Raw genomic sequence first — 57,671 nt, 5'->3', positions numbered from 1 at the left:
TACCTAAAGACCAAATCTACTGAATTGGGTCATATGATGTCTGAGCATCATTTTACCGAAGAAGGTAAAGACTAAGCTACATTAACCGTGGATTTTTCAAGGTTATACCGCTATATTCAGGGCTATCTATTAGAGACCAGTTAAGTTAATTTTTAATGATGGCCCTTGTGCGTTCCCTTTCTGTTTTGCTGTTGCTTTTTATCCCCCCTGTTAATGCTGAAACGGATTACAGTCATTATGCTTTTGCTAACTATTTAGGTAGCGGTGTTTATCAAACCTCTGGCCAAAATGCCACTGTTGTTAATATCCCCTTGAGTTTCGAACTACAACGGTCGGAGACGGAGTCCCTAGTACTTCGGACGCCAATTTCCCTGGGATTTTTCAATTTTACCTGGAGCGATATTCCTGATGGAGACTTTCCTGACAGCGTCGGAACGGCAACGTTTACACCTGGGATCGAGTATCGAGTAAAAACTACCGATACCCATGAATTTCAAACTTACGCTGACTTAGGTTTCGGAACAAATACCACTAATGGTAACGACGTCATTATATACTCTGCTGGGATGTCGAGTTTGCTCGATTTTGAGTTAAGGGAGACTGACCCTGTTTGGGTAAACCGCATTTTTTTTGCTGGTTATAATAGCCTTGATGATGCTCAAAGCGAGACCTATTCAGCCATTCAATCAGGGGTCGATATAGGGACTAATTATCACTTCCAAGTAGCTGATGTAGGTATTGAACCAAGATTTTTTGTCGCGGGTTATTGGTATTTTGATAAGCTTAGGTTTGTCACACCGTTTGAGGAAGATGTATTAGTAACCAATAGCCTTGAGGCTGGTATAACGCTGGCATTTTCAAAGCCAATTGGCTGGGATCTATTTAATATGAGCCGGTTTGGTATTAGCTATCGAGCGGGAGATGGAGTGCAGGTTTGGCGACTTATATTTGACTTCCCAATATAGCTTTTCTTAAATTGTGCAGGTTGAACGGGTAAAACGACTAAATAAAAAGGCTTAACAATACTAATTGTTAAGCCTTTTTATTACTGTCTGTAATAGATGTTAATTGCCCCAGATATTGGCATTTACTTGAGAGTTATCATCTGAGTCTTTGCTAGGCCTATCTGCTGCTTTGTTCTTCGCCGTGCGTAATGTTTTATCACTGGCTTGATAGCCATCTTCTCTAGGCTTTCTAGCGGGCAAAGGTAGCTTGTTCATCTTAAGGTAGAGGTATTCGACTTTCTCTCTCGCCCAAAGGGTTTTACGTAGAAATCTTAGGCTTGATTTAATACTTGGGTCATGTTTGAAGCAGCGCACGTTAATACGCTCGCCAAGCTCTTCCCAGCCATAATGCTCGACGAGGTCAGTCAGTAAGGCTTCTAGCTTAATACCGTGTAATGGGTTGTTTACTTGGGTCATGGTGTATGTTCATTGCAGATGCTATTGCAGTAATTATATCAGTTTTATCAGCGAAAATGTTATCAATGCAGAGCAAAAAAAGAGAGCCTTTAACTAAGGCTCTCAAAGTTCACTTCTAACAAAGGTCAGGGGTTACTGAAAGCTTAGCTCCCATGAGTTGATTGTGCCCGTATCACGCCTTGCACTGTCTACGGCCTTTAGCTGCCAATTACCCGCAGAGTCGGCTCCAGACATATCGACGGTATAGGTTTTTACTATGTCGTTAGCACTGCCACCGGTATTGTCATGCAGTATGGCTATCTGGCCCGTAGGGCTATGCAATTCGACTTGTAAGTCACCAATATAGGTGTGACTAATGTTTACTTTTACAGTCACGGTTCCAGAATCCCCTGTGCGTGATGCTGCAATAGTACTGGTGACACCAGCGCTATTATTATCGGGAATACTGTAACTGCTGTTATTGGTGTAGGTTGCAGCGCCACCAGTTCCGCCTGATCCGCCACCCGTATCTTCAGTGAAGTTTGCCACGAGGTTAACGCCACTGAACGTACTATAACCTTGCACCATCACATAGTAGGTGCCGGCTTGTGCAGTTGTAACTGGACAAGATTCAATATTGCCACCTTTCCATGGACGACAATCATAGCTATCAGTCGTTGGCGCTGCACCATACTGAACGTACAGATCAGCATCACCAGTACCACCGCTCATGTTAAAGCTTAAGTCTGTTGCACCAGCGGGTACGTCGATAGAGTAGTGCAGTTCATCATTCTTAGCGCCAGATAGGTTAGACTTAGCTACGCCATTGACTAGCTCGTTATCGCCACCGCCAGAACCTGGATCGGTTGGACCCGTACAAGACTCATCTAGATACGCTTTTGCTGCAACAGCGTCAACTAGGCCATAGCCTGTGTTGTTATCACGGCCAGCGGTCTCAAGATCTTCCGCTGTAGCATTGAGTGCTGCTCGAATTTGTGCTGCGCTACACTGCGTATGATGACTCCACACAAGTGTTGCTACACCTGATACATGGGGGGTCGCCATAGAAGTACCATTGTAGTATTCGTAATCTTCGTTATCAGTGTTGGCAACCGTAACTGACGCGCCAATTTGATTGCGAAGGGCAAGACCTGTAGCACGGTCAACAGAGACCGAAACGATAGGCGCTTCGTTATTACTATCAACTAGAAATGGGTTTTGTAGGCCAGGCAGTGTGCTGTTACTGTAAACTATCACGCCGCTTGCTCCCGCAGAGTTACACGCTTTCACAGCATCTATTTCAGGGTAGCTTGCTCCCTGATTACCAACACGCTCTACAAGACAGATCTTGTTTGCCATGTTGCCACAGTTGAAAGTGCTGCCGTTAACGGTACATTCAGCAAGTGTCGCGGTAACGCTACCAATCAATGGGGTAGGTACATGACTCGAACCTGATTGCACGTAACGGTTATGTGGAACCACGCCGTTATCAAAGTAAGACTGACCAGCAATCGTGATGTCTGCTAGACGACCTTCGCCTCGAGTGACGGTAGAAAGAATGGCTTCACCTGGACCAGAGATTTCAACTTGGTTGGTAAATTGAGAGAATGCTGCATGATCTTTGTTGCTATCAACTGCAGCGACAGACATCACAGCATCATAGGATGCAGGGTAGCTGTGTGTGCTATTACCCGCGTTACCCGCAGCAGCGATAAGCAACACGCCATTACTTTCATGCGCCGCGAGGGCATTCTTCTCAGTATTACTTGAGCTAGAACCCCCTAAACTCATTGTTACTACATTGGCCCCGTTGCTAACACAGGTATCGACTGCAGAGACTAAAGAGGATGAGTAACCCCAGCCTGAAGCATTAAATACTTTAATCACATGAATGTTGGCATTCTGGTTTGGCATTACGCCTACAACGCCCTCATTGTTTGCAATAGCTGCAATTGTGCCCGCAACATGTGTTCCGTGAGCATTACCCGCACCTGGATCAAACCAGTTTCCGGTTCCGGAGTTGTTTGTGCCTGTTACATTGTTAGCATTAAGGTCGTTATGTCCACGATCGTAACCAGAGTCAATGATACAAATGGTACGGTTGCCTGCTTGACTATCGCTTAATGTTGTTGCCCCGACATAAGTTTGCCCCCAAGGAGTTGTTTCGCTTAGCAGACGACGTGGCACATCTTCTTCAACATAATCAACATCAGCGCGGAATCTAAGCGCTTGAATGTTCTTACTATCTAACTTTACGGTATAGCTGTTACTGCGACCAATGCGCTTCATCTCTTTTGCGGAGACGCTGTTAAGCGCGCGGAAGTGAGAAAAGACTTCGTTGGCTCTTGGTTGATACTCTGCGTCATCAATAGCATTTGTTGCCATTGAAAAGCCAGCGGCAGCGTCTGCAGTTTTAAACTTTACGATATAACGCTTAGGCAGCGGGTTTTCGCTATTAATTTGGGCTGCACTGCTGTGTAAACCAGGAGTGAAAGAGGGAGCCGCGCTAACACTTGCTGAGATCGAAAGTGCAAGAACGGACAGGCTTAATGCTGTTGTTACTTTACTTGTAGTCATAACTGTCTTCCATGTTAATCAGGATATTTGGTTGTTTCTTATAGTATTTGCAGTAGAGGATCTCGTGATCACTTACTGCGCTAAAGAATGTATCTATAGTTGTTACAGTTGTAAAATAGATGTTAACTGTTGATGGCGTGTTTTTAGTTAGGTGGACAGATTTCTTTACGTGAATAGTTATACTTGCATTTAGCTGTTTATCGGGTTGTTAGTCGGTTTGGTTGATTTTTCATTCGGGTGGCTAAGTGGTAGATATTGATGGTATTAAGTATACGTTTGTGCTTGAGTCAAGGGAGCTACTTGTAGGTTACTAATATTAAAGAGTATTAACTGTGTTTTTAATTTAGTAATAACTTATTCTTATTAGTGCTTAATTTGAAGGGGGGAAATGTTTGCCCTGCCTGTTTACAGGTGGATCTTACTGATATATCGCTCGTTTGGGTTTAAAGAGTCGATTGAGGCATTTTAATAGAGTGCTTGCAGTTGAAAATGCTAACTGTGTAACTTTTTAATGCTTACATTAAGATGAAAGAAGAGGCCACGCAAGAGTGGCCTCTGTCATTGAATTAATCATTAGTAAAAACAGTTAACACTTATAGTTTTATAGTATATTACAATTGGTTTGGGTGTTATTACTTAGCCTTATTTTGGTTGTCGCTGCATGAGCATTTGGTAACCGCCACCATTGTATGTATGACTATACCCGGCGCTGATCAGGGCATCATTAGCTATACCACTACGACGGCCGCTGCGGCAGTACAAAACCACAGACTTATCTGTTGCGATTTTTCTCTCAGCAAAAGCCTTTGCGATCTGCTCAAAAGGAATATTGATTGCGTTCGGTAGGTGGCCTTGTGCAAACTCTTCAGCGGTTCTCACATCCACAATCAAGGCGCCAGCATCAATTTTTTGCCATGCTTGCTCAACATCTTTATCTACTGCCAGTGCAAATTTGCTAAACATAAATAGCACAAAAGTTAGTGCCGTAAAAACGATGACATTTGATCGTTTATATTGGAGTTTATGCATGTAACTCATCAATTTTCCTTAATATTATTATTTGGCGACTTTTGATGTTGCTCCGCATTGGTATTGATGAGGGCTAACTAACAGCCCTTGATTTTTTATGAATGCAAAAACAATTATCTAATCAGTCGCTAATTGGGCCTCTGACTTAAAACCAAACTTTTTAAAAACAATGGCTGCAGGACAAAACCCAGTATAGGCACTCTGGGTTAAGTTTACCCCAATAAACGCTGTTAACCAGACAAAGTTGTGACTGACCCATAAAGTTAAAGCAAGTGAAAGCAAAATCATCATTCCAGCAAAAGCCATAATGGCGCGTTCTAAAGACATAGTGTTACCTCTCACAGTGTTAAGTTCATTTGATTAAAAACGTGCCGACTATCAGCACGCGGTATGACAACTGATTATTGATAGCGCTTTTTCATCACCGCATAGTAAAGCACTGGGATGACTACTAGCGTTAGCAGTGTAGATACGAGAATGCCGAAAATAAGGCTGATCGCTAAGCCATTAAAAATAGGGTCGTCTAGAATGAAAAGCGCGCCGATCATCGCTGCCATTCCCGTCAACATAATAGGCTTTGCTCGAACGGCGCCGGAGTGAATAACGGCTTGTTCAAACAGTACGCCTGCAGCAGTTTCTTGGTGGATAAAATCAACGAGTAGGATTGAATTTCGAACGATTATTCCAGCAAGTGCAATCATGCCGATCATCGACGTTGCAGTGAACTGTGCCCCGAGTAATGCATGACCAGGCATAACGCCAATAACCGTAAGAGGGATCGGCGCCATGATGATGAGTGGTACGGTATAGGACTTAAACTGTGCGACGACCAGCAAGTATATTGCAATCATGCCGACAGCATACGCGATCCCCATATCCCTGAATGTTTCATAGGTTATTTTCCATTCGCCATCCCACAGCACCGCGACACTATCGAGCCCTGTGGGTTGATTAATATAGTGTTGCTCAAATCCAAGGCCATTAGCGGCGTCTATTTTGCCGACCATATCAAACATGCCATATAGCGGACTATCGAGCGGACCCGCCATGTCGGCAACTACCATTATCATCGGGATCATGTTCTTGTGGATTATTGGCGCATCGATGGTACCGTGCTGAATATTCAGTAACTCAGACATTGCAATAGCTTGGCCTTCGCTATTTTTAATCGTGAGATTCATTACCTGTTCTAAGTTGAACTTGTCAGACTCTTTGAGCTGAATACGAATAGGCACTGGGTATTTTTGCTTGGGCATATGCAAGTAGCTAATATCTTTACCGCCAATGCTGGTGGCCACGAGATCGACCACCTGAGCATATTCAACACCAAGCAAGCTCGCTTTGCTTCTATCTATATTAACTTGCCATTTGGCCTGCGCTGCAGGTAGATAGATATCAATATCTACTACATCGGTAGTTTGATGGAATAGCGCTTGTAATTGATTGGCTGCTTTTTCTCTAATCGCTTCACTCGGGCCATAAACCTCAGCGAGAATAGGCGACCAAACAGGTGGCCCTGGCGGAACCTCAACCACTTTGACATTAGCGTTATATTGCTTGGCTATCTGTTGCAGCGGCCCTCTAACCGCTAAAGCAATGCTGTGGCTGTCTCTGTCCCTATGTTGTTTATCAACTAGGTTCACCTGAATATCACCAAGCTCCTGAGTTTGACGTAAAAAGTAGTGGCGTACTAAGCCATTAAAATTCATCGGTGCGCTGGTACCCGCATAAAGTTGATAGTTATCAACTTCATCAACGGTGTTTAGGTGCTGCGCGAGTGCTTTCAACGTTCTCTGGGTTTGCTCTACTGGCGTGCCTTCAGGGAGATCGACCATTATTTGAAATTCTGACTTGTTGTCAAAAGGCAGCATTTTGAGTACTACTAACTTACCAATAGGCAGTGCAACGGCACTAGCGATAAGAACGAAGATCCCAGCGGCTAAGCCAAAGCGTGCCTTTCTAGCATTTTTCCCTGTTACAAACGGTCCAATTAGTCGATTAAAGGTGCGTACCATCACACCGCCGTTTTCCATTTCTTGTTTCGCCGTCTTATTGTCAGCCTGATTTACATCGTGTTTTAACAGTTTACGGCTGAGCCAAGGGGTGACCATAAAGGCGACTGCAAGAGAGATGAGCATGCCCATACTGGCATTTATAGGAATAGGGCTCATATATGGACCCATAAGCCCTGATACAAACGCCATCGGTAGCAATGCTGCAATGACTGTAAAGGTTGCCAGAATGGTTGGTCCACCGACTTCGTCAACGGCAATGGGGATGAGCTCGCTAAAGCTTCTTTTACCCATTGCCATATGGCGGTGAATATTCTCAACCACAACAATGGCGTCATCCACCAAAATACCTATCGAAAAGATAAGTGCGAACAGGGAGATTCGATTTAAGGTAAACCCCCAAGCCCAAGAGGCAAATAGCGTCAGCGCAAGCGTAATGACAATGGCGATTCCAACTACTAATGATTCTCTAAAGCCCATGGTGAGTAGCACTAATATGACCACTGCAGAGGTTGCAAAAATCAGCTTTAGAATAAGTGTATTAGCTTTGTTACCAGCCGTTTCGCCGTAGTTACGAGACACTGAAATATTGACCGTATTTGGCAATAAGATATTATCGACTTTATCGACGCGCTCAAGAATGGCATCAGCAATATCTACGGCGTTAACGCCTGGTTGCTTGCCAATGGCAATGGTGACGGCAGGGTAGATATTGTCTTTATCGCCATGCCAAGCAGTTTGGCTGGGAATATCTGCTTTTAATGTGATGTCTGCAATATCGGCGAGAAATATCGGCGCAGCTTGATTATCGCTGTCTTTGCGAACAGCAATTACCAACTGTTTTACATCATCAAGATTGTTGATGAATTGGCCTGTTTGCACTTTAATCTGTTGGTTTTGTTGTACCAGAGAAGCTGGCATAGAGACATGGTTGTTACTACTTAACCGATTATTGATTTCATCATATGAGACGCCGTAATAGTTCATTTTAATCGGGTCAATACGAACATTAACGATTAGCTGTTGTGAACCGACAGAGTTTATCTCTCGCGTTCCGGGGATCCTTTTAAGCTCAGTTTCTAAACCGTTGGCAACATGAGTGAGTTGCTCAGCTGATATCGCAGTATCTTTTGACCAAAGGGTTAAACTAACAATCGGTACATCATCAATGCCACGAGGTTTAATCAGTGGTTCACCAACGCCTGATTCTAAAGGCAGTTTGTCCAAGTTGGCATAGATCTGGTTATAGAGCTTAACGATAGCGTCGTTTCTGGCTATACCCACTTCAAAGATGACGATGAACATCGCGCCATCTGGCTGCGAGAATGAATAAAGAGTATCAATCCCTTTAAGTTCAGAAATTATTTGCTCAGTAGGCAAGGTGACTAAACTTTCAACCTCAGCGGGTGTTGCGCCAGCAAACGGAATATAAACGTCGGCAAAAGTGACATCTATTTGTGGTTCTTCCTCTTTTGGTGTAACCAGTACGGCAAAGAGGCCAAGCAGTAAGCCAAGTAGCGCCAGTAAAGGGGTGATAGCGCTTTGCTGAAAGCTAGCAGCAATCTTGCCGGAGATCCCTAAGCTATTATTGTTATTATTCATCTTCTTCTAACTTCCTATGGCTTTGACTGCTTTTGAACCTGCAATAAGGTTTGATAGGCGTCTTTGGCAATAACATCTTCATTGGATAGGCCTGCTAGCACTTCAACGTCGTCACCATTTTGTTGACCGAGTCTGACTTGATTGAGCACCCATTGCTTATTTTGCAGCAGGTAAACGCCAGTTAGGTCGTTAATGGTGATCAATGATGATTTAGGAATGAACATCGTTTGGCGTTGCCCGCTAATAAAGCGAGCTTTTATTAGGCTACCAGGGATCAAGCCGGCGGTATCTGCTGGAAGTTCTATACGCACTTTATAACTGTGGCTGACTTGATCAATAAAGCTAAACATATTGAGCTTATCGCTGACTATCTGTGTACCATCGGCAAGAGTTAATTGGAATTGTGGCAGCTGTTTCAAAGCGTCAATATAGCGCTGTGGTACATGAGTAACGGCCCGCATATGTGTTAATGAATAACCGGAATAGAGTGGCTGCCCAGGGCTGACCGTTTCGCCTTGTTCGACATGCCTTTTGGTCACAATACCTGAAAATGGTGCACTGACTGCGGTATATTTCAGTGACTCAGTGGCCTGAACGATACCCGCTCTCGCTGCACTGACTGCTTGCTGAGCTGATTTCGCATTGGCCTGTGCTTCATCCATTGAGCCAGCAGATATTGCGCCTTGTGGGAATAAGGTCTTATAACGTTTTAACTGAGCTTGAGCCTCGATATTTTGCGCATTGGCTTTGGCATACTGGGCTTCTGCACTCGCTAAATGTGCACCTTGCTCTTTACTGGTGATTTCCAGTAGCGCGGCATTTTCAGCAACAATATCATTAACATCGTAGTTAAGCTTGATGATCCGTCCCGATGTTTGTGCTGATACGGTTGCCGCTTTACTTGGTTCGATAACGGCATCTAAAGCAACCCAGTTTGGATAGTGTTGGTAGTTAACTGTCACTGTGGTTTCGCTGCTTTCTTGAGCTTGTTCTGCCGCTACTGCAGTATAGGAAAAGTTTAATAGCAGTGAAAAAAGCAAAACTGTAAATGTTGGGGTAGGGTAAGCCGTCATAGTTGTTCAACCGTAAATACATCCATGAGATTATTCTAATGGATGTGAAACTATGGTGCAATAACTATTCATTAGAAAAATGCGATGGAATGATTTTTAGAAAAAAAAGCACAATAGAACATTGTGCTAAATGGCTGAAATATCGGAATTAGTCGTTTAGGTAATAAGTCAATGTCGACACAATACGTACTTTCTTTATATAAGACGTATTGCTGTCTCTATCGTTAATGCTGAATTGTCCCTGTGCGGCTTTTTTGATTTTTCCTAATTTAGAGTCAGAGTCCTTTGCAAACTTTTCCGCCACCTGCCGTGCATTTTGAGTCGCCGATTGGATCATCTCTGGTTTAACGTCATTGAGTTTAGTAAATAGGAACTGAGCTTTGCTGTTGTAGTCTTGATCTGAAATCGCTATGCCTTCTTTGGCAAGCGACAGCATTTTTGTACGAGCTGACAACAACAGGTCAATTTTATCGGTATAGAGTGATAACGAGACTCGAGCTGAGTAGCGATACTTCACATTCGGATCTGAGTAACCTTGGGCTAATCGATCATCAATAGCGGGCAGTGAGATAGTGATCTCTGACTCATCAAAACCTTGCTGTTTTAAAAATGCGGCGACTTTATCAGTCTTAGTTTGTACGTTTACGTAGAGGCTATCGAGATCGTTATCGACTTCGGTAAACCTGATTGGCCAGATGGCAATATTGGCACGTACCTCTTTTTCGGCTAACCCCTTAACGGTTACCGTACGTTCCATCGATTTCATTTTAATTAGCTTATCACCAATGGTATTGCCAAGTAACACCATGCCTAGGCAGAGTAAGCCACCAAGAATAAAGGCAGAAACAGCATTGTTTTTAGTCATAACAGATAGTTCCATCTATATAGATATACTCATGTTGCAAGTTAAAGCGAGATGAATATGAACAAGCTTAACGTTAGCAAGGATTATTAAATTGGTAAAATTAAAAGCAGTTCATCGAGGCAATAAAAAAGCCGCAAAAATGCGGCTTTCGGTTTACTCAATAATCAACTTAGAACTTGTAGTTGTACTGCATTGAGTAATACGTTGCGTTTGACAATGTTGTTGCGTTAATTGGAGTTGGGTTAGCACCATAAATTGCGCTGTACTCAACAAGGTCAGTCTCTTCACCTCGAACAAATGCTATACCGAAGTCTAAGCTGGTGTGCTTAGATAAGTTGTAGGTAGCACCCGCTGTATACCATTGACGGTCTGAATCAGGAATGGAAATAGAGCTGATTTCGCCAACTACGCCTTGGTCAAACATGTAACCTGCACGTAATGTCCAGCTGTCGTTCAAAGTATAGGTACCGCCGACACTGAACAACCAAGAGTCATCCCAAGCATAAGTCTTAAGACTTGCTTCTGGAGCAACTGGAGCGCCACCAATTGTGCCATCAGTTACACTGATTTCATGGAAATCACCCCAAGTAGTCAATTGCGCAGTGTAATGCAGAGCAAACTTTTCAGTTAGCTGATGAAAACCAGCTACTTGGAAGATATCAGGAATTGGGATATTGATTTCATCAAACATGATTGGACCAGCTTGCGGATCTGTCATGCTGATATCACCACTTGCTTTAAAGTCTGGACTAAAGCGGTAGCTGGCACCAATGCGGTGGTTTTCATTGAATTCGTACACAGCACCAACGATACCACCAAATGCAACACCATCAGCGTCTACATCAACAAGTTCGGTATGCTGAGGATCTGATAGCGATGGTGTAGCGCCACCACGTGTAAGCGTTCCTTCACCGTAAATAACATCAACACCAGCACCTACACTAAAGTTATCATTAATGCGGTAAGAAGCACTTAGATTAAAGTTAATGGTTGTTACTTCTGTTTTACCAAGCAAATCAATCGGTGCTGGTATTACGCCGCCAATGATATTATTTGAAAGTTCAGTTGTATCAGTACCTGTACCGAAGTTACTGAACATAGCAACGCCGTAGGCGAACTTGTCATTGACTGGGCTGACATAGTAAAAATTAGGGATAATCTTTGCTTCTGCAGCATCTGGTACACTACCAAAATGCACATCACCCATAGCCACGTCTTTAACTTCTACTTCTACGTCAGCATAAGTTAAACCCATTGATAATTGCTTTTCATCAAACAACGCCATAGCAGCAGGGTTACGTGATAGCACTGATGCGTTATCAGCGATGACAGCATCACCGGCAAAAGCACGGCCGATACCTGTTGCTGATTGGCTGTTAAGTTGGAAACCAGCAGCCATTGATTGTGTGCTTACTAAAGCAACTGATACAGCGATAAGAGTCTTGTTGAAATACTTCATTATTATCATCTCTATTATTGTTGGTCTTGCTTATATAGGTGTTAATTTGAAATTAACTGCAAGATCCACTTGTTAGACCAGTGCATCTTAGGTAGGTAAGGGCAAGCTAACAACTCCGACCAGAGCTAAAAAATTGTTAATTATTAGTTAATTGAGACGCTTAGAAGTTTAGAAAATCATTCTTTCGATTGAATATGGATAAAGAAGCTATATAGCATAAAGGCTTGGGAGATAATTAAGGTTTAACTTATGGTTAAGAGTATGTAACGCGGGCTTTTTTTTCGATGTGAATTGAAGGATAAAAAAAAGCGTACAGATGTACGCTTTTTAGTAGTAATGCTAATTTACTCAATTACAGCTTAGCTTCGAACTCGCTAAATTGTGCTTTTACTTTATCAGATGGAGCCTGTAATTTACTGGTAAGTACACCTGCGATGGTAGCAAATAGGAAGCCTGGGAGAATTTCATAGAGGTCAAATATTCCGCCGCTAAGTTGCTTCCAAACAACCACTGTTACCGCACCAACGATAATTGTTGCTACTGCACCATTGCGGCTGTAATCACGCCAGAAAAGCGACATCAAAACCACAGGGCCAAATGCGGCGCCAAAACCTGCCCATGCATAACTGACCAGACCAAGCACACTGCTTTCAGGGTTAAGTGCTACAACCCCCGCGATGACGGCAATGGCGAGTACACCGATACGACCCACGAGCATAAGCTCTTTACTTTCTGCCTGAGGACGTAGCCATTTCTTGTAAAAGTCTTCCGTAATCACACTTGAACATACTAACAACTGTGAATCGATGGTGCTCATAATCGCTGACAGAATTGCTGCTATCAGTAATCCGCCTATCCAAGGGTTAAAAGCGGCATGGGCTAAGTGAATAAATACCGTTTCCGGGTTTTCTAATGGTTCAGCTGCAAAATAGAGTGTACCTGCAAGGCCGGTTGCTAAAGCGCCAAATAGTGCGACAACCATCCAACTCATTGCAATACGGCGAGAAACAGTAATATCTTTAGCAGAGCCAATCGCCATGAAACGCGATAAAATATGAGGCTGACCGAAGTAACCTAGACCCCAAGCCAGCAGAGAGACTAATCCGATAAAGGTAGTATTTTCGCTGAACAGTGACAACATTGCAGGGTCTAAAGTTTCAAAACCTTGCTGAGCTTCTGGTTGGCTGAAGATAGCAATCGGTACGATTAATAAGGCTACTAACATCAAGCTACCTTGGAAAAAGTCAGTCCAGCTCACAGCAAAGAAGCCACCAACGAAAGTGTAAGCGACAATAATGGTAGAACCAATAATCAATGCTAGGGTGTAATCAAGGCCGAAAACTTTTTCAAATAATATAGCGCCACCGACCATACCTGACGATGCATAAAAGGTGAAAAAGACTAAAATAGTTACCGCTGAAACTAACTTGAGTATGCCTTTGCTGTCTTCAAATCGTTTTTCAAAGAAATCGGGTAGGGTAAGAGCATTATCGGTAAACTCGGTATAAATGCGTAATCTTTTTGCGACAAAGAGCCAGTTAAGCCAAGCACCAAAAACCAGCCCAAAGCCGATCCAAGCTTCACCCAAACCGCCTAAGTAGACCGCGCCAGGTAATCCGAGCAGTAGCCAGCCAGACATATCTGAAGCACCGACACTTAACGCTGTTACGCCAGGCCCCATGCCACGGCCACCCAAAATATAATCGTCTACTGAGTCTGTTGCTTTGTAAGCCCAAAGGCCAATCCCCATCATTAAAGCTAAGTAGCCAATGAAGGTAATTAATATGGGTAATTCTATGGTCATGAGATATTTACGCTTTTATCATTTTTGGTTGTGGCGCTATGCTAGCAGATATTTGAGCTATAGCTCAATAATTGATGGGAGTGTGATTGAGATCTAACCAGTAGCGCAAAGAAAGCGCTACTGGTTGTGAACGGTTTAGATGAAAGTTTGCTTAATCTCGTTTTTTACGTAATTAAGATCTTCGCTTCCCTCACCAACAAGTAACATGTAGGCATTGTCTGTTTCAAAGCCCATTCCTTTATACTTGTTATCAGCAAAAGCTTCGTCAAGCACCATTCTATCTTCTAGAGGCACGATGAACAGAGTCACTTTTCCTGATTCACCTTGCATCACCAAGTGCAGACTTTGAACACCCTGAAAATCACAGTAGGTGCTATAAAATACTTTTCCGGGTTGCTGGGTGAACTTCATGTTACTGCCGCTATTTAAAGAGGCTAGCTGAAAGTTAACATCTTGATATTGAACATTTTGATCAACATGCAAAGCTTTATCTTCATGATAAACATGAGCTAATGCATGCTGGCCTAAATCGACGGGTCCCATTCTTAATAAGGTAAAAGTAATACCAGCTAAAAATGCAACTGAGGCGACCATGGCAAATGCAAAGCCAGTTTTACGGCGCTGTGAATGATGATGCTGCAACTGTTGGCGCAGTAAAAGTTTAGCTGCGAGATCGTCAGGAACATCAATCTTAAGCGCATTTTCGATTTTGTTATCTAAGCCTTTTAAGTCATTTAAAAAAGCTTCTCTTTCAGCCGATTCCATTGCTGCTTGAAGGAACTCGGGATCTTGGTTATTTGGCTCACCATAAGCTTGGCGGCGAAATTTAAGTTCATCCATTGGATTGACCTCTGATAGTCGGTTGTTCGAGTACATCTTTAAGCTGGTTTCTAGCTCGAAATAAACGCGTCATTACGGTGTTTCTATTGAGATCTAATATTTTAGCTATCTCTTCACCACTGAAACCGCCTATCACTTGTAGTAATAGTGGTTCACGATATTCAAGTTCCAACTTTGAAATCTGTCTCTGCAATAAGTGTTGTTCTGCATGGTCTTCAGTGCTTCCGGAGAACGTATCTTCGATAAATTCCTGTTCGACATCTGAATAATTAAATTGTTTACGTTCAAACCGGCGTGCATTTTCACGACGAAGGATAGTGATCAGCCATGCTTTTGCAGCTTTTTCATCTTTCAATGAATCAAGCGAGCGCCAAGCGCGCAGAAAGGTTTCTTGAGTGATATCTTCAGCGATATGTTTATCGCCGCATAGCCAATAGGCATAACGGTATATATCGGAATGAAGTGCCCTGACAAGGCTATCGTATCGTCTTTGTTTGCTAACCATGTCTGAAGAGACCGTGGAGCTAGACTTTTTATTTCGCCAACTATCAAACATTTTTACTTTTTTCTAACTGGATCAATATTTCACAGCTTAACCTTGTTCAACTTCGAATACCAATTGCAGGTAAATAAAGTCTAAATTAGCTGATAAAGAAGCCATTTTTATAAAAAATGCTCCCTAAGGAGCATCTTTTCATATTTTTTAGTAGGTCAATCTAAACCGTTATAATTTTGGGTTTAAAGCGTTAAGCGCAGAAGTGTGTCGCTGCTTATTGGTCGCTTTTGTTGATAATGCCAGTTTTAACAGTCGCTGATAATCGATGTTAGTGTTCTGTTCGCTGTAGGCCGATTGTTGTAAAGCGATAACCATGTTTGATAGCTCAGTTGATTGCTTGCCAATATCTTGTAGAGTCATTGGCGTTGCATATAGATCAGCAAAATAAGCACTTAATGCATTAATCACGGCGGTAGGATCCTTCGCTGCGCAGCTGCTCTCAAGTATCTTACGGCTATTTACAGGCTGTGAGATGTTATCATTTTCTACTGGTTTTGAGTTTGACGACTGTTGCTTTCTTGCATTTAGCCATAGCACTAATGTCACTAACCATAAGATGGCGAGAATCGCGCTTACCCAAGGCCAGTAGCCTGCGTCTGTAATGGTTGCGGTATTGGTGGCTGATGGAGCGATAGCGATTTCTGTTGTGCCACCTGTCACTACTATTGTGCGCGCTGGCAAAGTCGCATATTGCTGTTGTTTTAGGTGCGGATTCCACCATGGGACGTTAATTTCGGGTAACGTATAAGTTCCTGCCTTTGTGGCGACTATAGCGGTTGTTTGTGTCAGTTGTGACACCATCTGCTTATCACGAACAAATGACTTTCTCTGCGGCTTTTCAGGGTATGATTTAAGCGCTGAAGGCATCGAAAGCTGCAATTCTGGCAAGCTGGTCTCATCTGCATTGGAAGCCAGCAAGGTTAAGGTTCGAGTTATCGGGTCACCAACTTTATATTCGACAGGTGATTCTGGCCAGTCCTCTTTTAGTACCACTAGATCTGACACTAACCATTGGCCTTGATATTCAACAGGCTCTGGGTTGATAAGTATCACTGATTTCGGTGCTTGTGTTTGTGTTGGTCGACTTTCATTGAAGGAAAACATGCCGCCATTTCGCTTGGCTTGCACCAATACATCACCGGAAAAGCTAGCACCGTTGATAGTGAGCTCACCTGGTTGGTCGGCGACAATGGCATAGGCTCGCTCAATAACTCGATAGCGTTTACCATTGATTATCTCGTTGCTGTCTTTATCTTCACCAAGTTGCTTTATTTGCGCGCCTTGTAGCACCGGGGCGCTCAGAACGCCACGTTGCAGCTCAAGAGCTAGAAAAAGCTTAACTCTATAGGTCAGCATTTGCCCGACATAAGCTTCTTCAGACGATAAGCTCGCACGCATAAAGATATCTTGTTTTTGCTGCGGTTGGCTGCTTCTATCCACAACTGAAAGAGTAATTGGGTCTGAGCTGACTCCTTTTATCTGAAAGGCTGGAATTGTGACATTGCCACGAGATTTAGGCGAAAGCAGTACTTGCCAGCGAGTTTCGTTTCGAGCATCAAAATTCATTATCTGTTTACTGCGACTGATACTTGTTCGGCCAACAATGAAATCTTTAAGCAGTGCAGAGGTGTTGAGCTCGCCACTATTTAAATCGTCATCTGCAACTACAGTTAATACGAGAGACTCACCTTCGATGACCGGGTTTCGGTCAACAGATGCTTGTAAGCTCGTAATTGCATAGGCGGGGGCTGTAGCCGTAATTACGAGAATAAAGAGTACCAGTATATGTCGAATTACCACTGTTGGTTTTCCTTGGTGTTAATGCCTTGACGGCGTCGTTTTTGATATTCAAGCTGCATCTTATTACGCAGTAATACTTGTGGGTCGTCAGCAATTGCTCTTAAAGCTCTTTCCATTTCTGGTGGCAATGGCTCATCAGAGGAAGTCGCGGGTACCATAGAGGTTGCTTCATCTCCCTGTTGTGGGTCTTCATTGTCGCTAGCTTGTTTGGCATTAGCTTGTTGCGCATTTTCCTGCAGCTTGTCTTCTGGTTTTTGAGGATCAGACGCTTTTGCGTCCATGGGAGCATCGTTGCTGTTGGGCTCATTTTGTGCAGCATCACTGGCTCCACTTTGCTGCGACTCTTCAGCGGTATCGTTTGCATCGTCGCCGGATTTGGTGTCATCTGAAGGCTGTTGCTTTTGTTCTCCCTGACCACTGTCAGTGTCAGAACTACTGTCATCGGATTCTTTATCACTTTGCTGACCGTCATCAGATTGTTGCTCATTACTCTTTTGCTGTTGATCCTCTGAGTTTTGCTTTTCATCTGAATTTTTCTGGTTGTCACCGTCGCCTTGAGAATCTTGTTGCTGTTGCTGTTGTAATTGCTTAGCCAATGCAAGGTTTTGCTGTGCGCTATCCATATCGGGTGCTAACTCAAGTGCATCTTGATAGCGTTTTTCGGCTTTATCATATTGACCAAGCTGCATCAGAGCATTGCCTTGGTTATAGAGGCCATTGGCAGAGTTGTCCTGCTCAAACCCTGTTAGTGCCTGTTCATATTGTCCCGCTTTATAATGAGAACTTGCCTGCCATTGAGCTTGCTCAAACTTTTGTGCTGCCGCTTCATACTGCTCGGCTTGGTAGTCTTTAGCAGCTTGTTGATCTTGAGTCTGCCACAAATCATCCCAGCTGTTAGCGTAAACGGGTTGTGTCGGCTGTAAAACGACGACCAAAGCGATTGCACCAAGCAATCCATGCCTGAAACTGAGAAGGGCAGGCAGCAGCAGTAACAATGCGATATAACCGCCAAGATCTTGCCAAACTTCACCTTGCCTATCACTCTCTTTTGTATCTTTAGTGGTGGCAAGCCAATCGAAAAGTTGAGCAATATCTTGACCGTCTGCACGTGTTGAGATGACAGTACCGTGACTCGAAGAAGCTAATGAGTTTAGCAATCCTAAATCAGTTTTTGCAACAACCACTTGGTTGGCATTATCACGTAGCAGTTGGCCGTCAGGTAGTTTAATTGGCGCACCTTGTTCACTACCAAATGCTAGTACTCCCAACCGATAAGCACTGCCTTTTAACACTGATTGAGCGGCACTGAGCTGGGAAGGAGAAATGCCATCAGTAAATAAAATAATGTCGCCACTAATATGTCCGCTTTGACTTAGCAGGGATTTTGCGTGTTCTAGCGCGGCTTCTATATTAGAGCCTTTTGTTGGCATGATGCTTGGCGTTAATGTCGGCAGTAGGTTTAATAGCGTGGCGTTATCTCGAGTTAACGGGCTAATAGTAAATGCATCACCAGCGTAAGCAACAAGTCCTGTTTCACCTTCAGCAATCGATCCTAGCAGATCTGTTGCTCGATACTTTGATTTGGTCAACCGGTTGGGTGAAAGGTCATTGGCATACATAGACAGGGACATATCCATCACAATGACTCGACCTTGTGCAGACTCATAAACTGGCAGTGCCGTTTTTTCAATCGCGGGACCAGAAAGGGCAACAACAGCGATACACCATGCCATTGCAAGGTATGCAATAGAATGGCTACGTTTTTTATCTGTGCGACTAAGCAATACACTTGCTAGGTGAGGGGCAATGTATTGATCCCAGCTGGAACTCGCACCGTGATTCTTTTTAATAAACATTAACAACATAGCCAGCGGTATAAGCGCTAATAGCCACTCAGGACGTATTAAATGCATGTTTAACGACCTCTCGATGGCTGTTTGGGTTTATTACTGAATACAGTTAGCTGCCCAAGACTTTTAAATATGGTGAGCAATAACGCTAAGCCAAGCGGCCAATAAAACAGTTCTGATTGTGGTCGATAACTGAGTTGCTCTCGACTGATTGGTTCTAGTTTGTCGATCTCTTGATAGATGCGCTCGAGCTCTTCGGTATTGCGAGCGCGGAAATAGCTGCCACCAGTTTTCTCTGCTATCTGTTTAAGCTGGGTCTCATCTAAATCCATTGACGGATTGACTCTTTCTTTGCCAAAAAGGGTACGTCGCTCCATGACTTCGGCGCCAACACCGACTGTGTAAATAGTGATCCCTCTTTTGGCTGCAATATCGGTTGCTTGCTCTGGGGATATGGAGCCTGCATTGTTAGAACCATCGGTAAGTAAAATAAGCACTCTATTGCTATTTTCAACTTGGTCAAAGCGCTTAACACCCAGCGCGATAGCTTCGCCAATTGCGGTTTGTCTGCCTACCAAACCGATCTCGGCCTCGTTCAAGTACTGAGCAACTGTACGTCGGTCTTGGGTGAGGGGTGATTGCAAATAAGCATGATCAGCAAACAAGATAAGGCCAATGCGATCGCCTTTTCGGCGCTCGATGAATTGGCTTATCACATGTTGAATAAGGGTAAATCTGTCGGTGACTTTACCGTCAATGACCATATCTTCAATCTGCATGCTGCCGGATAAGTCCACCGATAACATTAGATCTCGGCCCTTACTAGGCAACTCTATTGGTTCTCCCATCCATAATGGTCTTGCCACAGCTAAGACTAATAGAACCCACACCAGCCAATAGCCCTTATTTGAAGATGTCTCTACTTTATTCGGTAAGCTTTGTACTTCAACATCGCTACCGGGAAGATAAAGGTGTCCACCCAGTTTAGCCTGCTGTTGCTGCTTTTTTCTCAATAATAGGGGTAGGGGTAACAGCAGTAGTAACCAAGGGAGTGCTAAGGTCAACATTATTTAGCCTCCATTTGAGATAGTCTATTAGAAGTTGATTTAGTGGTTGAGAGAGGTAATGCATTTTTCAACCACTGCTCGGCGCACTGCTTCAAAGCGATAGCTTGTGACTCAGTTAATGGTTGTTGTTGGTAACTAAGACTGAGTAATTCACAGAGCTCAGTCGGCGGCTGTTTAACTTGTTGGCTAAGCCATTTATGCCACGTGCTGCCAGATAAACTCGCAACTAAATTTCGCTCGCAATAGCTCATTGCCGCGCGCTTTAACACTGCGCTGACGTTAGCAATATAATGGGTGGCTTTAAGGTCGAGTTCAGCGAGCTCAATTAACGCAGCTCGTTTGGCAGCGTTGTGTTTTCGGCGCTTACTCAGGTAGACAAATATCGCTATGGATGACATAAGAGCGATGATTATGAGAATCCAATAGCCATAGGCAATTGGCCATAAACCAATTTCAACAGGAGTTTGGATATCTCGCAGTGATGCTAACGCAGGATTTGCTGCTGGTGTTTGTAGCGCCATCTATCTTAATGCTCCGAGCTGCTGGTTTAGACGTTTACCTGCATCAATAAAGCGAGTTTCAACGCTGATTTTTTGCATCATATTGGTGAATTCTGCTTTGATCTTATGTTGGTTTTGCAACCAATGCTCATAGCTGTGCCTATCGATAATGCGCTCTTTTCCACCGTCTTTAACAGGCAGTTTAAAGTGTTTTGGCAACACAAGATTACCTTCCCGCAAAGGGTCGGTAATTAAAAAAGCGCCCATATCACAGTGGCGTTTTAGATCTGATAACATGGCTAAACAGGCGGCACTAAAGTGACGACCATCGGAGACTATCCAAATTAATGATCCTGGCTTAGCAATACGCCTTAATCGCTTACAGGCATTTAGCATGTGCTCTGGGTCAGCTTCTTGCGCTGCGATAGCATTAAGTTGACGTTGATGTAACTGCTTAATCGCTGAAACTAATTGCAATATTCCCTGCTGACGGCTGCGAGGTTTTAGCTCAATATGTTCCTGCTCGGTGGCGATGATAGCGCCGAGCCTATCGCCATGTAATATAGCGTTCCACCCCAGGGTGGTAGCAACATGAGCAGCTTGCACCGCTTGCAACAATAAGCTAGAACCAAAATACAAGCTATGGCTTAAATCCAGCAAGATAATGATTGGCCGTTCACGCTCTTCGACAAACAGCTTGGTGTGGGCTTTACCTGTTCTAGCTGTTACGCGCCAATCTATCGTGCGTACGTCATCACCACTTTGGTAATGCCGCACCTCGGCAAACTCCATGCCGCGGCCTTTGATTGCACTAGAGCGGTGTCCGGCCAAATTAGCTTTAGCCTTAGCCCTTTTCTCAGGTAAGGCTCGTGCTATGTTTTGGCAAGCAAGTAGCTCTTTTTCTGTGATGTTGATGCCATCAGAAAAAAGAGGCAGATCTGATTTGAGCATTAAGGTACCGCAACTTGAGAAAGAATATGGTTTATCACATCATCTGCAGATACACCGTCCGCTTGTGCTTGATAGCTGAGCAGCAGTCTATGACGTAATACATTAGGGGCAACAGCCTGAATATCCTCTGGTGACACGAAATCGCGCTCATATAAATAGGCGCGTGCTCTGGCGCAGCGCTCAAGAGAGATGGTTGCGCGTGGGCTGACACCATATTCAAGCCAACTTGCAAGCTCAGCACTATAAGCTGCAGGCTGACGAGTTGCCATTACAATATCGACGATATATTTTTCAAGTGGTTCTGCGAGGTAGATCTGTAATGCTTGCTCTCTCGCGGCAAAAATATCCCCTTGAATAATCGGCGTCATGGTTGGGATTTCTTGCTTTAATGCTTCATTACGAGACAAACGCAAAATTTCAAATTCAGTTTCTGCACTCGGGTAGTCAAGATTAAGGTGCATCAAAAAGCGGTCTAACTGTGCTTCAGGAAGCGGGTAGGTTCCTTCATTCTCAAGTGGGTTTTGCGTAGCCATTACTAAAAATAATTCTGGCAGTGGGTAGCTATTCTTGCCGACCGTCACTTGGTTTTCAGCCATTGCTTCAAGTAACGCAGACTGAACTTTTGCAGGGGCTCGATTTATTTCGTCCGCCAATATGAGGTTATGAAATATCGGACCTGCTTCAAATTCGAATGTAGCAGTTTGAGCGCGATAGATATCTGTGCCCGTTAAATCTGCTGGCAATAAGTCAGGAGTAAACTGAATACGGTGAAAATCACCTTCAACGCCATCACACAGTGCTTTGACTGCGCGAGTTTTAGCAAGGCCTGGAGGCCCCTCTACCAGTAAGTGTCCATCGGCGATGAGCGCTATCAGTAAATTCTCAGTTAATGTCGGTTGTCCGAGAATAACGGTATTTAAGTATTCGCGTAGTGCATGAAATCGACTCAAAGGCATGATGGTACTCAATTTATTATGTATAAAGACTATGGACAACCTCTATGGTAAATAATTCAATTGGGTTTTGGCTAGTGTTAAAAAACAAACAAGTGTTTAAAATTTTTCATTTAAAAGTTAGAATCAGATCACACTTTAATGGTCAGACCTGTTTGTAGGTTATTTTGCAGGTTTCTCAGGGATATAAAAAAGCGAGCAACTTCAAGGGTTAGCGACGCAGAACAAGAGGGTGAAAAATGAGTGAAAGACAGCAATTAACTAACGCTAGAGGCGAACGAATCGCGATTGTATCGGGATTAAGAACGCCATTTGCCAAACAAGCGACCGCATTTCATGGTGTATCTGCGTTAGATATGGGCAAAATGGTCGTGAATGAACTAATTTCACGTTCAGAACTCGACCCTAAGCTCATTGAACAACTTGTATATGGTCAAGTTGTGCAAATGCCTGCTGCACCAAATATTGCGCGTGAAATCGTTTTGGGTACTGGCATGGATATCAGCACTGATGCTTATAGTGTCACTCGTGCTTGTGCAACCAGCTTCCAATCAACGGTGAATGTTGCAGAGTCAATCTTGACCGGTAATATGGAAATAGGTATTGCTGGTGGTTCAGATTCATCTTCAGTATTGCCAATTGGCGTATCTAAAAAGCTCGCACATGCGCTTGTTGATCTCAATAAAGCACGTAGCTTTGGTCAGAAGTTATCAATTTTCCGCCGTTTAGGTTTAAAAGATTTATTGCCTGTGCCGCCAGCTGTTGCCGAGTATTCAACTGGTTTGTCCATGGGGCAAACTGCCGAGCAGATGGCAAAAACTTATAATATTAGCCGTGCTGATCAAGATGCATTGGCACATCGCTCTCACACTCTTGCGACTGAAACATGGAACGCTGGCAAACTAGCCGAAGAAGTGATGGCTGCTCATGTACCACCATATAAAGCATTTATCGATCGTGATAACAATATCCGTGAGAACTCTAAGCTTGAGTCTTACGCAAAACTGCGACCAGCGTTTGACCGTAAACATGGCTCAGTTACAGCGGCAAACAGTACACCGTTAACTGACGGAGCATCTGCGGTATTGCTAATGAGTGAAGGCAGAGCTAAAGCGTTAGGTTATACCCCAATTGGTTACATTAAGAGTTACGCATTTACAGCCATAGATGTGTGGGAAGATATGCTAATGGGGCCCTCTTATGCCACTCCAATGGCACTTAAGCGCGCAGGTATGGAATTAGAAGATCTAACGCTTATTGAGATGCATGAAGCGTTTGCCGCACAAACATTAGCCAATATGCAGATGTTTGGTTCAAAGAAATTCGCCGAAGAGAAACTGGGTCGTAACCGCGCGATTGGTGAAATCGATATGAGCAAATTCAATGTATTAGGCGGCTCACTTGCTTATGGGCATCCTTTTGCTGCAACAGGTACACGACTGATCACTCAGGTTTGTCATGAGCTTAAACGTCGTGGTGGCGGAACGGGTCTTGCGACTGCATGTGCAGCTGGTGGTTTAGGCGCAGCAATGATAGTTGAAGTGGAGTAATGGAAATGGAAAAGACATTTAATTTAGCTCGCCGAGAAGATGGTATTGCCATATTAACCATGGATGTACCTGGTGAGACGATGAATACGCTGCGCAGTGAATTTGGTCCAGAGATCAGTGAGATGCTTGCTGAAATAAAGCAAGACAGCAGTATAAAAGGTTTGGTGCTAGTTTCAGGCAAGAAGGACTCCTTTGTTGCGGGTGCAGATATATCAATGTTAGATGCATGCGAAACCGCAATGGATGCGAAGTTACTTTCTCAACAAGGGCATGTGGTTTTTAATGAGTTAGAAAACTTATCTATCCCAGTCGTTGCTGCGATTAATGGTGCGTGTTTAGGCGGTGGTTTAGAGTTGGCATTAGCTTGTCATCAGCGAGTTTGTAGCTTAAATAGCAAAACAATGATGGGTGTACCTGAAGTGCAACTGGGTTTACTTCCTGGTGGTGGCGGTACTCAGCGTTTACCGCGTTTGGTTGGTATTACAACAGCACTAGATATGATGCTAACAGGTAAGCAGATTAGGCCTAAGCAAGCGATAAAAATGGGCTTAGTCGATGATGCGGTACCTGAGTCGATATTAATGCGCACCGCGATTGAAATGGCGCTGGCGGGTAAACGCACAGCCAAAAAGAAAAAACAGTCATTTATTAACAAAATGCTTGAAGGCACTAGTGCAGGTCGAAATATTATTTTTGACCAAGCTGGCAAACAAGTCGCTAAGAAAACCCAGGGAAATTATCCTGCTCCAGCCAAGATAATCGATTGTGTACGCCAAGGCATGACTAAGGGCCTAATCAAAGGCTTAGAAGTGGAAGCAAGTCATTTCTCTGATCTAGTGATATCGAAAGAGTCTGAAGCCTTGAGAAGTATTTTCTTTGCCACGACAGAAATGAAAAAAGAGACTGGCGCTGGAGATGTTGAGCCTCGTAAAGTCAAAAAAGCGATGATCCTTGGTGGTGGATTGATGGGAGGCGGTATTGCCTCTGTTACGACGACTAAAGCTAAAATTCCGGCTCGGGTTAAAGATATTAGTGAGACGGGTTTAAGCAACGCGCTATCTTACGCATACAAGTTGCTCGATAAAGGCGTTAAGCGCCGCCATATGACGCCTGCTGTGCGTGACAATTTAATGGCTTTGATGACGACAACGACAGAATATAAAGGGATTAAAGATGCCGATATCGTCGTTGAGGCAGTCTTTGAAGATTTGTCGCTTAAGCATCAAATGGTTAAAGATGTAGAACGAGAATGTGGTGAGAATACTATTTTCGCTTCAAATACGTCATCGCTGCCAATATCACAAATTGCTGAGGCAGCAACTCGCCCTGAGAATGTCATCGGTTTGCACTATTTTTCACCGGTTGAGAAAATGCCTTTAGTCGAAGTCATTGCCCATGAAAAAACCTCTGCCGAGACGATAGCAACAACAGTAGCTTTTGCACGCAAGCAAGGTAAAACGCCTATTGTGGTTCAAGATGGCGCAGGTTTTTACGTAAACCGTATTCTTGCTCTGTATATGAATGAAGCTGCACAGCTGTTGTTAGAGGGGCAGAGTGTTGAGCATTTAGATAAAGCTTTGGTTAAATTTGGTTTCCCAGTCGGACCAATGACACTGCTTGATGAAGTTGGTATTGATGTTGGTGCCAAGATTTCTCCTACTTTAGAAGCTGAACTCGGGGAGCGGTTTAAGGCTCCGTCGGCATTTGATAAGTTGTTAGCCGATGACCGTAAAGGACGTAAAAACGGCAAGGGTTTCTATCAATATGGAAGTAAGAAGAAAGCAAAGGAAGTCGACAGCAGTGTGTACGCAGTACTTGGGTTAACTCCGGGCCAAAATAGTGATGCGAATGAGCTTGCTCTACGCTGTGTGGTTCAAATGCTTAATGAAGCAGTGAGATGTTTGGAAGAGGGTATTATTGCCTCAGCTCGAGATGGAGATATTGGGGCGATATTTGGAATTGGCTTCCCACCTTTCTTGGGTGGTCCATTCCATTACATTGATACGCTCGGCCCTGCCAAGTTGGTGGAGATCTTAAGTGGATATCAATCTCAGTTTGGTGATCGTTTTGCACCTGCAGAATTGCTAAAGCAGATGGCGAATGAGCAAAGTTACTTCTTCAAGTAATGCTTAAATAATCTCAAAAGTGTCAAAAAATTAACAATGCGGCTACATTTAGCCGCATTTTTTATGTTAAGTGGCAAAAAATTGACTAAAAAACACTCTCATTTAGGTGTTGGAGAGGATATAATGCCCAACTTGAATGATTTTAAGGTATGGACGCTAACTTATTTGATGTGAGGTGTAGGTAAGTGGTATTCCCAATTGTTTTATTTTTAGTTTTATCCAGTTTTTTACTTGGACAGGCTGCTTTTAACGCTGGCTTACCAGTAAAGCGCTGGGTTGTTGCAGGTGCATTATTGGGGCCAGCAGCATATCCGTTGTTTAATTCCCATAAGCAACTGGCTTATCGTAAAGCGATGGGCAAGCAGGGCGCTTCGATCAACATGTAAACTGAAGTCAAGGATAAAAACAAAAAAAGGAGCTAAGCTCCTTTTTTTGTTTTTATCACTAGCCAAATATCTCAGCTGATACTTAGTTCCACCAACCTTTGGCTGGGATGACTTCTAGATGATTTAAACCTTCAGGTAACTTAACTTTCTTACGAGCTGGTTTTGCGAGACCTAGAATTTGCATAATTGAATCAAACATAATTTATTCTCCTCTATGCCGCAGCTTGGTTAAGAACTTTAATGTGCGGCACACCTGCTGTTTGTAGTGGCTTAACTTTGATGTGTGGCACACCAGCTGTTTGCAATGGCTTTACTTTGATATGTGGCACACCAGCTGTTTGTAGTGGCTTAACTTTGATGTGTGGCACACCAGCTGTTTGCAATGGCTTTACTTTGATATGTGGCACACCAGCTGTTTGTAGTGGCTTAACTTTGATGTGTGGCACACCAGCTGTTTGTAATGGCTTTACTTTGATATGTGGCACACCAGCTGTTTGTAGTGGCTTCATCTTAATATGTGGCACACCAGCTGTTTGCAATGGCTTTACTTTGATATGTGGCACACCAGCTGTTTGTAGTGGCTTAACTTTGATATGTGGCACACCAGCTGTTTGTAGTGGCTTAACTTTGATGTGCGGCACACCTGCTGTTTGTAGTGGCTTTACTTTGATGTGAGGCACGCCAGCTGTTTGTAGTGGCTTAACTTTGATGTGAGGTACGCCAGCTGTTTGTAGTGGCTTTACTTTGATATGCGGCACACCTGCTGTTTGTAGTGGCTTAACTTTGATGTGAGGTACGCCAGCTGTTTGTAATGGCTTAACTTTGATGTGCGGCACACCAGCTGTTTGTAATGGCTTTACTTTGATATGTGGCACACCTGCTGTTTGCAATGGCTTTACTTTGATGTGCGGCACACCTGCTGTTTGCAGTGGCTTTACTTTGATGTGCGGCACGCCAGCTGTTTGTAGTGGCTTTACTTTTATATGCGGCACGCCTGCCGTTTGTAGCTCAAGCGCTAGGTAGCTGCTCTCGAAGTTCTTTATTGACGTGTGGCTAGAAGCCATAACTGGAAGTGAACATGCAAATGCAACTGAAACAACTAATCCATTAATTATCTTTTTCATCTTAACCTTCTCAAAGTATCATTTTTTTGACTATTGAAAAGGTTATTGCAGATGTTGTGCCAATGTTTACATGGTTAAGTTATTGCGCTTTATTTAGTGAGATTGCTTTTAATGGTTTAGCATTCGTATCATTGTGCAGAAGATTAGTGAACTCATGTTCGGTTACAGCCTTGCTATAAATATAGCCTTGGATCTCTTCACATTTTAGTGCTCGTAAAATACTCAGTTGAGACGTTTCTTCTACGCCTTCACCAACCACTGAAAGCCCCATATTGTGGGCGATAGTGATAATTGAATCGACCATTTTCAAGTCGCGATCGGATTTATCGATATCATCAACGAATGCTTTATCAATCTTAAGAGTGTGGATTGGAAAACGCTTTAAATATGACAACGAAGAGTAGCCTGTACCAAAGTCATCGAGGGCTAAACTTACCCCCATTTTTGATAGCTGCTGCATCACTTTTATCGCTTTTTCCGGTTCACGTATTACTGTTCCTTCGGTTATTTCAAGTTCTAAGTTTGCAGCTGGCAACTGAGTTAATCGCAACACAGATTCGATGCGTTGTTGAAGATCGGGCAGAGCAAACTGTTTTGACGACAAATTAACAGCCACACGACCATTAAACAAACCTTGCGAGCGCCATTTTTGGGCTGCAAAGCATGCTTTTTTAAGCACAATATCGCCGATTTCAACAATGAGTCCGTTTTCTTCGGCTAGCGGGATAAAGCTATTAGGTGGAATTAAGCCATGCTCTGGATGGTTTAAGCGAACCAGAGCTTCCATACCAGCCATATTACCTGTTTTTAAATCTATTTTTGGTTGGTAGTACACTTCAAACAGATCATCTTTAATGCCTTCACGGATTAGGTTTTCCACCTCTAGCTGTCTAATCGCGTTCTTATTAAGTGATTCTGAATAGAATTGGTAGCGATTACCGCCAGCCGATTTAGCGTGGTACATCGCAATATCTGCTTTGCGCAACAGGGCTTGTTCATTTTGGTCATCTTCAGGATATAAAACGATACCGATACTTACCCCAACCACGACTTTTTCTGCAGACAATTGAAAAGCACTTTCAAAAGCGTGGATGACTGTTTTTGCAATCACAGCACTCACACCAATATCAGGATTTTTGTCGATTAATATAGCAAACTCATCACCGCCTAAACGATAAATGCTGGTGTGATGAGGTACGGCTGCTTGAATTCGTTCAGAGACTAATATCAGTAACTCGTCACCCACTTGGTGACCTAAGGAGTCGTTAATTTTCTTAAAATTATCGAGATCCAAAACCATTAAGGTGTGGTGAGAATCTCTTTTCACCAAGTTACCGAGCGTCACCATAAGGTTAGAGCGGTTGGGAAGGTTAGTTAGCAAGTCGTTATTGGTGAGCTTTCTTAGCTCCTCTTCCTGCTGCTTACGTCGACTGACATCAGAGAAAATACCAACATAATGAGACAATTCACCCTGTTCGTCGTAAATGGCATCGATAGTTAATTCCATTAAAAAGCTAGTACCGTTGCCTCTTGCTGATTCGACTTCATTACTCCATCGTCCTTGCTGTTTTAATATGGAGCGGATCTGTTCTGAATAACTATCGGGATATAGGTCAAAATTAAACAGTGTGCCAATAAAATCCTTTTTACTTAGCATTGAAAGGTCACAACAGGCTTCATTCACCTCTACAAAACAGAACTCGTTATCTAAAATGAACATGCCTTCAGAAATATTCTGAATCGCCCGCTCAAAAAGTCTCAGCTGCTCTTCAGCTTGCTTAAAGTTACTGATGTTTTTGATAGTACCTGTCATACGCAGTGCATTGTCATTCTCGTCGCGCTCTACAATTTTTGCACGATCCAAAATCCACACCCAATCGTCAGACTTTCCTTTAACCCTGTATGCGGCTTCAAAATGATCGGTCTCACCGTAGAAATGTTTGTTTAAGGCATCGCGCACTCGAATTTGGTCCATAGGGTGGATATTACTCTCTTCGCCTTCTTGACCAGAGCGTTGCCCATCTCTTGGGAATTCTAGTGACCCCCAAATATTTGAGCGATAAATTTGTCCTGTCTCAATGTCCCAATCCCACATCTCATCACCGCTACCCCACAGTGACAGTTTCAGCCGCTCTTCACTTTTTGCGATCTGTCTCTGAACCACTCTTCTTCTCATCGCAATTTTTATTGTCGCAATAGATATTAAAAGTACTACTAAGAAATATAGAGCTTTAGCTGGAGTTGATAACCACCATGGTGGGGTTATCTCGATGCTTAAGGTTTTTTCGGAACCATGTTTACCCGAAACGGGATCAATAGCATAAACAGCAAACTCATAATCTCCAGGAGACAAGTTTGTGTAAGTCGCAGAGTTTATTCCTTCTGAATTAATTAGAGACTCTGATAGACCACGCATCTGATAAATATAATTAATATCTTTAAGTGGACTTCTAGGGCTATGAAAAGATATTGTGAATGGATAGTCTGAATACTTTAATTTAAGTTTTTCTGTTTTACTTAGCTTGTTATTCAACACTCCACCATTAGGTGTTTCAGGTATGTTGAATATTAATAACTCATCAAGTGTTACATCGAGTGTTTCTCTTGAGGATAAGTATTCCATCATCCTATTTATTGATACAAAGCTAACTCCAGATATTCCGCCTATGTATATTTCTTCATTTCCTTTTAATATTGCATGAGTGTTATACTCTTCCTGAACACCCAACTCTTTTGTTAGATTATATAACTTATCATCTTTCTTGTCCTTTAAGATAACTTCGTTAACAGAAGAGGCTAGAATAAAGTTGTTGTTTTGTGTTATTGAAAATATAGGGTTGTTTTTACTATATATTAATTCGGGACCTCCACTTTTTGTGGATAGTGATTCCAACCCTGAACTGGTGCCGAATAATATTTCCTCATTGTAAATATCAATACTAAGCACCATCTGCTTTGTATAAACAGGAGTAACTAAGTCATTTGCAAGCTCAAACAAACCACCTTGTGTTGCTACGAATAAAGAGTTGTTATTTTCTTTTATGTCGAAGACCGGGTTACCTTTGTCGATTATGTACTCCTGTGTAAACCCTGTGGTAACATAATATTGTAAGATAGTTCCAGAGGTTGAACCAATAAAAATACTACCACCGTCTTTTTTAGATTTAGCGATAAAAAATGTGCCTTCAAGGATGTCATTTATAATGCCATTGTCTACATTTATTGAGAAGAAACCTTTTGAACTCGCGACATAAATCAGATTTCCAATCTTAACCGCAGATTTAGGACCTTTAACTTTAGAATCATACAGCTCAATAATATTAAGGTCTTTATCATATAGCCGAATAAATTGGTCATCAGAAGCAACAACTAAATTATTTTTACTATTTGGAGAAATGGACCAAACATTACCACCGCTTACTATTTTTGTTTTTATTAGGTTACTATCGTCATCAATTATGAAAAAACCATCATTTTGGTTTAGAATAAATGTTTTTGTACGCCCTCTGATGATTTGAGGGTGTTCTAATGATTTTTCTGATACATTTAATTTTCCAATGAAAACTGGTTGTTTAACATTGTCTATCATAAATACTGAGTTTTTATCTAAACCCAAATTGAAATCAGACTGCTCTGTAACACTAATAAGCTCAATGGCTGAATAATTAACCAGGTTTCCATTGGAATACTCAAATGCGCCATTATTCTTAAATATAATTAGCTTGCCATTAATAACCTTTATAGCGTTGGCGTTATTTGTAACTAAGTCAACTCGATCCGAAATGGAATATATGAAACCAGAGTAGTTTCGAATAAACATTGTGTTTTCAAACATTATTATGTTTTTTACAGTGCCAAAGTCACCAGAGTATTTGTTCTTTAGTGATAGCTTTTTGTTATTTAATTCACTCAAAATATATATAGCATTTTCAGTACCAATAAATATATTATTGTTATATTCGTTGATCGTCCATATAGCGTCATTTATCTCAAAGCCCAGATTTTTTGACGAAACTAGTTTGTCTAGAGACGAATCATATATTGACAAACCTTTATCTGTGCCAACATACATAGAGCCTGATTGACTGATATACAAGCTGCGGATAAATGCACTTGCTAATTCGTTTCTTGCTGAAGGAAAGTAGTGCCGAAAGTGTTTACCGTCATATCGATTTAGGCCATTTAGAGTACCAATCCAAACGTAGCCATCATCGTCTTCAACGATTGAAGTTAAGTTGCTCTGGGAGAGCCCTTCAGGCACCCCTAACGAAACAGCATTTAGCGTAAATGCTAAAGAGGACTGTATTGGAACAAAAGAAACGAGTAGAAAAAGTACAATTTTTAGTAATGTCTTAGGCATATTTTTAATTTTATTTTTAGTCAATGTCATAAGGCAACAGGGGATAATACTCACTTTTTCAGAAAGTGAAGTCATTGTCAAAAACCTTCGTGTAATTTGTAGCTAATTATCATTATCTGTGTCCTTTTCAGTATGATATCTGTCCGTTTAGCTTGTTTTTATTGCTTTTTGAGCCCCCAGCTCTGGATAACGAAGTAGCGAAGCTTCATCTAGGCCACAAGTTATCATTGAAATTATAGTCGTTAGTAATCAAATTGTTCTGCTTTAAGTTTGAAGGCTCTAAGATCTAGAATCATATTGTTGGACTCTAGTGGAGTTTGATCTTGATGAGACTCTCCGGTGCTAAACAGTACCAATCTGTCGCAGTGCTTAGTACGCATTTTGTTCATAATGAACTTGATTAAATCAGAACGCGTTAACGTTGCAATTTGCGCGACCACTAGTTCGCGTTGGTTAAACTGAAAATCTTTATTACCTATGCTTGACCAATAGCGCTGACTGCGCGTTTTAAGGTTTGAGTCGTGCTCCATAACTTGGTTTATTAGACCTGTTTTTGTCGCTTCCCATTGCTCATTGGTTATTTGTAAAATGGCGTAGGTAAAGTCTGCGATAAATTCGTCAATGGCCTCGAGCAAAATCTGTGGACCCGTGCTAGGTGATTGGATATAGAAAATGATACCAGGATAGCGGTTTAGAGGTAGGTATCCCGTTCCTACCATATAGCCTAGCTGTCTTTGGGTTCTCAACTCATGGAAAAAAGTAGAAGACATAGTGTGATTTAATAGGCTTAACACTGCCATATTATCAGGAGTCGCGGTATCAGACTGATAATAGACAATAATACTACTGTCTTGGTGTTCGACTGGGATCTCTCTTAACAGGGTACCTTTATTAGTGAGATCAATTAACTCTCTGGAAGACTCAGCACTTGGAGAGGTTACTAGCGAGAGAATTTTATCAAGTTTAATACCAAGTACCTTTGCTTCACTCTCCAACCAGTCACCGTAAACCAACCCTTCTAAGTGCACCTTTTCATAAAAACTTTTGACATGTGCATGTAGATCTTCGAGGGTTATCTCTTCGAGAAATTCAGCCATACGGGCAGGTTCAAAGCTGCGTTTTTGCAACGTGACAGTCAAGCTAGTAAAGAGCTGGGATATTGGCTTTGCTTGAGTATGGTTATACCAACTGCGTAATATTTGTCTTTTGATTAATTCGAAACGGCTTTGAGTAAAGTTTCGTTCTCGTGCTTTTTCAATCACAAGTGATAACAGCGCTTGTTGTTTGCCGGTGAATCCGGTTAAGTGAAGCGTAATACCACCTTGATGCGGATAGATATTGTAGCTAAGCCCCGCCACTTCAGCCTGATAGGTGAATTCGGTTAGGTAATCGAGCAGCATCTCCACGTAAAGTCTTGTTAGTGCTGCATGTCTTGGCGAAGCAGCAGCTTGAGCTGAGTCTAATGATAGATACAAATGCCCTTTAGGGACATTAAACTCATCATCTTTTCTGTGCCAGATCCGATAGCCGTCCTCTTGAGCAACGACTATGGGCACTGCAGCATTGCTTTTCTCTGCTCTGGCAACGCAGTGATCAATAATGAATGGGTTTGCTGCTGGTAGTGTTAATTCAGGGCGTACATTAGGCTTAGACCAACGCGCTAAGTCATCTAAAGGTATTGGACGTATTTGATAAGGAGAGTGGTACCAAGCAGCTTGTTTATCAGTATCAAGTTCAGGAGCAATAAGCTGTAACCGCATATTACTAGGATGCATTAATGCCAAAAGCTGCTTTGTTTCGACAACATTGAGACCATCCATACGATAATCACCATATACAACATCTTCAATATCGTAGTGGTGCATGTTTATGCTTAAATGGCTGGCCAAATCTAAGGCTTTTACCTGCTCTTGGTATTGAAAGGCAACTTTGAGTAACGCAGCTCTTTCATCGTAACGCCAATGTTCAAGACCATGATCTTTAATCAAGGCAATATATTCAAAAGCACAGTCGATAACGAGCTTAAGATTGTTTAAACCTCGGTCTGTCAGTTGAATACTGATATTGTAATCTTTGAAGTTGTAGCCATTAACACCACCACCTGCAGACAGGTTATTAGCGAGACCTTGTTCCTTCAAGTAAGAGAGTAAACTGCCTTTTCCTTCGTAGCCCAGAAGGTGGCTAATAAACGTCAATGGCTTGTGTTTGTAGAAAGCTTCAAGGGCCGGTAAGGCAAATGTAATCGCAATTCGTCTTTGCTCTTTTAGCGGGACGATATTGATTTTTGATTGAAGCTGTTCGGCTAGATAAATAGGAGTGTCCGGATATTGTACTGCTAATTCACGATGCTCTATTTGGCCAAAATAAAGCTTAGCTAGTTTGGTTAATTCATCTAGTTTGTTTGGCGCGACAATGCACAACGTCATTTTGTTTGCGCTGTACTTCTCTTTATAAAAAGCGATTAACTCTGCTCTTAAATCTGACTCATCTCCAGCTAGTGTTTCTAAATTGCCTACAGAGAATTTTGAAAATGGGTGAGCTGGATTGACGGTTTCTTTTTGCACTTGATAGACACGACGAATATCGTCCTTTAACTTCATGCTAAATTCGGATTCAATGGCATGCCGCTCTCGCTCTACAAGCGCTACATCGAATAACGGTGCGATGAAAAATTGACTAAACCTGTCCAGTGATTCTTCAAATTGTGCAGCGTTAATGCTATAAAAAAAGTTAGTGTGCTCAGTGCCTGTCCAGGCGTTATTACTGCCGCCATGCTGATTGATAAAGGCAGAGTACTCGCCAGCTTCAGGAAACTTCTCTGTCCCCAAAAAAAGCATATGTTCAAGGAAGTGAGCCATGCCAGGGCGAGCGACTGGATCGTCGAAATGACCTACCGCTACTGCCATTGATGCAGCAGCTTCGGTTGACTGACTATCTTCGACTAATAGCACTGCTAACCCATTCTTTAAGGTTAAGCTACGGTACTTGCGGTGGTCATTTGGACTGGTGATAACTTTTTTATTTGTTGGCAAAAGCATTGCTCCAATTGATCGAACAGCATAAACCTAGACACTTACTTTAGTAATCTCTTACAGATAAAGCACGTGTAAAACCTAATTCCTATCAAGCAGCTGCATGATTTCTTAGGTGCCGAAGCACGGATAGGGAGGTGTTTAAGTTTGCTGCAATAACTTAACTTGCCATCATTTTTACTTATCTTCAAACACAAGCTGGCTAAACAGTAAATAAACCTTTCTGATTGGCTAAATTTGGTGCAATTTTAGCTGGGTAGTCTTAGGAGCGGGTAACGGAGGTATTTATCCTAAAGCATGGCTATGTGCTATTCGACTAATTAATAACAAAAAACGGTATGTTGCTATCAATATTCAGACTACAATTAGCTAATAACAATAAAAATTGGGAGTAGCCACGAAGTATGCAGCTATTTTTAATGCGACATGGTGAAGCGGGCTTCAATGCCCACTCAGATAGAGAACGCACATTAACTGACCTAGGCCGCCAGCACACTGGCATGATGAGTAATTGGTTAGCTCAGAGCGTTACCGAGTTTGATTTAGTATTGGTCAGTCCATATTTACGCGCACAACAAAGTTGGCAGGAGGTGCAGAAGCACTTTCCAAAGCCTGGGAAATGGCTAACCCTTGATGAACTTGTTCCTGCTGGGGATCCTGCGACTGTCGCCGATACTATTGTTGCTTATGCTGAGCATTATGAGGCAGACAATATACTGGTTTTAGCGCATATGCCGTTATTGGGTTATTTAGTGAGTGAATTGGTCCCAGGTATTGAGCCACCACTGTTTGCGACTTCAGGTACAACACTGATCACTAAAACTGCGGGAAGTACGTCATTAGAGTGGCAGTATGCGCCGCATATGATTGGTTAGTAATAGTTTAATATCTTGCTAAAAAAATGAGTCCTAATGGACTCATTTTTTTATGAATTTAAAGTCATTTTTCTCAGCGACGATAAGGAAGGTCGCCAATATCGATAAGTACCAGTAAAGCAGCATCACCGCCCCATTCCTTAGTCGCTTGGTGGAATGCTTTTACATGGGGATGCTGTGCTAACCACATCGGAATATTCTGCTTTAAAATCCCTGTTCCATGTCCATGCATAATGCAGCAACAGTGACTTTGCTGTTTTACACAAGCTTGGATAAGTGCTGCAAGTTCTAGCTTTGCTTCTGATTGTCGCATACCGTGCAGATCGAGTAAAAGATCTGGAGCGTAATCGCCACGTCGCAGACGTTTAACTTCAAAGCTGTCAACATCATCTCTTGCCCATTTCATCGGACCATTTTCTGGCAGCAAAGGTTGATAAGTATCTGAAAAGAAGCTGTCAGCGTGTAGCTGTTGCTCTTTTTCTTCAACCACTTTGCGATCTTTAGGGGCTGTTTTGAAGTGGCGTTTGTTTTGCTCCAAAGGTTTCATTCCCTTTGTCAGCTCGGCAAATAGTGCCAATTCATCTTTATCTGTTTTTTTATTCATGAGGGTATTTTATTGAATCCGATGCCATATGAATAGAGTTCAGTTACAATGAGTCGGAATAAAAACGTTGGAGTGAATTTTGGATAAGATTTTTGTTGATGAAGCCGTTAATGAATTAAGAACTATCGGTGATATGTTGCGCTGGGGGGTCAGTCGTTTTAATGATGCAAATATATACTATGGTCATGGTACTGACAATGCTTGGGATGAAGCCATTGCATTGGTGTTTCATGCACTACACCTGCCAGAACAGCTTGGCCAACAAGTCATTCACTCTAACTTGACGATCAGTGAAAAACACAAAATCGTTGAGTTAATCATTCGACGAGTAAGGGAGCGCTTACCCGTTCCATATCTTACTAATAAAGCAATGTTTGCCGGTTTAGAGTTTTATGTTGATGAAAGAGTGCTGGTTCCTCGTTCACCAATCGCAGAGCTGATCGCTAACCGCTTTAGCCCTTGGTTATATAATAAGCAAGTTAATCGTGTGATGGATCTATGTACCGGCAGTGGCTGTATTGCCATCGCCTGTGCTTATGAGTTTGAAGATGCAGAAGTGGATGCATTGGATATCAGCGATGATGCTTTAGAAGTGGCGCAGATTAATATTGAGACGCTGGGCGTTATGGACAGAGTCTTCCCAATGGAGTCGGATCTATTTTCTGCGATTCCAAAAGGTCCGCAGTATGATTTGATTGTATCAAACCCTCCATATGTCGACGCTGAAGATATCGGTGATATGCCAGATGAGTATCATCATGAGCCTGAAATCGGTTTAGCATCTGGTCGTGATGGTTTGGATTTAACCAAGCGTATCTTGGCTAATGCAGCGGATTACCTTACTGAAGATGGTTTGTTAGTGGTTGAAGTGGGTAACTCTATGGTGCATATCATCGAGCAGTTCCCAGATGTACCATTCACTTGGGCGAGTTTTGAAAATGGTGGTGACGGAGTGTTTATCCTGTCGCGCGAACAGCTAGTTGAGAATGAATCACTATTCGTTATCTACAAAGATAGTGAATAATCACGGTTAGCCATCTAGCTTAATGTGGCTGTTATATGTGAGTACCTACTTCTTTGGTGGAGTAGGTATTAATCTAATTATGAAAATTGAGGTGTAGAAAACCGATGTCGGGAAACAGTATTGGGCAAAATTTTGTCGTCACTACATTTGGTGAGAGCCACGGAGTCGCCTTAGGTTGTATTATTGATGGTTGTCCTCCAGGTGTTGAGTTAAGTGAAGCAGATATGCAGCACGACCTAGATCGCCGCCGACCAGGAACCTCTCGATATACTACTGCTCGTCGTGAACCCGATGAAGTGCGCATCTTATCTGGGGTGTTTGAAGGACAGACAACAGGAACTTCAATTGGTCTGTTAATTGAAAATACTGACCAGCGCAGCAAAGATTACTCTAACATTAAAGATCTATTCCGTCCTGGTCATGCTGACTACACCTACCAGCAAAAGTATGGCGTGAGAGATTATCGTGGCGGTGGTCGTTCATCGGCGCGAGAAACGGCTATGCGAGTGGCTGCAGGGGCCGTTGCCAAAAAGTATTTGAAACAAGTTCATGGCGTAGAGATAAATGCATACTTATCACAGCTTGGGCCTATAAAAGCTGAAGCTGTTGATTTTGAAGAAATTGAAAAAAATGCGTTTTTCTTCCCTGATGCATCAAAGCTTGATGCTTTAGATGAGTATATGCGCGACCTTAAGAAGAGTGGCGACTCAATTGGCGCTAAAGTGACCGTAGTAGCCACTGGCGTTCCTGTTGGCTTAGGAGAGCCGGTTTTTGATCGGTTAGACGCTGAAGTTGCCCATGCTCTAATGGGCATTAATGCGGTTAAAGGTGTTGAAATTGGTGATGGTTTTGAGGTGGTTAACCAAAAAGGTTCAGAGCATCGTGATTTGATGTCACCAGAAGGTTTTGCTTCCAACCATGCAGGCGGCATACTCGGTGGGATCTCTTCAGGCCAACCAATTGTTGCCCACATAGCAATGAAACCTACTTCAAGTATTAGCGTGCCTGGCGAAAGTATGACGGCACAAGGCGACTCAGCTGAAGTGGTCACCAAAGGCAGACATGACCCTTGTGTAGGCATTCGTGCTGTACCTATTGCAGAAGCAATGTTAGCGATAGTATTAATGGACCATTTACTACGTCACCGTGCACAAAATATGGAAGTGAATAGCAGTACACCAGTTATCGGAATGCGTTAATGTTTCAGCCCAAAAACACAGAGCAGCAATTACGCTGGCTCTGTGCTTGTTACTTCTTCTTTTTTTCTATTCTTGGCGTTATGGTGCCTTATTTAGGCGTATTTTTTGATAGCCGTGGCTTTAATGCCCAAGAGATCGGTTTTCTACTCGCCATTTTAATGGGCACTCGGATCATTGCACCTAATCTATGGGCCATCGTTGCCGATAGAACGGGTATGCGTTCAGAACTCATTAAGATCGGTGCTGGCGCAGCAGCTGTTTCTTACCTTAGCTTTTTCTACGATGGCAGCTTGACGTATCTTGCAATCAGCCTTGCAATTTATACCTTCTTTTGGAACGCTATTTTGGCGCAATTAGAGGTTATAACCTTAGAAACCCTTGGCGAAAACGCAACACGTTACGGTGCAATTCGTAGTTGGGGCAGTGTCGGTTATATCGTTTTAGTGGTTGGCGGTGGTTTTGCTATTGGCCATTGGGGGCCACAAATTCTCCCCTATATCGGCATGGCACTCTTTATCGGTATGTTAGCTAGCGCATTACCGCTACCGGCAAACAGAGCAAAGGTAGAGAAAGAAGTAAAACGGCAACCTATCGCATTTAACAAAGCAGTTATTTGGTTTCTCATTTCAGCCATGTTGCTGCAAATGAGTGCTGGTCCTTTTTATGGCTTTTTTGTTTTATACCTAAAACAGGCGGGTTATACCGAAGCGGTTGCAGGGATATTTGTCGCTTTAGGTGTGGTTGCAGAAATCATCATGTTTATGTACGCCCCCAAGCTACTTGGCCGTTTTGGAGTCAAGTTCCTACTGTTTATTAGTATCGCACTGACTGCTGTGCGTTGGTTGTTGCTCGCTTTTGGGGTAGACAGTTTAGTGTGGTTAAGTTTGAGCCAAGTTTTGCATGCGTTTACCTTTGGTTTGACCCACGCAGCGTCGATTCAATTTGTGCATAAACATTTTGATATTAGTCGACGTAGTCAAGGGCAAGCGCTTTATGCGAGCCTTAGCTTTGGTGTTGGCGGTGCTTTAGGTACTTGGTTATGCGGTATTATTTGGGGCGATGGCACTGGCGCTGTGACGACTTGGGTATTTGCTGCGTTTTGTGCAGTACTGTCAATGATTGCGGTGTTGTTTATTCCCTCATCGAAACCTGAGATTAGTCGTGAAATGAGCACTGCCTAATAGCCTTTTATAACGGTGATTTTGGCTTTAAATGGAGTTTGTCAAAGTGAGTAAGTTTCGTCTTGGTTTGATTATTAATCCACTTGCGGGGTTAGGTGGAACAGTTGGCTTAAAAGGCAGTGATGACGTTGCGGAGATAGCATTAGCGAAAGGGGCTGAGCCAAAGTCTCACCTGAGAATGGAGCAAGCCTTAAACGTAGTATTACCTTATCGAGACCGAATAGAGGTGATAACGGCTTCTGGTGATATGGGAGAAACGTTGGCGCGAAAAATGGGCTTTAATGTTCGTGTCGTTTATCAGGCACCTATCAATACCGCAGCGCAAGACACTCAGGCTGTTGTGGCTCAACTGCTCAACGAAACATTAGATTTGCTGTTGTTTGCCGGTGGTGATGGCACTGCACGAGATGTTTACGCAATTGCTGACGATAACATCCCTGTGTTAGGTGTGCCGGCTGGGGTAAAGATCCACTCCGGTGTTTATGGGATCACCCCTCATGCATCAGGCATGGTGCTGAAAATGCTTTTGGAAGGTGAGTTAGTGAGCTTGATGAGCGCTGACGTGATGGATATTGACGAAGCGGCTTTTAGAACGGGAGTTGTTAAAGCTAAGTGTTTTGGCGAAATGCTGGTACCCGCAGAGCCACGCTATGTGCAAGCGGTTAAAATGGGTGGCAAAGAAACCGATGAGCTAGTACTTGCTGATATTGCAGCGGAGGCTATTGAGCTAATGGAAGATGAGCTTATTGTCATCGGTTCTGGTAGCACTGTTGCTGCTGTCATGGAAGAACTTGGACTCGATAACACCTTACTCGGTGTTGATCTCATTCAACAGCAGCAATTACTTGCCAGCGATCTATCTGCTGAAGAGTTACTTAAACTTACAGAAAACCAGTCGGTTAAGTTGTTTATAACCCTTATAGGGGGACAAGGACATATATTGGGCCGAGGTAATCAACAGTTATCACCGGAGCTGATAAGACGAGTAGGCAAGAGTAATATTGTTATTTTAGCGACAAAAACAAAGCTAAAAGCACTTGAAGGACGGCCGCTAATTGTGGATAGTGGCGACCCTGAATTAGATAAAGAGCTAACAGGTTATTATCAAGTGGTGACTGGCTATCACGATTATGTGATGTATCAAGTGGCCAACCCTGATTTAGCCTAGCCAACACGACTGCATGAATTGCGTCAAATACCGTTAATTATTACTTATTGGAATAATCCCAATAGTTTGAGATTGTGGAGCACTCAATGATAGAGAAGTATGAGCAAACCCTTCAAGATTGGATAGAAAGCATTGTTGCTGAAGGCGACGATGATGCACTTTTTGCCAGCGGATACCTACAGGGACACTTTGCTGTAGTGTTATCAAAACTTGAAAATGAAAGCGATCAAGGCACTCAAGCTTTAGCGTTGCAGATGGTTGAATGTTTAGCACTTGCTAGAGAAGAGCTTGATGATAATGACTACGCTCTTGTTAATGATGCTTGGTTACAGTTAAGCAGTAAATTGGCCGCTTGAGCCAATCATGTTTGAGTTATTAAGCTTATGAGTATCCAGCGATATAGCGCGATAGGGTTATTAAACCCTAAAAGCCCTACCAATGTCGGCGGCATAATGCGCGCAGCGGGTTGTTACCGCGCTGATGCGGTTTTTTATACCGGCAGGCGTTATCCATTAGCCGCGAGTAATGGTAACGCACAGTATAATACCGACACTAAAGCGGCGAGCGAGCAAATCCCACTGACAGGGGTCGAGTCTCTTGTTGATGCCGTTGCTGCCGATGTGACTATAGTTTGCGTTGATTTGGTAGAGGGAGCTACCCCACTACCTGAATTTGAGCATCCAGACAAAGCAATATACATCTTTGGTCCAGAAGACGGCACTATCAGCCAACAAGTGATTAATCGCGCCGACGCCGTTGTATATGTGCCGACTGTGGGTTGTATGAACTTAGCTGCATCAGTTAACGTTTTACTGTATGACAGACTGGCTAAATCAGCAGCGACTCTCACTGGTGATGAGTTGATCCGTACTAGTCGTGATACCAATAATCGAGTTAGAGTAAAACGCTAACTCAGAGAGTGTTAAACCTAAATGAGCCACAGCTAAAACTGTGGTTTTTTTGTGGTTTTAATTTACTGTACTCATTGGCTATTTGTTTTCAATGCAACATTGACCTAGTAGAAAATAGCAACCATATTTAATTTGAATCTCGTTTATTAAAGGACTGATTAAATGAAGCTATTTTTAAAGGGGTGTTTGATACTGTTTATCGTATCTACAGCTGGTTGTGCGGCAAAAACGCCAACATTAGAGACCGGCCCAGATGCTCAAGTGACCAAAGAAGGTTTAGTTAAAATTGATAATTCAGTATTGGATCTCTCTTTTGCAAAACCCAATGTTGACTGGGGGCAGTATACAAAACTCTATTTCAAGGCCGCTACCGTAACCAATGACCACCCCGCAGATTATAAACCCCCACGAATAGATCGAAGAGCTGATGGACTGAATGCCACCTATGATCTCCCCACCGAAGCGCTAAACAAGATGTCGACTGAGTTTGGTGTTATTGTCGCCAGTGTGTTCAATGAAGACCAGCCGTTTGAGCTTGTTGATAAAGCAGGGCCTAACACTCTGGTTATTGAAGTGGCTGTCACTGATATTCGACTAAGCGCACCGGTAGAAAGTTCTAGGCGTAGTTATAGCTCGATGGGCAAAACTTACACACAAAATTCCGGTTCAATGATGTTGCTTGCTGTAGTGAAAGATGGCCCGAGTGGAGAAGTACTAGCCAAAGCTGCCGATCGTGGTGAAGGATTTGACCAATGGCAACTTAATACTCAGGTCTTCAATTGGGGTGACGTTAAAACCGTCTATCGTCGTTGGGTTAATGACTTTAAGAATGCCTTAATGATGGCAGGTGCAGAGTAGTTTAAACTGAAGACAGCTTACTAAGTGTCTTTTGATCTAAGTTGGCTACATATTACTCTAACGCCTTGCCTTTAAGCAGCTTTCGCATCCACATTCTGTTCGGATTTAAAAGCGCGACAAAGTCGGTGCTGAGTGGCATGGTTTCACCACAGAGCTGAGCGGCTAATGCCTCCGCAGCGAGCAAGCCAGAGCTTAATCCTCGAGAGCCTAGCCCACCTAGGATATATAAACCTTTGTGAACTGGCGCTGGTGTGTTTTGCCAAAACGTTCTGCTTGCAGGTGTGAGTTGATGGTTGTGATAAAGCGCCATAATTGCATCCTGGTCGGGGGCCGGTCCCATCATCGGCGCATGGTCGCGAGTCACCATGCGTACGCCGACTCGGGCACTATGCTTGGATATATCTATGTCGCGGTTCCAATCTTTATCCAAATAGCTATGCTGTATTTTGTGCAGGTTATCGACTTGCTCTTGCGGGCTATAAGCTAAGTTGTCGGCATCTTTAACATAACTCGCGCCTAAACAGTGTAAGGCATTGTTCACTGGGGTCATGTAACCATGTGCACATAATACCGTACTGAGCTTAGACAGCTTAGATCTTGTTGGTGCATGGCTAACTTGACCTCTAAAACCTGTGACTTGTAGATGTTTAGTCTGTTCAAAGCGAGTAAGAGACTTACCGTTGGCAACTACTACCGTTTTGTAGGGGCCTAGGCGTTGTTGTTTATGAACTAAAAACCAGCCAGCATCAGACTTTTCAAGTGCCGTTATTTGCGTGTTTAATTGCACAGTAACATCAGATAATTGCTGAGCCCGTTCAAATGATGCTTGGGTGAGATCTTGTGGTGCGACCCAGCCACCTAAAGGGTAAAAAATCCCAGCTTCATTAATTTCTAAGCCAGCAATTTCGCTTGATTGCTTTTCATTAACGGCATGGGCGATATCAGTGTTCCACGGATGTCCGTTGATTATCTTCTGTACTCGCTTTCGGCTTCGCTCATCATGACCAGTATGCAGTACGCCGCAGAGATCGAAGTCTATCGGGTACTTGGTAGCAGCAAGTGCGTTTAGGCGATGCAAACTAAAGAGATAGGCCAGCTGAAAATACTGACTTAAGCTATTATTATCAGGTGTGAGCAATGGGTAGATAGCGCCTTGTTTGTTACCTGATGCCGCTTGAGCCAACTCGCTATCTTCACAAAATACATGGATCTTTTTCTGTCGTTCTGCCAGCGATAAAACTAAACTTGCAGTCGCAATTCCACCACCTATTACGGCTATTTCAGTAGTACTTTCCGCTATTTTAATTGGGTAGGGAGCTTGTTGACTTGACTGCTGAGCTCGCAAAGCGTGCCGCTCCATCAACAGAACATTATCAATTTGAGCTGAACTTACCATTGAATTTTCGGAGGTAAATCCAACCATGTCACATAGTGCTAGCAGCTTTTGTTGACTCTCAATGGGTAGCTCAGCAGATATTAGGCAGTGACAATTATCTTGGCTGTGTTTGGCCATTTGCCAGAATAACGCTTGCGACATCGATTGTGTTTCAAATTCAGAGGAGCACAACCAATGAGATATTAAGCTGTTGCAGAGTGGCAGCTGACGTAACTGCTGCCCATAATCACCTAAGTGGAAATCAATAATGAAACGGCCATGGTTAAGCTTCACTCGTTGACAGCCTTCTATCGAGACGAGATGAATTTCTGGACGAGTCTGTGATAAGACCTTAAATATCTGTTCAATATGATCATCAACAGCACAGAAAATCTTTAATGTTAGCGAACCGTTTTTAGTTGAATGCAGTTTTTTCAGCGCCAAAATCTGGCTTACAGAGCCTAATCCAAACATCGCAATGGAGATATGTTCGCTGTTGTTAGTCGCTAAGATAGACCTAATATTGTCACTGACTGTCATGGTTTCGTCTTTAATGTTAAATTAAACCCTCACAAAAACAGGGTAGGATATTTATAACTTGAGCTAAATTGTACATTTTTATGCTGCAATTTAGGTGAGGTTTTTACGCTATGTCTCAATTTAGGCACTATTTTTGTGTTCTTTATGGAAAGCTGACCACTTAAATGGATTAAAAGCGATACCATTAGCGCAGCAAAATGGGTACTACCTGTATAGAATGGATAGTTAATAATGAAAAGAGTCGTGATCACCGGCTTGGGCGTTGTCTCAAGCATCGGTAACAACAAGCAAGAAGTCACTGAATCATTGAGAGCGGGTCGTAGTGGTATTACCCACTCAGATCAGTTTGAAGAAATGAAGCTGCGCAGCCATGTTTGGGGCGATATCAAGTTAGATCCTAAAGAGCACATTGATCGTAAAGCATTACGCTTTATGGGTAATGCTGCAGCATACGCATACATAGCAATGGCTGAAGCGATTGAAGATGCAGGACTGACCGAAGAACAATATTCAGATCCACGGGTCGGTATTATTGCGGGTACCGGTGGAGCATCTTCTGCTAACCAAGTACAAGCAGCTGATACGTTACGAGAAAAAGGTGTGAAGCGCGTTGGGCCATATATTGTGCCACGCATCATGTCGAGCACAGCCAGTGCTTGTCTAGCTACACCATTTAAAATTAAAGGCATGAACTATTCAATTAGTTCAGCTTGTGCAACAAGTGCGCACTGTATCGGCCATGCCGTTGAACTTATCCAGATGGGTAAGCAAGACATGCTATTTGCTGGTGGCTCTGAAGAGGTCGATTGGACCCTGACGATGGGCTTCGATGCAATGGGTGCATTGTCTACTAAGTACAATGACACACCTGAAAAAGCATCACGTACTTACGATGCTGACCGTGATGGCTTTGTCATTTCAGGCGGCGGCGGAATCGTTGTGGTTGAAGAGCTTGAGCATGCATTGGCTCGTGGCGCTAAAATCTACGCTGAAGTGATTGGTTACGGCGCATCATCAGATGGCTACGACATGGTTGCTCCATCAGGAGAGGGCGCAGTACGTTGTATGCAAATGGCTTTGGCTGACGTCGATACACGAATTGACTACATCAACACCCATGGTACTTCAACACCTGTTGGTGATATGCGTGAGCTAGAAGCTTTACGTGAAACCTTCGGTGATAACTTACCAGCTATCGCATCGACTAAGTCGCTTACTGGTCATGCATTAGGTGCAGCTGGTGCTCATGAAGCCATCTACAGCTTGATAATGATGGAAAACAGCTTTATTGCGCCAAGCATTAATATCGATACCGTTGATGAAAAAGCGGCAGGTATGCCGATTGTCACTGAAATGAAACAGCAAGAGCTCAATACTGTAATGAGCAACAGCTTTGGTTTCGGTGGTACAAACGCAACGTTAGTTATGCGCAAATATAAGTAAACGACAGTTTGTCATCTAAAAAGGAAGCCGAGGCTTCCTTTTTTGTGGCTGAATTTTAAGGTCTGCACAGAAACTGTTTGCTCTCATGTCATCTGTCTCTTCAAAAGTTGTGCTAATACCAATTGCATTAAGTATTTGGCCAGTTCAGACCCCCTCAGTCTTTTCAATTCAAAGCGCATCGGTAAAGAAATGGTTATTCCCTTTTAAGCCAATGCAAAGCAGAAGTGGAAAGACTGAGGGGCTCACGTAGTGCGGCTGAGGTTAAACAAATTGGCAAACGCTGTATGCTTCGCTATGGGATTTGGATATACGACTAAATGGATTTAGGAGGTAGAGCGAAGCAGGATGCCAGAGCCGAGAATAACTATTAGCTCAAATCCCGCTACTTGCCTACAGCGTTTTGAATTCCCGCTGAATGGTCAAACTTTTAATGCAATTGGTATAACTTAATTGCCAATACAATGCCTAGCATATCTGCTAATAGGTCGCAGAGATCAAAGGTTCGTGAAGGGATAAAGGCTTGGCTGAGTTCTTCGATAATCACAAATAGCGTGACGGCAACAGCCCCATAGTAGTAATTGTAACCGCTTAGTGAGAAATACTTAAATTGACTCGCAACCACCACAATTAATGTTAGCGCGCCAAACAGTACTAAATGACCCAGCTTGTCACCAAATGGAATGTTGCCAACCATCTTAAAAAGTAGGTTTTGGTTTCCAGTGTTCGCTTGATAGATAATCCATAGAATGAATGAGAAAAAGGCGGCGGCTATTGCTGAAATGAGTTTATTCATTGTTTAGCCTGTTTGCTGCTAGTTAGTATTAACGCTAATTTGTTCGTCATATTCCCTGCTAAAAGCAAAATAGCACTGTTAACTCATTGTTGTTAGTTAACAATTGTTAACGGATTCGAGTTTAAGTTTATATAGCTCTGCTATTTTAAGGCTCAAGATTGAAAATTGCTGCAGCTTGATTCTCAAGTCATCACCATCTTGCTAGAATGCCTGCCTTATGCCTTCAGCTCACTTTTTTTTGGAAACCACAATGAAGATCCTAGCCGATGAGAACATGCCGTACGTGCAACAGTTATTTGGTGATTTAGGCACCATAGAAACGGTAAATGGCAGAGAGCTAGCCGCAGAGCAAGTTAAAGACGCTGATGTGCTGTTAGTGCGATCCGTGACGAAGGTGAACCAAGCATTACTTGAAAACAATGACAAACTTAAGTTTGTAGGTAGTGCCACTATCGGTACAGATCATATTGACTTGGAATATCTAGCCTGCCGAAACATCCCGTTCTCCAATGCACCAGGCTGTAATGCAACCGCTGTCGGTGAATTTGCCTTTATTGCTATGCTCGAATTGGCACAACGCTTTAAAAGCCCTTTAAAGGGCAAGGTAGTTGGAATAGTTGGTGCAGGCAATACAGGCACCGCAGTTGCAAAGTGCCTAAAGGCATATGGCATTGAAGTGCTGCTTTGTGATCCAGTCCTTGAGAAAAAGGGTGACTCAAGAAGTTTTGTTTCTCTAAATACTCTTATCGATAAGTGCGATGTAGTTAGTTTACATGTACCCATTACAAAAACAGGCGAACATAAAACTTGGTATCTATTCGATGAAGCACGCTTAAATAGTTTGCGTGAAAACACTTGGCTACTGAATTGTTGTCGCGGTGAGGTGATTGATAATCGTGCACTGCTTAGATTTAAACAACAACGAGATGATGTCAAGGTGGTACTCGACGTATGGGAGGGGGAACCCAACCCTATGCCGGAACTGGTACCTTACATCGAGTTTTGTACGCCGCATATCGCTGGTTACTCATTAGAAGGTAAAGCCCGCGGCACTTTTATGCTGTATCAGCAACTGACTAAAGTGCTAGCAATAAAGGGTGATAAGCAGATGGAATCGCTATTGCCGCCGTTATGGAGTGAACAAGTTTCAGCTATCGAAATAGCCGATGAAAGAGCATTATTACAGTTAGCTCGATTTGTTTATGATCTGCGCGATGATGACGAGTTATTTCGAAATAACTTTCTTAATAACCATGGGTTTGATCATATGAGAAAAAATCACAAGCATAGGCGTGAATTTAGTGCATTAAAGGTAGGCAACATAGGCCAAACTAATGTAAATTGGTTATCCAATTTAGGGTTTTCAGGAGTCGAGCTGTAATTATGTCGCAGGAATATAATGTTGTCGTATTAGGTGCATCGGGCGCAGTGGGTCAAACAATGATTGAGATCCTCGAAGAGCGCAATTTTCCGATTGCAAATTTGTACCCTTTAGCCAGCAGTCGTAGCGCCGGTAATACGGTAAGCTTCCATGGTAAACAGGTCGAGATTTTAGACGTAGATACCTTTGACTGGTCACAAGCTCAAATTGGTTTCTTTTCTGCAGGTGGGGATGTTTCTGAAAAGTGGGCGCCTATTGCCGCCGAACAAGGTTGTGTTGTTATCGATAACACCTCGCACTTCAGATATGACATCGATGTGCCATTAGTGGTTCCTGAAGTTAACCCTGAAGCTATTGCAGATTTTAGAAATCGCAATATTATTGCTAACCCTAACTGCTCAACGATCCAAATGCTGGTAGCGTTGAAGCCCATCCATGATGCTTACGGGATCTCGCGTATTAACGTTGCGACATACCAGTCGGTATCTGGATCTGGTAAACAGTCAGTTGAAGAGTTAGCCACACAGTGCTCTAAGTTGCTTCAAGGTTTACCCGTTGAGCCAAAAACTTACTCAAAGCAAATTGCGTTTAACGTGTTACCGCAAATTGATAAGTTTATGGACAATGGCTACACCAAAGAAGAGATGAAAATGGTGTGGGAAACACAGAAAATTTTCGGTGATGAAAATATTGTTGTGAACCCTACCGCTGTGCGTGTACCTGTGTTTTACGGTCATTCAGAAGCGATTCACCTTGAAACCTTGCAACCTGTCGACGCTGAAGATGTTAAAGCAGTGTTGCGTGGGGCACCTGGTGTTGAACTGTTTGAGTCAGATGAAGAGTATCCGACGGCAGTTGATGACGGCGCTGGAACAGATCCCGTTTATGTTGGTCGCGTTAGAAAAGATATTTCTCATGACAATGGCATAAACCTTTGGGTCGTCTCTGATAATATCCGTAAAGGTGCTGCATTAAATAGCGTACAGATAGCTGAAGTGTTAATCCGAGATTATTACTAAACTGATTTAGTACTCGATTAATTGCTTAAAAAGCCCGCACAATGCGGGCTTTTTATGTTTTAGACTTGTGAACAGTAGCAGGGCAACTTAATCTAGTTTATAGTAATCTCAATAAATACAATTGCCTAAAGCTGGTCGCTAAAGAGTGACTTCTACGCTTCAAAGGGAAGGATTGATGAACTTTCGCATTTCGCATTTTGCTGGCATTTTTGCCGCTGCTTTAACTGTTTTTGCTGTTGCTCCTTCGATTAACCTTGCAACTGCAGAGCCATTAAAAATTACTGGTCCTGAAGGTCAAACTAAAGCAGTTAAACGACAATATGGGCCAACAACATCATCCGATACCTTCTGGAGTATCGCGCAAGCGGTTAAACCCGATAATAGCGTAACCGTTTATCAAGTGATGTCAGCCTTATATGATGCTAATCCCCATGCCTTTAGCGGCAAGAACTATAATAGCTTAGAGCGCGGAATGATCTTGTTAGTGCCGTCAAAAGACGTCATGCAACAGGTGTCCAAAAGCAATGCAAAAAAACGGGCTGAAAATAACGATCGTGGCTGGAATAATTCTGCGAAAAAAGTCGAGCTGACTCAAACAACACAGCAAATAGTCAAACCAGCAGCTAAACCCACAGTACAGTCTGAGGTGGCTTCCGAAGCGTCATCTGCTGAAATCCAATCACTCACCGAAAAGCTTGAACAAGCAGAAGCATTGAATCTGTCACTAACAGATGAGTTAGCCCGTGCGAGTGATGAAATAACAATAGGTTCAACTGATACTGAATCTTTTCAAGAAGAGATAGCAGAATTACAAGCAGAAAATGCACTGTTAAAACAAGCGTTGCAAGATCGTGCTGTCGAAAATGAAGCACTTAAGAGTGACGTTGCAGCCAAACAGAAAGTGATCGACCAATTAAATCAACCAAAAGAGGAGCCGACTTCAACTATCTGGCGCTCCTTAATGGATAATCCATTATTACTTGTTCTTGGTGCCGTGGTTCCTGCATTACTTGTACTTGTTTTATTCTGGCTGTTTATCAGGCGTCGCAATGAAAGTGAAGCGTCAGCAGAGTCAATGGATGTCAAAGAAACAGGTCATGCTACCGTCGATGCCGCTGATGATGAGAAAGTCACTGCTGAAAATATAGATGAAGAGGATCTTGGCCTCGCTGTGCATTTAGATACTGAACAAGCTGGTGATGCTAGCGGTATCAATGTGATTAGTGCTCCAGAGGCGGACGATGTCGACCTTGTGGTTGAAGAAGCTGCAGATGAGGGCCAATCATTAGATGATTTGTGGGCTGAAGCTATGGGCGAACAAGATAATGAAATAGAGGCTACCGATGATTTAGCATCATTTGCAGCTGAAGGTGATGATCTTGACGCGTTATTAACTGGAGCCGATGAGGAACCTGAAACGAATAAAGCCGCTGCAGATGATGACTTAGATGCATTGTTATCAGGTTTTGACGAAACACCTGCAACCGATAAAGCCGCTGCAGATGATGACTTAGATGCATTGTTATCAGGTTTTGACGAAACACCTGCAGCCGATAAAGCCGCAGCAGGTGATGACTTAGATGCATTGTTATCAGGTTTTGACGAAACACCTGCAACAGATAAAGCCGCAGCAGATGATGATTTAGATGCATTGTTATCAGGTTTTGACGAAACACCTGCAGAAGATAAAGCCGCAGCAGATGATGACTTAGATGCACTATTATCAGGTTTTGATGAAACACCTGAAGCAGTTAACACCGTAGCGGAAGATGATTTAGATGCACTTTTAGATGCAAACAATTCAGTCACTGAAGAAGTTGTTTCTGATGGTGATGAACTAGACTCACTACTCGCTGAGTTTAATATTCAGGCTGATGAAACGGAATTACAAGCGGATGATAGCGATATTGATGCGCTTTCAGATGAGGTCGCTGCAGAGTTAGAATTGCCGCTAGAGATCGCTGCAGAGTTAGATCTTAACGTTGAAGATGTAAGTACAGACGAAGCTGAGCTCGATCATGAGCTAGACACATTACTTGCTGATCTTGAAGCCCCAGTTGATGAAAATGCTGCAAAATTCCCACAAGAGTCGATTGCACTCATTGATGATATTGCAGCAGAGCTAGAAACCGAACTACCAAAAGAAGTGGTCGAAGAGGGTGAATTAGACAGCTTATTAGCTGAATTCAATTTGTCTGATACCCCTGCTGAAGAAGCGCTAAGTGAGCTTAACGTTAGCGAAGAGACTAATACTGAACCGCTGAAAACTACTGATAGTGACTTTAGTTTAGATTTCGAGCTCTGCGACTCGGATGCCATTTCAAATGAAAATAGTGAAGATGTCAGTACTGAGTTAGATCCAGTTGCAGAAAGTGTTGAGCTTGATACTAAACGTGCTGATGACAATATGCTTGAGTTTAGCTCCGAGCCAATAGAGCCGAGTGTTAAAGCTGACAAAGACAGCGGTTTTTTTGATGATTTAAAAGGGACAAAAAAACCAGAACCCACAGCGCTAGATTGGGATTCAGTCGCCTCTGAACTGGACCCCACAGCGCTCAGTGATGATGAACTGCTTAGCAAGTTAGCTGCAAGCGGCGGTTCGAGTGTCGCAGCAGAAGATGAGGAACTCGATGCATTTATTATTGAAGATGATAGTAAATTAACCGTCGATCAAGCTTTAGCCGCACTTGATGCTAATGAAAGCAGTGATCAATCTAACAATATTCCAGAGCACGATTTAACCACTTTTCAAAAGGATAACGGTTTTATCGATATCGATAGATTATTGAATGAAGCCGAAGAAGAGACCGTAGAGACAGATCTTTATCAAGAGTTAGATGTTGATATGGGCGAACTCGATTCTTTGATGGGTAATACATCTATGGTCGATGTTGATGATGCTGAAAATTCAATCAATGCCAAACTTGATTTAGCCCGTGCGTATATTGAAATTGATGACAATGATAGTGCTCGCGCCTTACTCAAAGAGGTGGAACTTGACGGCAATGAGAGACAGCAAGAAGAAGCGTCAGGTTTGATAAAAGAGTTGGTGTAAAATATTCAGTTAAAAACGGCGCCCAAGGCGCCTTTTTTATGCTTATCGTTCGGTATGAATATGCTAGAATCGCCGGCTATTAAATATTATTGATTGCCGATAGCTGCGTTTTAAGTAAACGTCGCGGTGGCAATCATGTTTGTACAGAGTTAAGAGGTGTGTGATGCGGGTTGCGTTAGGTATAGAGTACGATGGAAGTCGCTATTATGGTTGGCAGCGCCAGCTTGATGTCGACTCTGTGCAAGGGCAGTTGGAAAAAGCCCTCTCTAAAGTTGCCAATGAGCCAATCACTGTGCAATGTGCTGGCAGAACCGATACTGGTGTGCATGGTACTGGGCAAGTGGTTCACTTTGATACCAATGCTATTCGAAAAGAGACCGCTTGGACACTTGGCGTCAATGTCAATTTGCCCGACGATATTGCCGTTCGTTGGGTCAAAGTCGTCGATGAGGAGTTTCATGCTCGTTTTTCAGCGACCGCAAGACGCTACCGTTATATGATCTATAACCATCAATTACGGCCTGGTATTTTACGTAGTGGCGTGAGCCATTATCGCGGCAATATTGATGAAGATAAAATGCATCAAGCTGCGCAGCTATTTGTTGGCGAACACGACTTTACCAGCTTTAGAGCATTGCAATGTCAGTCTAAAACCCCTTTTCGTGAAATACATGAAGTCAATGTTACGCGTCAGGGAATGTATATCTGTGTTGATATTAAAGCCAATGCCTTTCTACATCATATGGTGCGTAATATTGTCGGTACCTTACTTGAAATCGGTAAGGGTAATCAGCCAAAGGAATGGGTTAATACATTATTAGCACTTAAAGACAGATCAAAAGCAGCTGCTACAGCGCAGCCAAATGGTTTGTACTTGGTTGATGTTACTTACCCTGAGCATTTTCAATTGCCTAAGCTAGCTTTAGGTCCACTGTTTATGTTGGATTAATCCAGTGATGGAATCGATGAAACATATTGCACCGACAGCAAACTCACCGCTGCATGTTTGGCTCGACTATTTGTTGGCTATTCATCCTACCGAAATCGATATGGGGCTGGCGCGGGTCTCTGAAGTCGCCAAACGTTTATCACTAACTGCATTGGGCGAGACCAAAGTGGTCACGGTGGCTGGCACAAATGGCAAAGGAACAACCTGCGCTATGATAGAAGCGGCGCTCAAGCTTACAGGTAGATCCGTTGGCGTTTATAGCTCTCCACATCTGCTTAAGTATAATGAGCGGGTGAGAATTAATGGTGTAGATGCTACTGATGCTGCGTTAGTCAGTGCATTTGAAGCCATCGAAGCTGCAAGAGCAGAAATATCTTTGAGCTTTTTTGAGTATGCGACATTGGCGGGCTTAGTGCTGTTTAAGCGTGAGCAACTCGATGTTATCTTGCTTGAAGTGGGTCTCGGTGGTCGCCTTGATGCCACCAATATTATTGACGCTGATATCAGTGTAGTCACCTCAATCGATCTGGATCATCAAGAGTATTTAGGTGATACCCGCGAATTAGTAGCAGCTGAAAAAGCAGGCATTTTCAGAGCGGGTCGCCCAGCCATTGTTGGCGAGCCTGACTGTCCACAGCCACTTATTGATTATGCGCACAGTATTGGCGCCAACTTATATCGAGTTGGGCAAGAGTTTAACTATACCTGCAGCAATACAAGCTGGAATTATCACGGGCAATCTTTTGATTTAGACCCATTACCTTTACCTAAATTACCCCAGCCCAATGCGGCAACTGCTATCGCGGTATTAGAGCACTTATGCCCAAATATTGACTCTAATTTGCTTGCTGACGTGGTGGGGAATACACAGCTAGCAGGACGCTTAGAACAGCTTTGTGATAAGCCTTGTGTGATAGTCGATGTTGCTCATAATCCTCACGCCGCTCGTTATTTGAAATCGCGCTTAAGTAAGCTTAACAAAGCACGCCTATTTGCGATTTGTGGCATGCTAAAAGATAAAGATGCTGCTGCGGTACTTGTAGAGCTGTCAATCGATGTAACACATTGGTATCTTACTGATTTAGATGTACCACGAGGGACGAATGCTGAGTCATTAAAGGCGTTGCTGCCGCCACAAAGTGGTGCGAGTTGCTTCAACAATATAGAATCAGCTTGGAATGCTGCACAACAGCAAGCAAATGCCGACGATGTGATCATCGTTTTTGGCTCATTTTATACTGTCGCAGGATTTAAAGCGTTGCTTAAGGGAGAGAGTTTTGTCTAGTCATTTCCAAAACCGTCTAGTTGGTGTGATTGTTATTGTCGCGCTCGGAGTGATTTTTTTACCCGATATTCTTGATGGTAAAAAGCAGCGCGAAGAGGAGCAGTTTGCCGAGATCCCACTAAGACCTGAAGTAGAGCAAGCACAATTACCTCAGCAAGCGATAGAAACGCTAGAGCTCGACACTGAAGCGTCTAACACTGCTGCTGGCGATGATAGCTGGGAAATAGAGCCTGCCATCGAGCAAGATAAAACCGTGGCAGTGGTTAACACTGAGCCTAAGGTTAAAAGCGTGGCCGTGGAAACAGAAAAAGTTGCGGCTGCCGCTAACAAAAAGCCGGTTGTTGCCAACTCAAAAGCATGGACTATTCAGCTCGGTAGTTTTAAAAACGCAGCAAATGTACAAGCGTTAGTGAAACGGTTAAGGGCTAAAGGTTTTAGTGCTTATACATTACCAACAAAACCTGTTGATGGTCAGCTGACTAAAGTGTTTGTCGGGCCAAACATCTCCAAAGATAAATTGACTGCAGTGCAGTCAGATATTGAAAACTTGGAGAAGTTGAAAGGCCGCATTGTGGCATACAACCCAGTCGAAAAATAACAAGGTGTGATTGTCCTATTCTGAGAAATCGTTATTTCGTCTACAAAGCGTGTGAAATAACCCCGTCTCTGATAGAATCGCGCCGTCTTAAACCCTATGCCGGATATATTCTTCAATGGTTTGGATTGATTACGCCATCATCATCGTTATTGGACTATCGACACTGATAAGTTTGGTGCGAGGTTTTGTTAAAGAAGCGATGTCACTTGTCGTGTGGTTCGCCGCATTTTTCATCGCCAGTCAGTTTTACCTCAAACTCGCCACTCATCTTACCCAGATGCAAGATGAAATGGTTCGTAACGGCGTTGCCGTCGCTATTCTCTTTATTTCTACGCTTATTTTAGGCGCACTGGTTAACTATATAATTGGCCAACTGGTTTCTAAAACTGGATTGTCTGGCACCGATAGAGTGCTCGGTTTATGCTTCGGTGCCCTCAGAGGCGCACTAATCGTAAGCGCAATACTATTTTTCTTGGACGCTTTTACTGGAGCGCCCAATACAGATTGGTGGCAGAGTTCAACACTCGTGCCCGAATTTGGAGTTGTTATTCAGTGGTTCTTTGACTACTTGGAAAACACCTCAAGCTTTGTACCCAAAATATAAAATGCACTAAAGCATTATTTGGACTTCGGCCAAAATTAACATGGCTGAAGCAAAAATATTTAAATAATAGAACATCTTACAATGAGGAAGCTTACCCATGTGTGGTATTGTCGGAATAGTTGGTCAGTCATCGGTTAATCAAACCATTTATGATGCATTGACTGTGCTTCAGCATCGTGGACAGGATGCTGCTGGCATTGTGACCGTAGACGGATATGCGTTTAGATTACGTAAAGCCAATGGCTTAGTTAAAGACGTTTTCGAAGCCAAGCATATGCAACGCCTGCAAGGTCATTCAGGTATTGGTCACGTGCGTTACCCTACGGCCGGAAGTTCAAGTGCTTCAGAAGCTCAGCCGTTTTATGTTAACTCACCTTTTGGGATCTCATTAGCGCATAACGGCAACCTAACCAACACGGTAGATTTGCATGAACGCTTGCATAAGCAGCGTCGTCACGTTAGCACTACCTCTGACTCTGAAGTATTGCTAAACCTACTTGCGGATGAGTTACAGCATACGACGACTCAACACCTGTCTTCTGATGACGTGTTCAAAGCTATCAGCAAAGTACACGAAATCGCTCGAGGTGCTTATGCGGTTGCAGCTATGGTCATCGGTCATGGCCTAATGGCATTTAGAGATCCGTTCGGTATTCGTCCACTAGTTATTGGTAAGCACGAAACTGAAACAGGCACTGAGTACATGGTTGCTTCAGAAAGTGTTGCACTTGATGCTGTTGGTTTTGAGTTTATGCGTGATGTTGCGCCGGGTGAAGCGGTCTATATCACATTAGAAGGTGAGCTCTTCACTCGCCAATGTGCTCACACGCCAAGCTACGCGCCGTGTATCTTCGAATTTGTCTATTTTGCTCGCCCAGACTCAACTATCGATAATGTCTCTGTTTATAGCAGCCGCGTAAACATGGGCACTATGTTAGGTGAGAAGATCAAGAGAGAATGGGAAGATCACGATATCGATGTGGTTATTCCTATTCCTGAAACTTCGTGCGATATCGCCCTTGAAATTGCACGTCATATGGACTTGCCATATCGTCAAGGTTTCGTTAAAAACCGTTATATCGGTCGTACCTTTATTATGCCTGGACAACAAGAGCGTAAGAAGTCAGTGCGTCGTAAGCTCAATGCCATTGGTGCTGAGTTTAAAGGTAAGAACGTCTTATTGGTTGATGATTCGATTGTTCGAGGCACGACTTCAGAACAGATCATCGAAATGGCACGAGATGCTGGCGCTAAGAAAGTGTACTTTGCTTCAGCGGCTCCAGAAATTCGTTTTCCGAACGTTTACGGTATCGATATGCCAACGACTAATGAGCTTATTGCTCACGGTCGTGACGTTGAAGAGATCACTAAGTTGATTGGCGCTGACGGAATGATATTCCAATCACTGCCAGATCTCATTGAAGCAGTACGTAAAGAAAACCCTGCGATTAAGCGTTTTGAAACATCAGTATTTGATGGTAAGTATGTGACTAATGATGTTGACCAAGCGTATTTAGATTATATTACTCAATTGCGTAATGATGATGCTAAAGCTAACCGCAGCAAAGATATCGGTACTAACTTAGAGATGCATAACGTTTGTCATCCATAGGCCTAACCTAAATACCCAAAAAGCCGAGTGAAAACTCGGCTTTTTTGTATCTAAAGGTTAAAGAGCTGTTGCGCCCAAACTGCCATCCAACTTACGAACAACAGGGTATATGCTACCTTGCTAAAACCGTGCTCTAACTTCAAACCTATCAATGTGCTAATGCAGCTAAGGGTAATTGTCAGGCTGGCAAGGACCAAGGGCTCGATTGTTCGATTCTGCGACAATAGCGGCGCCGCAAGAATGACCCAGGCGGTGATAAGTAAAAAGTGGAATAGTAATAA

The 57,671-nt window shown here is 43.0% G+C and carries 46 protein-coding genes (2 of these 46 only partly in view); 22 read left to right on the top strand and 24 right to left on the bottom strand.

Features of this window, described 5'->3' with window-relative positions; genetic code table 11:
• Positions 1–75, top strand: the end of a protein-coding gene (ribA, locus tag SWP_RS14145; protein ID WP_020913221.1) for a GTP cyclohydrolase II. It extends 543 nt beyond the left edge of the window; the window shows 75 of its 618 coding nt (coding positions 544–618); the start codon falls outside the window, past its left edge; the stop codon is at positions 73–75.
• 80 nt (positions 76–155) lie between these two features.
• The gene (locus tag SWP_RS14140) at positions 156–965 is read left to right on the top strand and encodes a hypothetical protein (RefSeq protein WP_020913220.1); all 810 of its coding nucleotides are present in this window, start codon (positions 156–158) and stop codon (positions 963–965) included.
• A 99-nt stretch (positions 966–1,064) separates the two neighbouring features.
• On the opposite strand, the gene SWP_RS14135 is transcribed toward SWP_RS14140, so the two are convergent.
• The 17 genes from SWP_RS14135 to SWP_RS14055 all read right to left on the bottom strand — a co-directional run bounded on the left by SWP_RS14135 (position 1,065) and on the right by SWP_RS14055 (position 22,341).
• Complete coding sequence (locus SWP_RS14135; protein ID WP_020913219.1) at positions 1,065–1,421, bottom strand: VF530 family protein; 357 nt, start codon at positions 1,419–1,421, stop codon at positions 1,065–1,067.
• 132 nt (positions 1,422–1,553) lie between these two features.
• A complete protein-coding gene (locus SWP_RS14130) occupies positions 1,554–3,977 on the bottom strand; it encodes a S8 family serine peptidase (RefSeq protein WP_020913218.1) in 2,424 nt (807 codons plus the stop codon).
• A gap of 642 nt (positions 3,978–4,619) precedes the next feature.
• Positions 4,620–4,940 carry a rhodanese-like domain-containing protein gene (locus SWP_RS14125; protein ID WP_228371159.1) on the bottom strand — a complete coding sequence of 107 codons (321 nt, stop codon included), beginning with the start codon at positions 4,938–4,940 and terminating at the stop codon, positions 4,620–4,622.
• A 183-nt stretch (positions 4,941–5,123) separates the two neighbouring features.
• Complete coding sequence (locus SWP_RS14120; protein WP_044555946.1) at positions 5,124–5,333, bottom strand: YgaP family membrane protein; 210 nt, start codon at positions 5,331–5,333, stop codon at positions 5,124–5,126.
• A 74-nt stretch (positions 5,334–5,407) separates the two neighbouring features.
• The gene (locus SWP_RS14115; protein WP_020913215.1) at positions 5,408–8,620 is read right to left on the bottom strand and encodes an efflux RND transporter permease subunit; all 3,213 of its coding nucleotides are present in this window, start codon (positions 8,618–8,620) and stop codon (positions 5,408–5,410) included.
• Between the two features lie 14 nt (positions 8,621–8,634).
• Positions 8,635–9,693 carry an efflux RND transporter periplasmic adaptor subunit gene (locus SWP_RS14110; protein ID WP_044555945.1) on the bottom strand — a complete coding sequence of 353 codons (1,059 nt, stop codon included), beginning with the start codon at positions 9,691–9,693 and terminating at the stop codon, positions 8,635–8,637.
• 148 nt (positions 9,694–9,841) lie between these two features.
• Positions 9,842–10,558, bottom strand: coding sequence for an SIMPL domain-containing protein (locus tag SWP_RS14105; RefSeq protein ID WP_020913213.1), 717 nt, complete (start codon positions 10,556–10,558; stop codon positions 9,842–9,844).
• A gap of 169 nt (positions 10,559–10,727) precedes the next feature.
• The gene (locus SWP_RS14100; protein WP_044555944.1) at positions 10,728–12,017 is read right to left on the bottom strand and encodes an OmpP1/FadL family transporter; all 1,290 of its coding nucleotides are present in this window, start codon (positions 12,015–12,017) and stop codon (positions 10,728–10,730) included.
• Positions 12,018–12,369: 352 nt separating this feature from the next.
• Entirely contained in the window at positions 12,370–13,821 is a 1,452-nt protein-coding gene (gene putP / locus SWP_RS14095) for a sodium/proline symporter PutP (protein WP_020913211.1), read from the bottom strand.
• 135 nt (positions 13,822–13,956) lie between these two features.
• Entirely contained in the window at positions 13,957–14,661 is a 705-nt protein-coding gene (locus SWP_RS14090; protein WP_020913210.1) for a DUF3379 domain-containing protein, read from the bottom strand.
• Positions 14,654–15,217, bottom strand: coding sequence for a sigma-70 family RNA polymerase sigma factor (locus SWP_RS14085; protein ID WP_020913209.1), 564 nt, complete (start codon positions 15,215–15,217; stop codon positions 14,654–14,656). Before SWP_RS14085 ends, SWP_RS14090 begins: the two co-directional genes overlap by 8 nt.
• 168 nt (positions 15,218–15,385) lie before the next feature.
• Positions 15,386–17,017 carry a BatD family protein gene (locus SWP_RS14080; RefSeq protein ID WP_020913207.1) on the bottom strand — a complete coding sequence of 544 codons (1,632 nt, stop codon included), beginning with the start codon at positions 17,015–17,017 and terminating at the stop codon, positions 15,386–15,388.
• Entirely contained in the window at positions 17,011–18,930 is a 1,920-nt protein-coding gene (locus tag SWP_RS14075) for a VWA domain-containing protein (protein ID WP_020913206.1), read from the bottom strand. The genes SWP_RS14080 and SWP_RS14075 overlap by 7 nt, the downstream gene beginning before the upstream one ends.
• 2 nt (positions 18,931–18,932) lie before the next feature.
• Positions 18,933–19,934 (bottom strand): vWA domain-containing protein, encoded by a 1,002-nt coding sequence (locus SWP_RS14070; RefSeq protein ID WP_020913205.1) that lies wholly within the window; start codon positions 19,932–19,934, stop codon positions 18,933–18,935.
• The gene (locus SWP_RS14065; RefSeq protein WP_020913204.1) at positions 19,934–20,455 is read right to left on the bottom strand and encodes a DUF4381 domain-containing protein; all 522 of its coding nucleotides are present in this window, start codon (positions 20,453–20,455) and stop codon (positions 19,934–19,936) included. Before SWP_RS14065 ends, SWP_RS14070 begins: the two co-directional genes overlap by 1 nt.
• A complete protein-coding gene (locus SWP_RS14060; protein ID WP_020913203.1) occupies positions 20,456–21,385 on the bottom strand; it encodes a DUF58 domain-containing protein in 930 nt (309 codons plus the stop codon).
• Complete coding sequence (locus SWP_RS14055) at positions 21,385–22,341, bottom strand: AAA family ATPase (protein ID WP_044555943.1); 957 nt, start codon at positions 22,339–22,341, stop codon at positions 21,385–21,387. Before SWP_RS14055 ends, SWP_RS14060 begins: the two co-directional genes overlap by 1 nt.
• Positions 22,342–22,577: 236 nt before the next feature.
• On the opposite strand from SWP_RS14055, the gene fadI reads away from it, so the two are divergent.
• From fadI to SWP_RS14040, 3 genes are all read left to right on the top strand, one after another.
• Positions 22,578–23,888 (top strand): acetyl-CoA C-acyltransferase FadI, encoded by a 1,311-nt coding sequence (gene fadI, locus SWP_RS14050; RefSeq protein WP_020913201.1) that lies wholly within the window; start codon positions 22,578–22,580, stop codon positions 23,886–23,888.
• 5 nt (positions 23,889–23,893) lie between these two features.
• Positions 23,894–26,014: a fatty acid oxidation complex subunit alpha FadJ gene (fadJ, locus tag SWP_RS14045; RefSeq protein WP_020913200.1), complete on the top strand. Its 2,121-nt coding sequence runs from the start codon at positions 23,894–23,896 to the stop codon at positions 26,012–26,014.
• 185 nt (positions 26,015–26,199) lie between these two features.
• Positions 26,200–26,400 (top strand): hypothetical protein, encoded by a 201-nt coding sequence (locus SWP_RS14040; protein WP_020913199.1) that lies wholly within the window; start codon positions 26,200–26,202, stop codon positions 26,398–26,400.
• A 212-nt stretch (positions 26,401–26,612) separates the two neighbouring features.
• Here the strand turns inward: SWP_RS14040 and SWP_RS14035 are convergent, their stop codons facing one another.
• The 3 genes from SWP_RS14035 to SWP_RS14025 all read right to left on the bottom strand — a co-directional run bounded on the left by SWP_RS14035 (position 26,613) and on the right by SWP_RS14025 (position 34,916).
• Positions 26,613–27,524, bottom strand: coding sequence for a hypothetical protein (locus tag SWP_RS14035; protein WP_020913197.1), 912 nt, complete (start codon positions 27,522–27,524; stop codon positions 26,613–26,615).
• Between the two features lie 79 nt (positions 27,525–27,603).
• Positions 27,604–31,884, bottom strand: coding sequence for an EAL domain-containing protein (locus SWP_RS14030; RefSeq protein ID WP_079892001.1), 4,281 nt, complete (start codon positions 31,882–31,884; stop codon positions 27,604–27,606).
• Positions 31,885–32,126: 242 nt separating this feature from the next.
• Positions 32,127–34,916: an insulinase family protein gene (locus tag SWP_RS14025; RefSeq protein ID WP_143711198.1), complete on the bottom strand. Its 2,790-nt coding sequence runs from the start codon at positions 34,914–34,916 to the stop codon at positions 32,127–32,129.
• A gap of 404 nt (positions 34,917–35,320) precedes the next feature.
• Between SWP_RS14025 and sixA the strand changes: the two genes are divergently transcribed.
• On the top strand, positions 35,321–35,791 hold the full coding sequence (sixA, locus tag SWP_RS14020) for a phosphohistidine phosphatase SixA (protein WP_020913194.1): 471 nt from the start codon (positions 35,321–35,323) through the stop codon (positions 35,789–35,791).
• 73 nt (positions 35,792–35,864) lie between these two features.
• On the opposite strand, the gene smrB is transcribed toward sixA, so the two are convergent.
• Positions 35,865–36,395, bottom strand: coding sequence for an endonuclease SmrB (gene smrB / locus SWP_RS14015; RefSeq protein WP_020913193.1), 531 nt, complete (start codon positions 36,393–36,395; stop codon positions 35,865–35,867).
• 79 nt (positions 36,396–36,474) lie between these two features.
• Here smrB and prmB point away from each other — a divergent pair, with 79 nt between their 5' ends.
• The 7 genes from prmB (at position 36,475) to SWP_RS13980 (ending at position 42,736) form a co-directional block, all read left to right on the top strand.
• Entirely contained in the window at positions 36,475–37,419 is a 945-nt protein-coding gene (prmB, locus tag SWP_RS14010) for a 50S ribosomal protein L3 N(5)-glutamine methyltransferase (protein ID WP_020913192.1), read from the top strand.
• 104 nt (positions 37,420–37,523) lie between these two features.
• Positions 37,524–38,618 (top strand): chorismate synthase, encoded by a 1,095-nt coding sequence (gene aroC, locus SWP_RS14005; protein ID WP_020913191.1) that lies wholly within the window; start codon positions 37,524–37,526, stop codon positions 38,616–38,618.
• Positions 38,618–39,799: an MFS transporter gene (locus SWP_RS14000; RefSeq protein WP_020913190.1), complete on the top strand. Its 1,182-nt coding sequence runs from the start codon at positions 38,618–38,620 to the stop codon at positions 39,797–39,799. Before aroC ends, SWP_RS14000 begins: the two co-directional genes overlap by 1 nt.
• A 46-nt stretch (positions 39,800–39,845) precedes the next feature.
• A complete protein-coding gene (locus SWP_RS13995) occupies positions 39,846–40,967 on the top strand; it encodes an ATP-NAD kinase family protein (RefSeq protein WP_044556455.1) in 1,122 nt (373 codons plus the stop codon).
• An 86-nt stretch (positions 40,968–41,053) separates the two neighbouring features.
• The gene (locus tag SWP_RS13990; RefSeq protein WP_020913188.1) at positions 41,054–41,323 is read left to right on the top strand and encodes a YfcL family protein; all 270 of its coding nucleotides are present in this window, start codon (positions 41,054–41,056) and stop codon (positions 41,321–41,323) included.
• Between the two features lie 27 nt (positions 41,324–41,350).
• The gene (locus tag SWP_RS13985) at positions 41,351–41,878 is read left to right on the top strand and encodes an RNA methyltransferase (protein WP_020913187.1); all 528 of its coding nucleotides are present in this window, start codon (positions 41,351–41,353) and stop codon (positions 41,876–41,878) included.
• Between the two features lie 162 nt (positions 41,879–42,040).
• Positions 42,041–42,736: a DUF3313 family protein gene (locus SWP_RS13980; RefSeq protein WP_020913186.1), complete on the top strand. Its 696-nt coding sequence runs from the start codon at positions 42,041–42,043 to the stop codon at positions 42,734–42,736.
• Positions 42,737–42,788: 52 nt separating this feature from the next.
• Here the strand turns inward: SWP_RS13980 and mnmC1 are convergent, their stop codons facing one another.
• The gene (gene mnmC1 / locus SWP_RS13975; RefSeq protein ID WP_020913185.1) at positions 42,789–44,651 is read right to left on the bottom strand and encodes an FAD-dependent 5-carboxymethylaminomethyl-2-thiouridine(34) oxidoreductase MnmC1; all 1,863 of its coding nucleotides are present in this window, start codon (positions 44,649–44,651) and stop codon (positions 42,789–42,791) included.
• Between the two features lie 231 nt (positions 44,652–44,882).
• Here mnmC1 and fabB point away from each other — a divergent pair, with 231 nt between their 5' ends.
• Positions 44,883–46,094: a beta-ketoacyl-ACP synthase I gene (gene fabB / locus SWP_RS13970; RefSeq protein ID WP_044555942.1), complete on the top strand. Its 1,212-nt coding sequence runs from the start codon at positions 44,883–44,885 to the stop codon at positions 46,092–46,094.
• Positions 46,095–46,521: 427 nt separating this feature from the next.
• Here fabB and SWP_RS13965 read toward each other — a convergent pair whose 3' ends face one another.
• A complete protein-coding gene (locus SWP_RS13965; RefSeq protein ID WP_020913183.1) occupies positions 46,522–46,887 on the bottom strand; it encodes a VanZ family protein in 366 nt (121 codons plus the stop codon).
• Between the two features lie 250 nt (positions 46,888–47,137).
• Between SWP_RS13965 and SWP_RS13960 the strand changes: the two genes are divergently transcribed.
• The 8 genes from SWP_RS13960 (at position 47,138) to purF (ending at position 57,390) form a co-directional block, all read left to right on the top strand.
• Entirely contained in the window at positions 47,138–48,268 is a 1,131-nt protein-coding gene (locus tag SWP_RS13960; RefSeq protein ID WP_044555941.1) for a 4-phosphoerythronate dehydrogenase, read from the top strand.
• A gap of 2 nt (positions 48,269–48,270) precedes the next feature.
• Positions 48,271–49,287, top strand: a complete 1,017-nt coding sequence (locus SWP_RS13955; RefSeq protein WP_020913181.1) for an aspartate-semialdehyde dehydrogenase — start codon at positions 48,271–48,273, stop codon at positions 49,285–49,287.
• A gap of 175 nt (positions 49,288–49,462) precedes the next feature.
• The gene (locus SWP_RS13950) at positions 49,463–52,342 is read left to right on the top strand and encodes a FimV/HubP family polar landmark protein (protein WP_020913180.1); all 2,880 of its coding nucleotides are present in this window, start codon (positions 49,463–49,465) and stop codon (positions 52,340–52,342) included.
• Positions 52,343–52,505: 163 nt separating this feature from the next.
• Positions 52,506–53,291: a tRNA pseudouridine(38-40) synthase TruA gene (gene truA, locus SWP_RS13945; protein WP_020913179.1), complete on the top strand. Its 786-nt coding sequence runs from the start codon at positions 52,506–52,508 to the stop codon at positions 53,289–53,291.
• Between the two features lie 7 nt (positions 53,292–53,298).
• Positions 53,299–54,576 carry a bifunctional tetrahydrofolate synthase/dihydrofolate synthase gene (folC, locus tag SWP_RS13940; RefSeq protein ID WP_044555940.1) on the top strand — a complete coding sequence of 426 codons (1,278 nt, stop codon included), beginning with the start codon at positions 53,299–53,301 and terminating at the stop codon, positions 54,574–54,576.
• Positions 54,569–55,174, top strand: a complete 606-nt coding sequence (locus tag SWP_RS13935) for an SPOR domain-containing protein (protein WP_044555939.1) — start codon at positions 54,569–54,571, stop codon at positions 55,172–55,174. The genes folC and SWP_RS13935 overlap by 8 nt, the downstream gene beginning before the upstream one ends.
• A 115-nt stretch (positions 55,175–55,289) precedes the next feature.
• The gene (locus SWP_RS13930) at positions 55,290–55,778 is read left to right on the top strand and encodes a CvpA family protein (protein ID WP_020913176.1); all 489 of its coding nucleotides are present in this window, start codon (positions 55,290–55,292) and stop codon (positions 55,776–55,778) included.
• A 97-nt stretch (positions 55,779–55,875) separates the two neighbouring features.
• Positions 55,876–57,390, top strand: a complete 1,515-nt coding sequence (purF, locus tag SWP_RS13925) for an amidophosphoribosyltransferase (protein WP_020913175.1) — start codon at positions 55,876–55,878, stop codon at positions 57,388–57,390.
• A gap of 50 nt (positions 57,391–57,440) precedes the next feature.
• Here purF and SWP_RS13920 read toward each other — a convergent pair whose 3' ends face one another.
• Positions 57,441–57,671: the 3' portion of a hypothetical protein gene (locus tag SWP_RS13920; RefSeq protein ID WP_044555938.1), read on the bottom strand. The gene runs 42 nt beyond the window's last position; the window shows 231 of its 273 coding nt (coding positions 43–273); the start codon falls outside the window, past its right edge; its stop codon occupies positions 57,441–57,443.

Origin of the sequence: Shewanella piezotolerans WP3 (assembly GCF_000014885.1) — a bacterium.
GTDB lineage: Bacteria > Pseudomonadota > Gammaproteobacteria > Enterobacterales > Shewanellaceae > Shewanella > Shewanella piezotolerans.
Note: the sequence above shows the minus strand (reverse complement) of the source record. Positions and strands in the feature narration are given on the sequence as shown.

Coding starts and splice junctions, on each gene's coding strand:
- SWP_RS14035 (WP_020913197.1), bottom strand. CDS start 27,524: ATGAAAAAGATAATTAATGGATTAGTTGTTTCAGTTGCATTTGCATGT.
- SWP_RS13985 (WP_020913187.1), top strand. CDS start 41,351: ATGAGTATCCAGCGATATAGCGCGATAGGGTTATTAAACCCTAAAAGC.
- SWP_RS14140 (WP_020913220.1), top strand. CDS start 156: ATGATGGCCCTTGTGCGTTCCCTTTCTGTTTTGCTGTTGCTTTTTATC.
- SWP_RS13965 (WP_020913183.1), bottom strand. CDS start 46,887: ATGAATAAACTCATTTCAGCAATAGCCGCCGCCTTTTTCTCATTCATT.
- purF (WP_020913175.1), top strand. CDS start 55,876: ATGTGTGGTATTGTCGGAATAGTTGGTCAGTCATCGGTTAATCAAACC.
- mnmC1 (WP_020913185.1), bottom strand. CDS start 44,651: ATGACAGTCAGTGACAATATTAGGTCTATCTTAGCGACTAACAACAGC.
- SWP_RS13955 (WP_020913181.1), top strand. CDS start 48,271: ATGTCGCAGGAATATAATGTTGTCGTATTAGGTGCATCGGGCGCAGTG.
- SWP_RS14075 (WP_020913206.1), bottom strand. CDS start 18,930: ATGCATTTAATACGTCCTGAGTGGCTATTAGCGCTTATACCGCTGGCT.
- SWP_RS14070 (WP_020913205.1), bottom strand. CDS start 19,934: ATGTTGACCTTAGCACTCCCTTGGTTACTACTGCTGTTACCCCTACCC.
- fadI (WP_020913201.1), top strand. CDS start 22,578: ATGAGTGAAAGACAGCAATTAACTAACGCTAGAGGCGAACGAATCGCG.
- SWP_RS13950 (WP_020913180.1), top strand. CDS start 49,463: ATGAACTTTCGCATTTCGCATTTTGCTGGCATTTTTGCCGCTGCTTTA.
- SWP_RS14105 (WP_020913213.1), bottom strand. CDS start 10,558: ATGACTAAAAACAATGCTGTTTCTGCCTTTATTCTTGGTGGCTTACTC.
- SWP_RS14085 (WP_020913209.1), bottom strand. CDS start 15,217: ATGTTTGATAGTTGGCGAAATAAAAAGTCTAGCTCCACGGTCTCTTCA.
- putP (WP_020913211.1), bottom strand. CDS start 13,821: ATGACCATAGAATTACCCATATTAATTACCTTCATTGGCTACTTAGCT.
- SWP_RS13990 (WP_020913188.1), top strand. CDS start 41,054: ATGATAGAGAAGTATGAGCAAACCCTTCAAGATTGGATAGAAAGCATT.
- SWP_RS13980 (WP_020913186.1), top strand. CDS start 42,041: ATGAAGCTATTTTTAAAGGGGTGTTTGATACTGTTTATCGTATCTACA.
- SWP_RS14060 (WP_020913203.1), bottom strand. CDS start 21,385: ATGCTCAAATCAGATCTGCCTCTTTTTTCTGATGGCATCAACATCACA.
- SWP_RS14120 (WP_044555946.1), bottom strand. CDS start 5,333: ATGTCTTTAGAACGCGCCATTATGGCTTTTGCTGGAATGATGATTTTG.
- SWP_RS14090 (WP_020913210.1), bottom strand. CDS start 14,661: ATGGATGAACTTAAATTTCGCCGCCAAGCTTATGGTGAGCCAAATAAC.
- SWP_RS14000 (WP_020913190.1), top strand. CDS start 38,618: ATGTTTCAGCCCAAAAACACAGAGCAGCAATTACGCTGGCTCTGTGCT.
- SWP_RS14100 (WP_044555944.1), bottom strand. CDS start 12,017: ATGAAGTATTTCAACAAGACTCTTATCGCTGTATCAGTTGCTTTAGTA.
- SWP_RS14125 (WP_228371159.1), bottom strand. CDS start 4,940: ATGTTTAGCAAATTTGCACTGGCAGTAGATAAAGATGTTGAGCAAGCA.
- SWP_RS14030 (WP_079892001.1), bottom strand. CDS start 31,884: ATGCCTAAGACATTACTAAAAATTGTACTTTTTCTACTCGTTTCTTTT.
- SWP_RS14055 (WP_044555943.1), bottom strand. CDS start 22,341: ATGCCTTTGAGTCGATTTCATGCACTACGCGAATACTTAAATACCGTT.
- fadJ (WP_020913200.1), top strand. CDS start 23,894: ATGGAAAAGACATTTAATTTAGCTCGCCGAGAAGATGGTATTGCCATA.
- SWP_RS13960 (WP_044555941.1), top strand. CDS start 47,138: ATGAAGATCCTAGCCGATGAGAACATGCCGTACGTGCAACAGTTATTT.
- smrB (WP_020913193.1), bottom strand. CDS start 36,395: ATGAATAAAAAAACAGATAAAGATGAATTGGCACTATTTGCCGAGCTG.
- sixA (WP_020913194.1), top strand. CDS start 35,321: ATGCAGCTATTTTTAATGCGACATGGTGAAGCGGGCTTCAATGCCCAC.
- SWP_RS14130 (WP_020913218.1), bottom strand. CDS start 3,977: ATGACTACAAGTAAAGTAACAACAGCATTAAGCCTGTCCGTTCTTGCA.
- SWP_RS13930 (WP_020913176.1), top strand. CDS start 55,290: ATGGTTTGGATTGATTACGCCATCATCATCGTTATTGGACTATCGACA.
- SWP_RS14065 (WP_020913204.1), bottom strand. CDS start 20,455: ATGGCGCTACAAACACCAGCAGCAAATCCTGCGTTAGCATCACTGCGA.
- fabB (WP_044555942.1), top strand. CDS start 44,883: ATGAAAAGAGTCGTGATCACCGGCTTGGGCGTTGTCTCAAGCATCGGT.
- SWP_RS14115 (WP_020913215.1), bottom strand. CDS start 8,620: ATGAATAATAACAATAATAGCTTAGGGATCTCCGGCAAGATTGCTGCT.
- SWP_RS14135 (WP_020913219.1), bottom strand. CDS start 1,421: ATGACCCAAGTAAACAACCCATTACACGGTATTAAGCTAGAAGCCTTA.
- aroC (WP_020913191.1), top strand. CDS start 37,524: ATGTCGGGAAACAGTATTGGGCAAAATTTTGTCGTCACTACATTTGGT.
- truA (WP_020913179.1), top strand. CDS start 52,506: ATGCGGGTTGCGTTAGGTATAGAGTACGATGGAAGTCGCTATTATGGT.
- SWP_RS14110 (WP_044555945.1), bottom strand. CDS start 9,693: ATGACGGCTTACCCTACCCCAACATTTACAGTTTTGCTTTTTTCACTG.
- folC (WP_044555940.1), top strand. CDS start 53,299: ATGGAATCGATGAAACATATTGCACCGACAGCAAACTCACCGCTGCAT.